General features: G+C 67.2%; 61 protein-coding genes and 1 pseudogene (1 of these 62 running past the window's edge). 33 read left to right on the top strand and 29 right to left on the bottom strand.

Annotation, left to right across the window (positions count from 1 at the left end; translation table 11 throughout):
• The 4 genes from ACP15H_RS15805 to ACP15H_RS15790 all read left to right on the top strand — a co-directional run.
• On the top strand, positions 1 to 1,181 hold the 3' portion of the coding sequence (locus tag ACP15H_RS15805; protein WP_425067141.1) for a 5-methyltetrahydropteroyltriglutamate--homocysteine methyltransferase. 358 nt of this gene lie to the left of the window's left edge; only the last 1,181 of its 1,539 coding nucleotides appear in the window; the start codon falls outside the window, past its left edge; it ends in the stop codon at positions 1,179 to 1,181.
• 79 nt (positions 1,182 to 1,260) lie between these two features.
• Entirely contained in the window at positions 1,261 to 1,785 is a 525-nt protein-coding gene (locus ACP15H_RS15800; protein WP_425067140.1) for a hypothetical protein, read from the top strand.
• Positions 1,786 to 1,904: 119 nt separating this feature from the next.
• Positions 1,905 to 2,387 (top strand): hypothetical protein, encoded by a 483-nt coding sequence (locus ACP15H_RS15795; protein WP_425067139.1) that lies wholly within the window; start codon positions 1,905 to 1,907, stop codon positions 2,385 to 2,387.
• 104 nt (positions 2,388 to 2,491) lie between these two features.
• A complete protein-coding gene (locus tag ACP15H_RS15790) occupies positions 2,492 to 4,447 on the top strand; it encodes a PAS domain S-box protein (protein WP_425067138.1) in 1,956 nt (651 codons plus the stop codon).
• A gap of 64 nt (positions 4,448 to 4,511) precedes the next feature.
• Here ACP15H_RS15790 and plsY read toward each other — a convergent pair whose 3' ends face one another.
• Complete coding sequence (gene plsY / locus ACP15H_RS15785) at positions 4,512 to 5,141, bottom strand: glycerol-3-phosphate 1-O-acyltransferase PlsY (protein WP_425069907.1); 630 nt, start codon at positions 5,139 to 5,141, stop codon at positions 4,512 to 4,514.
• A gap of 173 nt (positions 5,142 to 5,314) precedes the next feature.
• Between plsY and ACP15H_RS15780 the strand changes: the two genes are divergently transcribed.
• Together ACP15H_RS15780 and ACP15H_RS15775 are read left to right on the top strand one after the other, a co-directional pair.
• Entirely contained in the window at positions 5,315 to 6,304 is a 990-nt protein-coding gene (locus tag ACP15H_RS15780) for a Bug family tripartite tricarboxylate transporter substrate binding protein (RefSeq protein WP_425067137.1), read from the top strand.
• An 88-nt stretch (positions 6,305 to 6,392) separates the two neighbouring features.
• The gene (locus ACP15H_RS15775; RefSeq protein WP_425067136.1) at positions 6,393 to 6,896 is read left to right on the top strand and encodes a YbhB/YbcL family Raf kinase inhibitor-like protein; all 504 of its coding nucleotides are present in this window, start codon (positions 6,393 to 6,395) and stop codon (positions 6,894 to 6,896) included.
• 27 nt (positions 6,897 to 6,923) lie between these two features.
• Here ACP15H_RS15775 and ACP15H_RS15770 read toward each other — a convergent pair whose 3' ends face one another.
• The 3 genes from ACP15H_RS15770 to ACP15H_RS15760 form a co-directional block, all read right to left on the bottom strand.
• On the bottom strand, positions 6,924 to 8,690 hold the full coding sequence (locus ACP15H_RS15770; RefSeq protein WP_425067135.1) for a CocE/NonD family hydrolase: 1,767 nt from the start codon (positions 8,688 to 8,690) through the stop codon (positions 6,924 to 6,926).
• 12 nt (positions 8,691 to 8,702) lie between these two features.
• The gene (locus tag ACP15H_RS15765) at positions 8,703 to 9,236 is read right to left on the bottom strand and encodes a TetR/AcrR family transcriptional regulator (RefSeq protein WP_425067134.1); all 534 of its coding nucleotides are present in this window, start codon (positions 9,234 to 9,236) and stop codon (positions 8,703 to 8,705) included.
• Between the two features lie 151 nt (positions 9,237 to 9,387).
• Positions 9,388 to 11,175 (bottom strand): sulfatase-like hydrolase/transferase, encoded by a 1,788-nt coding sequence (locus ACP15H_RS15760; protein ID WP_425067133.1) that lies wholly within the window; start codon positions 11,173 to 11,175, stop codon positions 9,388 to 9,390.
• A gap of 420 nt (positions 11,176 to 11,595) precedes the next feature.
• On the opposite strand from ACP15H_RS15760, the gene fic reads away from it, so the two are divergent.
• The 3 genes from fic (at position 11,596) to ACP15H_RS15745 (ending at position 14,696) form a co-directional block, all read left to right on the top strand.
• Entirely contained in the window at positions 11,596 to 12,690 is a 1,095-nt protein-coding gene (gene fic / locus ACP15H_RS15755) for a protein adenylyltransferase Fic (RefSeq protein ID WP_425067132.1), read from the top strand.
• A gap of 200 nt (positions 12,691 to 12,890) precedes the next feature.
• Positions 12,891 to 13,673 carry a hypothetical protein gene (locus tag ACP15H_RS15750; RefSeq protein WP_425067131.1) on the top strand — a complete coding sequence of 261 codons (783 nt, stop codon included), beginning with the start codon at positions 12,891 to 12,893 and terminating at the stop codon, positions 13,671 to 13,673.
• 60 nt (positions 13,674 to 13,733) lie between these two features.
• Positions 13,734 to 14,696: a hypothetical protein gene (locus ACP15H_RS15745; RefSeq protein ID WP_425067130.1), complete on the top strand. Its 963-nt coding sequence runs from the start codon at positions 13,734 to 13,736 to the stop codon at positions 14,694 to 14,696.
• A 164-nt stretch (positions 14,697 to 14,860) separates the two neighbouring features.
• On the opposite strand, the gene ACP15H_RS15740 is transcribed toward ACP15H_RS15745, so the two are convergent.
• A complete protein-coding gene (locus ACP15H_RS15740; protein WP_425067129.1) occupies positions 14,861 to 15,595 on the bottom strand; it encodes an SDR family NAD(P)-dependent oxidoreductase in 735 nt (244 codons plus the stop codon).
• Between the two features lie 85 nt (positions 15,596 to 15,680).
• On the opposite strand from ACP15H_RS15740, the gene ACP15H_RS15735 reads away from it, so the two are divergent.
• The 3 genes from ACP15H_RS15735 to ACP15H_RS15725 all read left to right on the top strand — a co-directional run bounded on the left by ACP15H_RS15735 (position 15,681) and on the right by ACP15H_RS15725 (position 16,926).
• Positions 15,681 to 16,100: a winged helix-turn-helix transcriptional regulator gene (locus ACP15H_RS15735; protein ID WP_425067128.1), complete on the top strand. Its 420-nt coding sequence runs from the start codon at positions 15,681 to 15,683 to the stop codon at positions 16,098 to 16,100.
• Between the two features lie 66 nt (positions 16,101 to 16,166).
• The gene (locus ACP15H_RS15730) at positions 16,167 to 16,523 is read left to right on the top strand and encodes a hypothetical protein (protein WP_425067127.1); all 357 of its coding nucleotides are present in this window, start codon (positions 16,167 to 16,169) and stop codon (positions 16,521 to 16,523) included.
• Entirely contained in the window at positions 16,504 to 16,926 is a 423-nt protein-coding gene (locus ACP15H_RS15725) for a hypothetical protein (protein ID WP_425067126.1), read from the top strand. The genes ACP15H_RS15730 and ACP15H_RS15725 overlap by 20 nt, the downstream gene beginning before the upstream one ends.
• Before the next feature lie 145 nt (positions 16,927 to 17,071).
• Here ACP15H_RS15725 and ACP15H_RS15720 read toward each other — a convergent pair whose 3' ends face one another.
• Both ACP15H_RS15720 and ACP15H_RS15715 read right to left on the bottom strand, forming a co-directional pair.
• On the bottom strand, positions 17,072 to 18,508 hold the full coding sequence (locus ACP15H_RS15720; RefSeq protein ID WP_425067125.1) for a DUF1254 domain-containing protein: 1,437 nt from the start codon (positions 18,506 to 18,508) through the stop codon (positions 17,072 to 17,074).
• A 16-nt stretch (positions 18,509 to 18,524) separates the two neighbouring features.
• A complete protein-coding gene (locus ACP15H_RS15715; protein WP_425067124.1) occupies positions 18,525 to 19,415 on the bottom strand; it encodes a hypothetical protein in 891 nt (296 codons plus the stop codon).
• A gap of 110 nt (positions 19,416 to 19,525) precedes the next feature.
• Between ACP15H_RS15715 and ACP15H_RS15710 the strand changes: the two genes are divergently transcribed.
• The 4 genes from ACP15H_RS15710 (at position 19,526) to ACP15H_RS15695 (ending at position 22,586) form a co-directional block, all read left to right on the top strand.
• On the top strand, positions 19,526 to 20,581 hold the full coding sequence (locus ACP15H_RS15710; protein ID WP_425067123.1) for an AraC family transcriptional regulator ligand-binding domain-containing protein: 1,056 nt from the start codon (positions 19,526 to 19,528) through the stop codon (positions 20,579 to 20,581).
• Positions 20,582 to 20,632: 51 nt separating this feature from the next.
• Positions 20,633 to 21,001 carry a hypothetical protein gene (locus ACP15H_RS15705; RefSeq protein ID WP_425067122.1) on the top strand — a complete coding sequence of 123 codons (369 nt, stop codon included), beginning with the start codon at positions 20,633 to 20,635 and terminating at the stop codon, positions 20,999 to 21,001.
• 65 nt (positions 21,002 to 21,066) lie between these two features.
• Entirely contained in the window at positions 21,067 to 22,050 is a 984-nt protein-coding gene (locus ACP15H_RS15700) for a Bug family tripartite tricarboxylate transporter substrate binding protein (protein ID WP_425067121.1), read from the top strand.
• A gap of 248 nt (positions 22,051 to 22,298) precedes the next feature.
• Positions 22,299 to 22,586 (top strand): hypothetical protein, encoded by a 288-nt coding sequence (locus ACP15H_RS15695; RefSeq protein WP_425067120.1) that lies wholly within the window; start codon positions 22,299 to 22,301, stop codon positions 22,584 to 22,586.
• Between the two features lie 13 nt (positions 22,587 to 22,599).
• Here ACP15H_RS15695 and ACP15H_RS15690 read toward each other — a convergent pair whose 3' ends face one another.
• Positions 22,600 to 23,478 carry a hypothetical protein gene (locus ACP15H_RS15690; RefSeq protein WP_425067119.1) on the bottom strand — a complete coding sequence of 293 codons (879 nt, stop codon included), beginning with the start codon at positions 23,476 to 23,478 and terminating at the stop codon, positions 22,600 to 22,602.
• A gap of 197 nt (positions 23,479 to 23,675) precedes the next feature.
• On the opposite strand from ACP15H_RS15690, the gene ACP15H_RS15685 reads away from it, so the two are divergent.
• The gene (locus tag ACP15H_RS15685; protein WP_425067118.1) at positions 23,676 to 24,641 is read left to right on the top strand and encodes a hydroxyacid dehydrogenase; all 966 of its coding nucleotides are present in this window, start codon (positions 23,676 to 23,678) and stop codon (positions 24,639 to 24,641) included.
• A gap of 136 nt (positions 24,642 to 24,777) precedes the next feature.
• On the opposite strand, the gene paoC is transcribed toward ACP15H_RS15685, so the two are convergent.
• From paoC to paoA, 3 genes are read right to left on the bottom strand one after another with little or no spacing between them, the layout of a single operon-like run.
• The gene (paoC, locus tag ACP15H_RS15680) at positions 24,778 to 26,982 is read right to left on the bottom strand and encodes an aldehyde oxidoreductase molybdenum-binding subunit PaoC (RefSeq protein ID WP_425067117.1); all 2,205 of its coding nucleotides are present in this window, start codon (positions 26,980 to 26,982) and stop codon (positions 24,778 to 24,780) included.
• A gap of 3 nt (positions 26,983 to 26,985) precedes the next feature.
• Positions 26,986 to 27,936, bottom strand: a complete 951-nt coding sequence (locus tag ACP15H_RS15675) for an FAD binding domain-containing protein (RefSeq protein ID WP_425067116.1) — start codon at positions 27,934 to 27,936, stop codon at positions 26,986 to 26,988.
• Positions 27,933 to 28,589: an aldehyde dehydrogenase iron-sulfur subunit PaoA gene (gene paoA / locus ACP15H_RS15670; RefSeq protein ID WP_425067115.1), complete on the bottom strand. Its 657-nt coding sequence runs from the start codon at positions 28,587 to 28,589 to the stop codon at positions 27,933 to 27,935. Before paoA ends, ACP15H_RS15675 begins: the two co-directional genes overlap by 4 nt.
• Before the next feature lie 790 nt (positions 28,590 to 29,379).
• On the opposite strand from paoA, the gene ACP15H_RS15665 reads away from it, so the two are divergent.
• Positions 29,380 to 29,817 carry a hypothetical protein gene (locus tag ACP15H_RS15665; RefSeq protein WP_425067114.1) on the top strand — a complete coding sequence of 146 codons (438 nt, stop codon included), beginning with the start codon at positions 29,380 to 29,382 and terminating at the stop codon, positions 29,815 to 29,817.
• 533 nt (positions 29,818 to 30,350) lie between these two features.
• Positions 30,351 to 31,958 (top strand): calcium-binding protein, encoded by a 1,608-nt coding sequence (locus ACP15H_RS15660; protein WP_425067113.1) that lies wholly within the window; start codon positions 30,351 to 30,353, stop codon positions 31,956 to 31,958.
• A 156-nt stretch (positions 31,959 to 32,114) separates the two neighbouring features.
• Here ACP15H_RS15660 and ACP15H_RS15655 read toward each other — a convergent pair whose 3' ends face one another.
• On the bottom strand, positions 32,115 to 32,294 hold the full coding sequence (locus ACP15H_RS15655; protein ID WP_425067112.1) for a DUF3309 family protein: 180 nt from the start codon (positions 32,292 to 32,294) through the stop codon (positions 32,115 to 32,117).
• A gap of 135 nt (positions 32,295 to 32,429) precedes the next feature.
• Between ACP15H_RS15655 and ACP15H_RS15650 the strand changes: the two genes are divergently transcribed.
• Entirely contained in the window at positions 32,430 to 32,735 is a 306-nt protein-coding gene (locus ACP15H_RS15650; protein WP_425067111.1) for a c-type cytochrome, read from the top strand.
• A 179-nt stretch (positions 32,736 to 32,914) separates the two neighbouring features.
• Here ACP15H_RS15650 and ACP15H_RS15645 read toward each other — a convergent pair whose 3' ends face one another.
• The 8 genes from ACP15H_RS15645 to ACP15H_RS15610 form a co-directional block, all read right to left on the bottom strand.
• Complete coding sequence (locus tag ACP15H_RS15645; RefSeq protein WP_425067110.1) at positions 32,915 to 33,439, bottom strand: hypothetical protein; 525 nt, start codon at positions 33,437 to 33,439, stop codon at positions 32,915 to 32,917.
• Between the two features lie 35 nt (positions 33,440 to 33,474).
• Entirely contained in the window at positions 33,475 to 34,029 is a 555-nt protein-coding gene (locus tag ACP15H_RS15640; RefSeq protein WP_425067109.1) for a hypothetical protein, read from the bottom strand.
• 174 nt (positions 34,030 to 34,203) lie between these two features.
• Positions 34,204 to 35,091 carry a class I SAM-dependent methyltransferase gene (locus ACP15H_RS15635; protein WP_425067108.1) on the bottom strand — a complete coding sequence of 296 codons (888 nt, stop codon included), beginning with the start codon at positions 35,089 to 35,091 and terminating at the stop codon, positions 34,204 to 34,206.
• A gap of 53 nt (positions 35,092 to 35,144) precedes the next feature.
• Positions 35,145 to 35,576 (bottom strand): hypothetical protein, encoded by a 432-nt coding sequence (locus ACP15H_RS15630; RefSeq protein WP_425067107.1) that lies wholly within the window; start codon positions 35,574 to 35,576, stop codon positions 35,145 to 35,147.
• 10 nt (positions 35,577 to 35,586) lie between these two features.
• Positions 35,587 to 36,177, bottom strand: a complete 591-nt coding sequence (locus ACP15H_RS15625; protein ID WP_425067106.1) for a hypothetical protein — start codon at positions 36,175 to 36,177, stop codon at positions 35,587 to 35,589.
• Positions 36,178 to 36,189: 12 nt separating this feature from the next.
• Positions 36,190 to 36,423 carry a hypothetical protein gene (locus ACP15H_RS15620; RefSeq protein ID WP_425067105.1) on the bottom strand — a complete coding sequence of 78 codons (234 nt, stop codon included), beginning with the start codon at positions 36,421 to 36,423 and terminating at the stop codon, positions 36,190 to 36,192.
• A 126-nt stretch (positions 36,424 to 36,549) separates the two neighbouring features.
• The gene (locus ACP15H_RS15615; protein ID WP_425067104.1) at positions 36,550 to 36,924 is read right to left on the bottom strand and encodes a DUF1348 family protein; all 375 of its coding nucleotides are present in this window, start codon (positions 36,922 to 36,924) and stop codon (positions 36,550 to 36,552) included.
• Between the two features lie 13 nt (positions 36,925 to 36,937).
• Positions 36,938 to 37,840: a hypothetical protein gene (locus ACP15H_RS15610; RefSeq protein WP_425067103.1), complete on the bottom strand. Its 903-nt coding sequence runs from the start codon at positions 37,838 to 37,840 to the stop codon at positions 36,938 to 36,940.
• A gap of 234 nt (positions 37,841 to 38,074) precedes the next feature.
• Here ACP15H_RS15610 and ACP15H_RS15605 point away from each other — a divergent pair, with 234 nt between their 5' ends.
• From ACP15H_RS15605 to ACP15H_RS15590, 4 genes are read left to right on the top strand one after another with little or no spacing between them, the layout of a single operon-like run.
• A complete protein-coding gene (locus ACP15H_RS15605; protein WP_425067102.1) occupies positions 38,075 to 39,481 on the top strand; it encodes a YcjX family protein in 1,407 nt (468 codons plus the stop codon).
• A gap of 14 nt (positions 39,482 to 39,495) precedes the next feature.
• Positions 39,496 to 40,419 (top strand): DUF697 domain-containing protein, encoded by a 924-nt coding sequence (locus ACP15H_RS15600; protein ID WP_425067101.1) that lies wholly within the window; start codon positions 39,496 to 39,498, stop codon positions 40,417 to 40,419.
• Between the two features lie 43 nt (positions 40,420 to 40,462).
• Entirely contained in the window at positions 40,463 to 40,714 is a 252-nt protein-coding gene (locus ACP15H_RS15595) for a type II toxin-antitoxin system RelE family toxin (RefSeq protein ID WP_425067100.1), read from the top strand.
• A gap of 9 nt (positions 40,715 to 40,723) precedes the next feature.
• Entirely contained in the window at positions 40,724 to 41,077 is a 354-nt protein-coding gene (locus ACP15H_RS15590) for a helix-turn-helix domain-containing protein (protein WP_425067099.1), read from the top strand.
• A gap of 11 nt (positions 41,078 to 41,088) precedes the next feature.
• On the opposite strand, the gene ACP15H_RS15585 is transcribed toward ACP15H_RS15590, so the two are convergent.
• The 5 genes from ACP15H_RS15585 to ACP15H_RS15565 form a co-directional block, all read right to left on the bottom strand.
• Positions 41,089 to 41,592, bottom strand: a complete 504-nt coding sequence (locus tag ACP15H_RS15585) for an SRPBCC family protein (RefSeq protein WP_425067098.1) — start codon at positions 41,590 to 41,592, stop codon at positions 41,089 to 41,091.
• A gap of 4 nt (positions 41,593 to 41,596) precedes the next feature.
• On the bottom strand, positions 41,597 to 41,932 hold the full coding sequence (locus ACP15H_RS15580) for an ArsR/SmtB family transcription factor (protein WP_425067097.1): 336 nt from the start codon (positions 41,930 to 41,932) through the stop codon (positions 41,597 to 41,599).
• A 211-nt stretch (positions 41,933 to 42,143) separates the two neighbouring features.
• Positions 42,144 to 42,584: a hypothetical protein gene (locus tag ACP15H_RS15575; RefSeq protein ID WP_425067096.1), complete on the bottom strand. Its 441-nt coding sequence runs from the start codon at positions 42,582 to 42,584 to the stop codon at positions 42,144 to 42,146.
• Between the two features lie 75 nt (positions 42,585 to 42,659).
• A complete protein-coding gene (locus ACP15H_RS15570) occupies positions 42,660 to 43,097 on the bottom strand; it encodes a GFA family protein (protein WP_425067095.1) in 438 nt (145 codons plus the stop codon).
• A gap of 1 nt (position 43,098) precedes the next feature.
• A complete protein-coding gene (locus tag ACP15H_RS15565; protein WP_425067094.1) occupies positions 43,099 to 43,854 on the bottom strand; it encodes a S24 family peptidase in 756 nt (251 codons plus the stop codon).
• Positions 43,855 to 43,948: 94 nt separating this feature from the next.
• On the opposite strand from ACP15H_RS15565, the gene ACP15H_RS15560 reads away from it, so the two are divergent.
• Positions 43,949 to 44,170 (top strand): hypothetical protein, encoded by a 222-nt coding sequence (locus tag ACP15H_RS15560; protein WP_425067093.1) that lies wholly within the window; start codon positions 43,949 to 43,951, stop codon positions 44,168 to 44,170.
• Between the two features lie 364 nt (positions 44,171 to 44,534).
• Here ACP15H_RS15560 and ACP15H_RS15555 read toward each other — a convergent pair whose 3' ends face one another.
• On the bottom strand, positions 44,535 to 45,113 hold the full coding sequence (locus ACP15H_RS15555) for a thermonuclease family protein (protein ID WP_425067092.1): 579 nt from the start codon (positions 45,111 to 45,113) through the stop codon (positions 44,535 to 44,537).
• Between the two features lie 102 nt (positions 45,114 to 45,215).
• Between ACP15H_RS15555 and ACP15H_RS15550 the strand changes: the two genes are divergently transcribed.
• Entirely contained in the window at positions 45,216 to 45,461 is a 246-nt protein-coding gene (locus tag ACP15H_RS15550) for a hypothetical protein (RefSeq protein ID WP_425067091.1), read from the top strand.
• On the top strand, positions 45,461 to 45,868 hold the full coding sequence (locus ACP15H_RS15545) for a hypothetical protein (protein WP_425067090.1): 408 nt from the start codon (positions 45,461 to 45,463) through the stop codon (positions 45,866 to 45,868). Before ACP15H_RS15550 ends, ACP15H_RS15545 begins: the two co-directional genes overlap by 1 nt.
• A gap of 299 nt (positions 45,869 to 46,167) precedes the next feature.
• Here ACP15H_RS15545 and ACP15H_RS15540 read toward each other — a convergent pair whose 3' ends face one another.
• Together ACP15H_RS15540 and ACP15H_RS15535 are read right to left on the bottom strand one after the other, a co-directional pair.
• Entirely contained in the window at positions 46,168 to 47,400 is a 1,233-nt protein-coding gene (locus ACP15H_RS15540) for an acetyl-CoA C-acetyltransferase (RefSeq protein WP_425067089.1), read from the bottom strand.
• 25 nt (positions 47,401 to 47,425) lie between these two features.
• Positions 47,426 to 48,211, bottom strand: coding sequence for an SDR family NAD(P)-dependent oxidoreductase (locus ACP15H_RS15535; protein ID WP_425067088.1), 786 nt, complete (start codon positions 48,209 to 48,211; stop codon positions 47,426 to 47,428).
• A 231-nt stretch (positions 48,212 to 48,442) separates the two neighbouring features.
• Between ACP15H_RS15535 and ACP15H_RS15530 the strand changes: the two are divergent.
• Positions 48,443 to 48,685, top strand: a pseudogene (locus tag ACP15H_RS15530) (hypothetical protein); the annotation flags it as partial.
• Positions 48,686 to 49,488: 803 nt separating this feature from the next.
• Here the strand turns inward: ACP15H_RS15530 and ACP15H_RS15525 are convergent.
• The gene (locus ACP15H_RS15525; protein ID WP_425067087.1) at positions 49,489 to 49,941 is read right to left on the bottom strand and encodes a helix-turn-helix domain-containing protein; all 453 of its coding nucleotides are present in this window, start codon (positions 49,939 to 49,941) and stop codon (positions 49,489 to 49,491) included.
• 182 nt (positions 49,942 to 50,123) lie between these two features.
• Here ACP15H_RS15525 and ACP15H_RS15520 point away from each other — a divergent pair, with 182 nt between their 5' ends.
• The 5 genes from ACP15H_RS15520 to ACP15H_RS15500 all read left to right on the top strand — a co-directional run bounded on the left by ACP15H_RS15520 (position 50,124) and on the right by ACP15H_RS15500 (position 53,397).
• Positions 50,124 to 50,909, top strand: a complete 786-nt coding sequence (locus ACP15H_RS15520; RefSeq protein ID WP_425067086.1) for a DUF5131 family protein — start codon at positions 50,124 to 50,126, stop codon at positions 50,907 to 50,909.
• Positions 50,910 to 50,994: 85 nt separating this feature from the next.
• The gene (gene lysM, locus ACP15H_RS15515; RefSeq protein ID WP_425067085.1) at positions 50,995 to 51,429 is read left to right on the top strand and encodes a peptidoglycan-binding protein LysM; all 435 of its coding nucleotides are present in this window, start codon (positions 50,995 to 50,997) and stop codon (positions 51,427 to 51,429) included.
• Positions 51,430 to 51,571: 142 nt separating this feature from the next.
• On the top strand, positions 51,572 to 52,567 hold the full coding sequence (locus ACP15H_RS15510; RefSeq protein WP_425067084.1) for a Bug family tripartite tricarboxylate transporter substrate binding protein: 996 nt from the start codon (positions 51,572 to 51,574) through the stop codon (positions 52,565 to 52,567).
• Between the two features lie 151 nt (positions 52,568 to 52,718).
• The gene (locus ACP15H_RS15505; RefSeq protein WP_425067083.1) at positions 52,719 to 53,084 is read left to right on the top strand and encodes a hypothetical protein; all 366 of its coding nucleotides are present in this window, start codon (positions 52,719 to 52,721) and stop codon (positions 53,082 to 53,084) included.
• 112 nt (positions 53,085 to 53,196) lie between these two features.
• Positions 53,197 to 53,397, top strand: a complete 201-nt coding sequence (locus tag ACP15H_RS15500) for a hypothetical protein (protein ID WP_425067082.1) — start codon at positions 53,197 to 53,199, stop codon at positions 53,395 to 53,397.
• Positions 53,398 to 53,424: the final 27 nt, after the last annotated feature.

The following is a 53,424-nucleotide window of genomic DNA, read 5'->3' as shown; positions in this document are numbered from 1 at the left end:
CTCATACTCGGACCGAGCCCGTCGCAGCGCCCCCCGTGCCGGCGATGTCCGTCATGGGCATCGGCAGCTGGCCGCGTCCGCGCTGGATGGTCGAGGCGATGCATTCCTATGTCGAGGGCAAGCTCGACGAGGCGGCGTTCCACGAGACCGCCAACGACGCCGTGCGCCTCGTCGTGGCCGCGCAGGAGCGGGCCGGGGCGGGGGTCCTCACTGATGGCGAGCAGCGCCGCGATTCCTATGCGAGCTTCGTGGCGACGCGGCTCGACAATTGCCAGCTCATCCCGCTCACCGACGTGCTGCCGCTGGTCGACGATCCCGAGAAGTTCGAACGCGAACTGCGGGCGCTCGACGTGCCGGCCGCCGACGTGCGCCATCCGGCGGTGCTGGGCCGCATCTCGCGCAGCCGGCCGCTGGCGGGCCACGAGGCCGATTTCCTGCGCACCCTGACGGCGAAGCCCCTCAAGGTCGCGCTGCCCGGCCCCTACCTGCTCACGCGCACGATGTGGATGGAGTGTCTCAACGAGCGCGCCTATGAAAGCCGCGAGGAACTGGCGCAGGACATCGTGACGGCGTTGCGGGCCGAGCTGAAGGACCTGCTCGATGCCGGTGTGTCGCTCATCCAGTTCGACGAGCCCGTCCTGTCGGAGGTGGTGTTCAGCGGTGCCAAGAGCGGCCCGTCCTTCATGTGCGGCGCGCTGTCGGAATCGCGCGAGCCGGCGCACGAACTCGCCTTCGCGCGCGACCTCGTCAATGCCGTGGTCGAGGGAAGTCCGCGCGACCGCATCGCGCTGCATGTCTGCCGCGGCAACTGGACGCCCGACGAATCGGTGGCGCTGAGCGGCGACTACCGCCCGCTGGTCGACACGCTGAAGCAGATGCGGGTCGGCGCCTATCTCCTGGAGATGTGCACCCCGCGCGCCGGTGAGCTCGAGATCCTGAAGGCGCTGCCCGACGAGGCGCGCATCGGCGTCGGCGTGGTGAACCAGAAATGCGCCGAGGCCGAGCCGGTGGAGGAGGTGGAGGCGAAGATCCGCCGCGCCATCGACCTGTTCGGCAAGGACCGGCTATTGTTCCATCCCGATTGCGGCTTCGCCACCTTCGCCGACAACCCGATCTGCAGCGCGGGTTCGGCCGAAGATAAACTCAAGGTCATCGCCCAGGCGGTGGAGCGGGTGCGCTGAGGCGGCGCCGGCGCGCAATCGCGGTTGCACGCGTCGCGCGGTAGAGCAGAATACGGGCTTTCTACCGAGGGGAAACGCGATGAAACGTCGGATATTCATGGCGGTGGGCGCCGCGGCCGGCCTGCTCGGGGCGTCCGCATCGGCACGGGCAAACGCGATCTGGGTTACGGTCTCGGGTTCCGACAACCGCTATCGCCTGAAGATGCCGCTGGGGTACCGCTACCTGCAGGTGCCCACGCACAGCGGCACGGTCAACTCCTATGTCTACATGCAGCCGGACAAGCTGACCCTCGAGCTGGTCGACGTGGTGCTCGCGACCCACAATCAGATTCCGACCGGCGCCGCGCTCACGAAGGCCCTCGAAGAGGCGCAGGGCGGCATGATGAAGAGCTGGCCGGGGAGTACGGTGCAGGAGCAGCGCCAGATCGAGACCGGGCCGCTCACCGGACGCGAGTTCGTCCTGTCGGTCCCGGGCAACCGCTTCGTTCGGGCACGGCTCTATCTCACTGCGGACGCAGTCTATTCGCAGGTCGCGCAGGGGCCGGCGGCAGAACTCGGCAGCGCTCTCGTCGTGCAGTTCTTCGAGTCACTCCGGTTCGGTTAGCGGCGCGCGAGCGGACGAGTGATGGAGGCGCGAGGGCGGAACTTTCGCGACCATAAATCGTTCTGTGTCTTATGCGGGAGTGCCGCACACACCTGATCTCAAATCTTCGGAGCCATCCCATGCGCAGCGCCTCACCGCTCGTCGCTCTTGTGTGTATCGCGTTGAGCGGGCCCGTGTGGGCGCAGGGGCACGGGAACGATAAAGGTGGGCCTGACCGGGGTGCCGATCAGGGGAAAGGTCATGGTCAGGGCCGCGGGCAGGGAAATGCCCAGGCCTCGCAGCAGGTCAACATCGTGGTGACCGACGGCGATCGAAGCGCCGTGCGCACCTATTACCGAAACGAGTTCGCCGCCGGCAACTGCCCGCCGGGCCTCGCGAAAAAGAACAACGGTTGTCTGCCGCCAGGGCAGGCGAAGAAACTGTGGACGGTCGGCCAGCCGCTGCCGCCGGCGCTGGTCTTCTATCCACTGCCCGCTGTCCTGCTCTCGACCCTCACGCCACCGCCGCCCGGCTATCAATATGTACGGGTGGACGACGACGTGCTGCTGATGATCACGGCGACCAGGATCATCACGAGTCTCGTGGCGAACCTCGGCGGCTGACAGACGTCGTCGGAGCATGGCCGCCGAGGGGCGAGGTGCATCCCGTCTCGTCGGAACCGTGCCGGTATGCGATCCGGTGACGCCTCCGTGCTAGAATCGATTTCATGAAGGCCTGTACTCCCGGTCCCGTTCCGCCTTCCGGCGGCGGGACGTACCCCAACTCGTTCCCGCCGCTGGCCGAGGGCGTGCTGGACTATGCCGTCTACATGCTCGATCCGGCCGGCAACGTCGTAAGCTGGAACAGCGGCGCGGAGCGCTTCAAGGGCTACACCGCGGCCGAGATCGTCGGCAGCCATTTCTCGCGCTTCTATGCCGAGGAGGATCGTCGCTCCGGCCTGCCGGCGCGGGCGCTCGACCTCGCGCTCCGCGAGGGCCGGTTCGAGAACGAGGGTTGGCGCGTGCGCAAGGACGGCACGCGCTTCTGGGCGCATGTGGTCATGGAGCCGATCCGCGGTCCGGACGGCACGCTGCTGGGCTTCGCCAAGGTCACGCGCGATCTCACCCGGCGGCGGGAGGCCGACGAGCAGTTGCGCCGCAGCCAGGAGGAAACCCGCCTGCTGGTGCAGAGCGTCACCGATTACGGCATCTACATGCTCGACCCCGAAGGCAACGTCGAGACATGGAACGCCGGCGCCCAGCGCATCAAGGGCTATACGGCCGAGGAGATCGTCGGCCAGCACTTCTCGCGTTTCTACACCGAGGAGGACCGCGCCACCGGCGAGCCGCAACGGGCGCTGGCGACGGCGGTGCAGGAGGGCCGCTTCGAGAAGGAGGGTTGGCGCGTGCGCCGCGACGGCACGCGCTTCTGGGCCAGCGTCGTCATCGATCCGGTGCGCGGGCCGGACGGCGCGCTGCTGGGTTTCGCCAAGGTCACGCGCGACATCACCGAGCGGCGCGACGCCCAGATCGAGCTGGAGCGCGCGCGCGAGGCGCTGTTCCAGTCGCAGAAGATGGAGGCGATCGGCCAGCTCACCGGCGGCGTCGCGCACGACTTCAACAACCTGCTGACCGCCGTGATCGGCAGCCTCGAACTGGTGCGCAAGCGCCTGCCGCCGGACGAGAAGAACCTGCTGCTGATCGACAATGCCATGCAGGCGGCGCGCCGCGGCGCCACCCTGACGCAGCGCATGCTGGCCTTCGCGCGACGGCAGGAGCTCGACCCCGAACTGGCTTCGGTCGCCGAGCTCGTGGCCGGCATGACGACGCTGTTCGACCACACGCTCGGTCCCTCGATCGTGCTCGACGTCGATTGTCCGCCATCGCTGGCGCCGGTCCGGGTCGACGTCAACCAGCTCGAGATGGCGTTGCTCAACCTCGTGGTCAACGCGCGCGATGCCATGCCGCGCGGCGGCACGATCGGCATCGCCGCGAGCGAGGTTGAAGCCGGGCCGACCTCGCCCGTCCCGCTGCCGGCGGGACGCTACGTGCGCCTCTCGGTGCGCGACCAGGGGCACGGCATGGACGCGACCACGCTGGCGCGCGCGACCGAGCCTTTCTTCACGACCAAGGGCGTGGGCAAGGGCACCGGCCTCGGCCTCTCGATGGTGCACGGCCTCGCCGAGCAGTTGGGCGGCCGCTTGCAGCTCGAGAGCGCGCCGGGCGCCGGCACGACCGCGTCGCTGTGGGTCCCGGTGGCCGGGGGCGCCGATGTCCCGTCGCAGCGTTCCCCGTCGGCGTCGGCGCTGGAAGCGACGTCGCTTCATATCCTCGCGGTCGACGACGATGCGCTGATCCTCGTGAACACGGCCGCCATGCTGGAGGATCTCGGCCATGAGGTCACCACCGCCTATTCCGGTCCCGAGGCGCTGGCGGCGCTTTCGCGCATGGAGCGGGTCGATCTCGTCGTCACCGACCAGGCGATGCCGGGCATGACCGGGACCGAACTGATCGCCGAGATCCGGCGCGCGCGCCCCGATCTGCCGATCCTGCTGGCCACCGGTTACGCCGAGCTGCCCAACGGCGAAGGGGCGGACATCCCGCGGCTCAACAAACCGTTCCTGCAGGCCCATCTCGGCCAGGCGATTGCCGATGTGATGCGGGACCGCAACCGGTCGTCCTGAGCACGGCGAAGGACTTTACGGAACGACCGAAGGACTGTGTCGCGAGGGTGGATCTTCGCCGCGCTCAGGATGAGACGCTGCTGCGCCCCACCTTGGGCTCGGTGCCGGCGAGCAGGCGCGCGATGTTGGCGCGGTGGAGTGCGAGCACGTAGAGGCCGCCGGCGATGACCAGCAGACGAGAGGGCAGCGGCTCGGGCAGCAGGCAGACGAGGAGCGCAGCCGTCACCGCGGCCAGCATCGAGGCGAGCGACACGATCCGCACGAGCGCCAGCACGGCGAGGAATACGGCCGCCGCGCCGACGCCGACCGGCCACGAAAGGGCGAGCAATACGCCCAGACCGGTCGCCGCCGATTTGCCGCCGGTGAACCCCAGCCAGATCGATCGGCTGTGTCCCAGCAGCACCGCGAGGCCGCACAGGCACACGGCCCAGGGCAACCACGCCGCCGGCGCCTGTAGCCAGGGAAAGAGCCAGCGCGCCAGCAGGATCGCCGCAACACCCTTCAGCACATCGACGACAAGCACCGCCAGCGCCGGTCCCTTGCCCAGCGTGCGCAGCACGTTGGTTGCACCGGTCGAGCCGGACCCGTGTTTGCGAATGTCGATGCCCCTGAGTAGCCTGCCCGCCAGATAGCCCGTGGGTATGGAGCCCAGGAGATAGGCGAAAGCGACGCCTGCGATCCCGAAGAGCGAAATGAAAAGCGGCGATGTCGCGTCGTGCAGCGGAAGGCTCCTTCGAATGCGTTCCGATTGTAGTGCACAAAGTCGCGACCCCGCGCCATCTGCTTGCTGCTTTCACTCCACCTGAACTAGTGTTCCGCCCGCAAGATCAAGGGGCGCCAAGGCCCTGGGTCAGGGAGGATAGAAGTATGCGTACACCGACTCGTCGCGGGCTCATCGTTGCGGGTGCGGGCGCTCTCGCGGCGCCGGCTCTTTTCGCCACCTCGTCGCGGGCGCAGGGCGCGTTCCCGAACAAGCCGATTCGCATCCTCGTGCCCTATCCGGCGGGCGGACAGACCGACGGTATTGCGCGCGTCTACGGTGAATATCTCGGGCGCAAGCTCGGCACCTCGGTGGTGGTCGAGAACAAGGGCGGCGCCGGCGGCACGATCGGCGTGGCCGAGGTCAAGCGCGCGCCCCCGGACGGCTACACCATCCTCTGCACCATCTCCTCGTCGCTGATCCAGAACCGGGTCACGGTGAAGGACCTGCCCTACGATCCGGAGAAGGACTTCACCTATCTCACCATGACGACCAGCCTGGGCGGTCCCGTCGTGGCGGCCGAGAAGACCGGCGCGACCAACCTCAAGCAGTTCCTCGACTACGCCAAGAAGGTCGACAAGCTGAACTTCGGCGCCTACGGGCCCGGCTCGACGCCGCAGATGCTGATCGAGACGATGGCGCGCCAGTACGGGTTCAAGGTCGAGGTCGTGCAGTATCGCGGCGAGGCGGCGATGTTCGCCGACGTGGCGGCCCAGCAGCTCGACGGCGCGGCGGGAAGTCCGGCCGGTGCGGCGGCGGTGATCGCTTCCGGCAAGGGCAAGGCCATCGCCATGATGGGCGACCGTCTGCCGGCCTTTCCCGGCGTCGAGACGATGGTCGAGCAGGGTGCCGTCGGCGGCTTCTACGAGACGCGCGCCTTCGCCGTCTTCGCCGTTCCGGCCGCGACGCCCAAGGACATCGTCAAGAAGCTTTCCGACACGCTGATCGAGGCCGGCACCGACGAGAAGGTGAAGGCGCTGATGGCCAACTTCCTGATCGTGGGCCCGCTCAGCTTCGAGGAGACCAACAAGGTCTTCCAGCGCGACAGCAAGATCATGCTCCAAGTGATGAAGGAGATTGGTATCAAGGCGGAGTAATGTCCGAGCGAAGCTCGTCCTTACTTCGCCCGTGAGCGTCAGGAGCGACGCTCGCTGCTGCACCACGACTCAAGAGGAAATCACGACCATGTCCTTCACCGTAACCAGCGACAGCTTCAAGGAAGGCGCGACCCTCGGCATGGAGCACATCCTGTCGGCCGAGTACGGCTTCGGCTGCGGCGGCGGCAACAAGTCGCCGCACCTGCGCTGGTCGGGTGCGCCCGAGGGCACCAAGAGCTTCGCGGTGCACTGCTTCGATCCCGACGCGCCGACCGGCTCGGGCTTCTGGCACTGGGTGGTGGTCAACATTCCCGCCGGCACGACCGAGCTGGCGCTCGACGCCGGCAACCCGAAGGCCGGCCTTCTCCCGAAAGGCGCGCTGCAGACCCGCACCGACTTCGGCGCCCCGGGCTATGGCGGCCCGTGCCCGCCGCAGGGCCACGGCCCGCACCGCTACGTGTTCACGGTGTTCGCGGTGAAGGAGGAGAGCCTGCCGGTGAATGCCGACACGTCGGCGGCGATCGTCGGCTTCCAGCTGCATTTCAATACCTTGGCCAAGGCCGCGCTGACGGGGACTTTCGAGCGAAAGTAGGCCGCGCCGCGCTCGACGCCTCACGGCTCAGTCCGGCGCCTGGAGGACCGTGACCTCCAGCGCCGTCCTGGCGCCATGCAACAGGGTGTTGCGTGCAATGTATTGCGGCAGCCCGTAGCCCTCGTAGCTCAGGAATCCGTCGGCGACCGAGACCGCGAGAAGCGCCGGGCGACTGGCGATGGCGAGTTCCAGCGTGTCGCCCGCATGCAGCGCGGCGGCGGTCGGAGTCATGTTGACGATCAGGTCGACCGGCTCGCCGGGAACGAGCGGGGTCTTGATCCTGTCATCGATGGCCTGCTCGGCCCTGGTCGAGAATTCCGGCATGACCTGCCGCGTCGCGGCGCGCTGATTTCCCATCGACAGGCAATGCCGCGTCCCATCGCGATCGATGCGATCGAGGCGCACGGTTACATGCGTGTCGATCTCGGTGCTGGCGAGACCAAGGCGAAGACGGGCCGGTCCGACCAGTTCCATGTCGGCCGGCACCCTCCACGCGAAGCGCAGTACGTGGGGCATGACGCTATCGGTGCCCGGCACGAGGCCCGGAACCTGCGGCACGGCCAGCCAGTGGCTCTCGGCTTCGGCAACCGGCTCGACCTCGAGAGTGCCAGTCACGGCGGGATGGAGCGCAAGCGTGCGGGAGGCCGGGGGCGGGAAATCCACCGCCGTGCCCCAGGCCGCTTCTCCCTCGCCCGCGCCATCGCGCCACCAGCGAACGGCTGGCTGTCGATCGTAGCCGTTGTCGATCCCCTTCACGACATGGTCGAAGAAGGCCAGTGCCTCGAGTTGCCAGGAGTAGGCGGGAAGCTCGTACTCGGCCGGCCCGATGATCAGCCATTTGCGGTCGACCGGTGTGCCGGCATTCTGGAAGAGATCGTAGGCGCCGAACTGGTGCAGCGAGATGTTGCCCCGGTTCTGCACGACGACGAAGGGCACGTCGATCTGCGACAGGCGGCGAAACGAGCCCTCGTCGGTCCGGTTGTTCGGATCGGTATCGGTATCGGTGAAGAAGGCGACGAGGTTTTCCAGGGCGCGCGGGATGGGCCGGTTCTTCTTGAAGCCCTGCATGACGGAATCGATGCGCGGCCGTATCAGATTCCAGACGAATGGCCGGTTGACGACGTGACTGAGGAGGGCGCGCAGGACCGGGGGAACGTAGAGCTTGACGCCCTTGGCCGTGAAGTTCGCGCCGGTCCACAGGCCGAAGAACTCTATGTTCGGATATCCGGCGTAGCGAAAGACGTGCCGGCGAAAGTCGGTGCAGATCTCGTTGCAGAAGAACGCCTTCAGCGCCGGCGGTCGATGCGCGGCGACGGTCGGCTGGTTCATGCCGTAGTAGGATGTGCCGAAAAGGCAGACATCGCCGCTGGACCAGTCCTGCTCGCCCGCCCAGGCGACGCAGGCGAGATGATCCTGCACCTCGGATTCGGCGTGCCAGTGCCGCAACTCGCCTTCGGAACGCCCGACGCCCCGCGCCGTCACGACGACCTGGACATAGCCTCGGGCGGTGATGACCGGCGGCGACCCGATCTCGTTGGTGCCTTTGGGCACGCCGATCGAGTGCAGGTCCCGATTGTAGGCCGAGAACTGCACGATCGCCGGATACCGGCCGGGCTTGCGCGGCAAATACACGTCCGCCGACAGCTTCGTTCCGTCCTTCATCGGGATCATGACATCGGCCAGCAGCCGGCACCCCAGGTCCTGCTCGGCGACCTTGCCCGGTTTCCAGCCGGCCAGTTGCAGGTGGTTGAGACGGCCCTTGAGGGGAATCAGATTGTCGAGCCAGGTCGTCATGGTCTTGTTCCGTCAGTTCTCGGATTTGCCTTCCTCGGCGAGGAGCTTGAACAGCCTCGCCATTGCCTCCGCCGCCTTGGGGCGCAGCGTCGAACCGCCAAGGGCGAGATTGAGCACCGACAAGCCGACCCCCAGAGCGTGGACCAGCGCCACGGTCCTGGCGTCGGCAGCGATGCCGATGCGGTCGGCTGCTGCGGCAACCTCGCCCCGTATGCCGCGCGTCAGCCGCTCGAAGATCGCCCTCGCATCGGCGTCCTGACTGGCCGCCAGGGCAAAGGAGATGAGGACACGGCTGTTCTCCGCCTTCTCGAAGGCGGCCCCCATCGCATCCGCCAGCTTTCGGGGACTTGTCGACGCGCCGCGCATCGCAAGCTCCACGCCCTCCAGCTGGTCGCTCGCGGTGCGATCCAGGACCGCGGCCAGCAGGGCCTGCCGCGTTGGAAAATAATAGGTCAGGTGGCTTTGCGAGACGCGGGCAGCTTTCGCCACGCGCGGCTGGGTCAGGCCGGCAAGCCCGTGTTCGCGGATCAGCGCGATGGCTGCCACCAGCAGGCGTTCTCGAACGGCGATCTCGACGGGTGACATGCCAAGAGCCCTGGTTGGTATACCTACCAATTTAGGACAAGGATGGTTTCGGACGCAAGTCCTCGGTCGTGAACTGGCGAGGCGCTAAGGTCGGACCTTGGATCGGATCGCTCTAGCGTTCATCCAGCGGCGGAAAAGCCCACTTCCCGTTCCGGATCGGCAGGAACGAGCCGTCGTCCACGCCGACCTCCTCGGCGATGCGCTCGTTCGTTACCTGGTTGAGCGCCAGGACGAGGTCGCCGTTCTTCTTGGGATCGAGCGCCAGGTTGGTCATCTCGTCGGGATCGGCCTGCAGGTCGTAGACCTCGAGGTCGTTCTTCGCGACCAGCTCCTCCATCGTCTTCGGCGTGTTGAAGGCGAGAGGCGAGAAATAGCGCGAGAAGCGGTAGCGGCCGTCGAAGATGCTGCGGATCGACGTCCGGCTCCGGAAGTCCGGCGGATGCCCCGTTAGCATCGCCTCCTGCTGCGCCGGGGGCTTCGTCCTGTAGGTGCGCGTGTCGATCGTCATCGCGGCCCAGCTTGGATCCGCATAGGACAGCATGTCGAAGTTGAAGAGAGCCGCCGGCCGCACGGCCTTCTCTCCCGCGGCGTCCGGGTCGCGCAGCAGCGCGGAGAAGTCTTTGCCCGGTAATCCCTCGCCGGCCCGGGCGCGGGCGGCGCCGTCCTTGCCGGTGAGTGCCAGGATCGTCGGCGTGAGGTCGAGCTGTGAGGTCAGCGCCCGGCACTGCTTGCCGCCCGCGAGAGCCGGATGGACGATCATGAGGGGCAGGTGGTTCTGTTCCCGGTACGCGGTCGTGCCCTTGCCGCGCATCTGATGGCTGCCGCCCAACTCGCCATGATCCGCCGTGAACACGACGATCGTGGTCTGCGCCATGCCGTTGTCTTCGAGCGCCTGCATCAGGCGCTCCACCTTGCGGTCGCAGTCGCGGATGGCGTTGAAGTAGTAGTTGCGCAGGGCGCGCCAGCGCCGGTCCTCGTCCGGCCAGGCGCCCACCAGCAGGTCGATGGATTGCTGGTAGTAGAGGTGCGCCTTCGGCCGCCCCGGCGCGTCGAGCGGCTGGTGGCGGCTCGCGGGGAGCGGCACGCCGTCCCAGGTCGCGCGGTAGAGTTCGTCGTCCGGGGCGCGGGCGATCCCGAACGCGTGGCGCTTGCCCTGGATGTTCTCGTTGCCGATGTCGGAGTCGAAATACATCGTATCGTGCGGGTTGACGAAATTGACGGCGAGGTACCAGGGCTGGCCCTTGGTGCGCAGCGCCTGGGCTTCCGTGCGCAGCCACGAGATCGACGTCGCCAGCGTGCCGTCGTCGTAGGAATAGCCGCCCAGGGTTCCGTCGATCATGTCGCCGATGCCGAAGAAGTCCTGGAAGCCGTAGGACTGCAGGGTCTTGCGGTAGTCGAGCAGCGGCGCGTCGACCGGCTTGTCGTTGAGATCGAGGTTGGCCGAGAGATGCCACTTGCCCTGATAGGCGGCGTGATAGCCCAGCTCGGCAAGACGGTGGCCGATCGTCTTGATCTTCGTCGAGAGGTCGCGTTGCCAGATGGAGTTGAGGTTGTCGGCGATGCCGGTGTGCTGGATGTGCTGGCCGGTATAGACGACCGAGCGCGCCGAGGAGCAGACGCACGAAGCTGCCTGGTGATTGAGGAAGGTGACGGCCTTCTTCTTGATCGCCTCGCGCCCCGGCACCGGGAACGGCCAGGTCGGGAAGAAATGCTCCTGGTCGACCAGCACGAAGAGGATGTTGTAGCCGGACGGCATCGCGGCGTTGGCGGGAGCGGCTGGAGAAGTGGCCGGCCCCTGAGCCTGCGCGACGCCTCCGGCCAGCAGGGTCGTGCCCAGCAGGGCCGCGCCGGATGTCATGGCCATGCGGCGCGACGGGAGAGACGAGTCGTCCTGGGGCATCGTCATCCTCCTGTGTGGCCGATCCTGATGCTACGCAGATCGGGCGGCCGATTGCATGCGAATTGAGTTCGGTGTTCGCGCACGAGGACGGATCGGCGCCTGTTCGCCGGCGCGTTGGGAACCCAAGTTCAGAGTCGGTGGAGAGGGGGGATGGCGCTCCGCCCCGTCAAGACGCCGGGACCGATGTGTTCCGGGTGCCCGCGGGCACTCATGTCGATAAATTAGTAGAATATCGACATGATTTTGCGATCTGTCGACTGCATCGACATGTACTCAACCCATTGTAATAAAAGGGTTTCCTCCTGACGTAGATGGCGCCCATCCGGAATATGTCGACAATATCCGAATATATCGACATAATTTCCGCCGTTGGCGACTCGACACCTCCGGAACACGGACACAGCAGAGAAGATCAACGGGATGGGCTTTTCTCCTGCCAAGCCCTTCAACGACCTGCCGGAGTTACCTCCCCAGCTCGAAATCGAGACGAAACCCGTGCTCAAGGCGTGCATCGAAGCACGCGCCGCGCTCGCCGAACTGAAGGCAGCGGGTCAACTCATTCCTAATCAAGCCGTGTTGATCAACTCGATTCCCATTCTGGAAGCCCAGGCGAGTTCCGAGATCGAAAACATCGTCACGACCACCGATCGGCTCTTCCGCTTCGCCAACGAGAACGACAACCGAGCCGATCCCGCGACGAAGGAAGCACTCAGGTATCGGAAGGCCCTCAATGAGGCCTTTCATATGCTCAAGGCGCGACCTGTCTCGACGACCCTGGCGATTGAGGTTTGCCGCACCATCAAGGGGACCGAGCTGGATGTTCGCTCCACGCCCGGCACGGCTCTCATGAACGATGCTACGCAGAAGACCATCTACATGCCGCCAGAGGGACGCGACCTTCTCCTGCGGAAATTGTCGAACTGGGAGCGCTACATTCACGACGCCGAGGATGTCGATCCTTTGGTCAGGATGGCCGTCATGCACTATCAGTTCGAGGCCATTCATCCCTTCACCGACGGCAACGGAAGAACGGGCCGCGTCCTGAACATCCTGTTCCTGGTGGAAAAGGAACTGATCGAAATTCCGGTCCTGTATCTCAGCCGATACATCATCCTGAACAAGGCCGACTACTATCGACTGCTTCTTCAGGTCACGACCCACGGCCAGTGGGAAGAGTGGATTCTCTTCATGCTGGAGGCCGTGCGAACCACGGCGCAGTGGACGACCTCCAAGGTCAGAGCCATTCGAGGATTGATCGACAGGACCGCGGAAAAGATCCGCAACCAAAGACCCAAGATCTATTCGCGGGAGCTGGCCGAGATCGTGTTCGTCCAGCCCTATTGCCGGATTGGGGATCTCGTCGAAGCCAACATCGCGAAACGCCAGTCCGCTTCGGTGTACCTGAAGGCATTGACCCAGATCGGGATCCTGGAAGAGCGCGAAGTCGGGCGTGAGAAACTCTTCATCAATCCGGAACTCCTGCAGCTTCTTTCGGAGCCTTCACGTCCCACCTGAGGTGCGACTGCGTGGCAACACCCCGCGGCGCGCCCGGACGGTGCCTGGCCGGGCGGCTCGTAACAAGGCCGCAGCCTGACGCTTATGGGCCGGCCTCTCGCCCGGCCGCCAAATCCCCCTTTCGTTCGGGCGAGGCGCCCGCCATAAGACGGGATGGGGGAGGGCCGATCGACGGCCTTCGTGTTCGACAGGGAAATGAAATGGCCGGGCTGTTGGGGGATCGCGGGACACAGGTCCGCAGGCTCGTCGTGGCGGGGGCGGCGGGGATGCTGCTGTCGGCCTGCGCGAGCGGCGACAGCACCTCCTACCAGGAGCAGGCGCTGCGGGCGTCGGAGGGCGGCGACCTCAAGGCGGCGACCAGCCTGGCGCAGAAGGAGGTCGAGAAATACTCGGCCTCCGACCAGTGCTCCTCCACCACCAACTACAATTGCGGCACCCTGGCGCTCGCCTATAGCAGCCTGGCCGAGTACCAGATCCGCAGCGGCAACCTGGCGGCCGGCGAGCGCAGCTTCGACCGCGCCAAGGGCGCGCTCCAGATGGTGCCGAAGGACAACAAGCCCAGCGCCACCGGCATGGTCTATCGCGACGTGTCCGAGGCCTTCTGGAAGGCCGGCGACAGACGGCGCGCCATTGCCGTCTTCAAGGAAGGCACGACCCGCGGTGCCGACGAGTGGCTCTACACCACCTCCGCCGCCAAGGCCGTCGCCCAGCAGGAAGGCCGCCCCGCATCCGCCGGCGCTGCGGGCGCGCCGGGTATGCCCGCCGCGCCGGGCGCCCCGGTTCCCCTCGGCCCGGCGGTCACGCCGGCCGCGGCGAGCGAGCCCGACACGATGGTGAAGCCGACCCAGGTCAACGATCCGGCGACCGGCGATCCGGCAATCAACGATCCGATGCGCGGCCGGGCGCCGAGTTCGGCCGAGCCGGCGCCCGCACCGCTGGCGCCGAGCCCGCTCACGCCGACCCCGCTGCAGAGATCGCGCTGAGGCGCACGCGCCGTCGGGAGGGAAGGACGCCGCAGGCATCCCCAAGGGAGTAGGTAGGCAATGAAGGATTGGTTGTTGGCCGGTGGGATCAGTCTCGTCGCGGCCGTCGCGGCCGCTCTTGCGTTCGGGGCGTGGAAGAACAGCGACTTCGTCGACGGCCAGAGCGATCGGCTGACGATGGAGGGAACGTTCGTCAACGGCTTCTACGATCAGGGTGACAACAAGGGCATCCCGGATGTCGGCTTCATCGCGTTGCCGAACAAGCACGTCACGGCCGTGCGAAAGCTGGACGATCGCGTGATCTATGATGCGTCCTACACGACCGGACCCGATCATTTCCGCGTCGTTCCCAAGGTCGAGAACGCCCAGCGCTGCGTCCTGCTGTTCGGCGATTCGTTCACGTTCGGCGAGGGCGTGAACGACGACGAGACCACGGCGGCCCAGATCGTTGCCAAGAGCAAGGGACAGGTCGAGGTCAAGAGCCTGGGGATCGGCGGCTGGGGACCGCACCAGTTCCTGTCCGGCCTCCAGTCCGGCCGCTTTCAGAAGGCGATCACCTGCAAGCCGACCGATGCGGTCTATCTGTTCATCCCCGCCCATACGGCCCGGGCGGCGGGACGCGGCAAATGGGACAGGTTCGGTCCGCGTTTCGTGCTGGACGACAAAGGGCGGGCGGTGCGTGACGGAAACTTCAATACCGTCGGCAAGAGCTGGCGCGAGCTGGTCGGGTTCAATCGCCTGACCGAAAGCGAGGAGGAGGAGCTGGCGGCGGCGATCATCATCGAAGCCTCGCGCGAACTGGAGCGCCTCTATCCCGGCATTCGGTTCCACGTCTTCACCTGGGACGGCGTCACCGCCGGCGTGATCGATCGCCTGAAACAGAACGGCGTGCGCGTGCACACGATCCGCCAGATCATTCCCGACTATACCGACGCCTACCTGATCGCCCCGCCGTTCGAATATCACCCGACGCCGGCCGCCTACCAGCGGGTCGCCGACTACCTGTTGACGCTGCTGAAGTAGCGGGGCGCGGGCATCGGATCGCAGCGCAAGCTTCCCCGTAAGGGGGGAGGCCTTGAAGGCTTCGATTGCTCGAACACCTCGTGGCGCTCTCGGACATTGCTGCGCAATGTCCTGACGCTTGGGGAGCTCAGCGCGGGCCAAGCCAGGCTTGGCCCGCGCTGAGCTCACACCTGTGCCAGGCCGCCGTCGACGAAGACCTCGCCGCCGGTCATGAAGCTCGAGTCGGAGGAGGCGAGGAACGCCGCCACGGCGCCCGTCTCCGACGGCTCGCCGATGCGGCCGAGCGGCGTGGAGGCGCCGATCGCTTCGAAGGCTTCCTTGCCCACCACCTCGAGCGCCAGATCGGTCCGGGTCGGTCCCGGCGACAGCACGTTGACGCGGATGCCGGTGCCCTTCAGGTCGAGCGCCCAGCTGCGCGCCAGGTTGCGGACGGCGGCCTTGGTCGCGCTGTAGATGCTGAACTGCGGCGTGCCCATTTCGCCGGTGGTCGAGCCGGTGAGGATGATCGAGCCGCCGGCCTTCATCAGCGGCAGGCCCTTCTGCACCGAGAAGATCAGGCCCTTCACGTTGACGTCGAAGATCTGGTCGTACTGCTCGGGCGTGATCGCGCCCAGCGGGGCGAAGGCGCCGGTGCCGGCATTGGCGAACAGGATGTCGAGCCCGCCGCGCTCTGTCTTCACCGTCTCGTACAGCCGGTCGAGATCGGCCATCTCGGTCACCGAGCCGCGCACGGCGCGCGCCGACGTGCCGAGCTTCGCCACGGCGGCGTCGAGCTGTTCCTGTCGTCTTCCGAAGAGATAGACGAACGCGCCTTCCTCGACGAAGCGCTGCGCGGCGCCCAGCCCGATGCCGGTGCCGCCGCCCGTGATCACCGCCGTCTTTCCTTTGAGTCTGCTCATCCTGTGCTCCTGCGTTTGAGGTTGCACAGAGCTGGAGGCGTACCCACCTAAGGACAAGTATGCACCTTTTGGTAAGTACCTAAAAATGTCAGACCATGATTCGCCGCGGGTCCCGACCTGCACCCCGACCCTGCCGGGCTTCACCTGCGGCCTCGACGCGACGCTGCGGGTGATCGCCGGCAAGTGGAAGCCGCTGATCCTCTACTTCCTGGCCCAGGGCGGCCCGACCCGCTACGGCGAGCTGCGCCGCGCCATGCGCGACGTGAGCGACAAGATGCTGATCCAGCAGCTCAAGGAGCTGACGGCCGACGGCCTCGTCAAACGGACCGACTACCGGGAGGTCCCGCCGCGGGTCGACTATGCCCTGACCCCACTGGGCGAGAGCCTCGCCCAGGCCCTGGTGCCGCTCTGCACCTGGGGCACGGACAACCTCGCCGAGGTGACGCGCGTCTTCGCGCAGCGCGCGGCCGAGCGGGACACGGCAAGCGAGACGATGGAAAGGTGAGGCTCCAGGCGCGCCCCAGAGTGTCGGTTGTCGCATCCCGGCCTGGGCTGCAGCGACAACGCTCACATGGTACTGTTCAACATGCGTAGCCATTCGCACAGTGACCGGCTGCATCTGGCCCTCGCCCGTGCTGCCGCCGCCAAGCTGCGGCAGCAGCCGGACCTGTTCACGAAGGTGCGGCGGCAACTTACCAGGTGGCGTGCGAACCTTGACGGCACGCAGGCGGGAACGCGTCCCTATCTGGAGCGGTGGGAGGCGCTTGCCGCGCTGGGGCCCGAAGCGATGATCTCGCAGGTGCTGGAAACGTCGGAGCAGGCAACGGCCATGAGGCAGACGGCGCCTTTTGCCGGCGTCCTGACCTCTCAGGAGCGCATGGCCATCATCCGGGCTTTGAGGGCCGGCAATGAACCGCGCGGCGCTTGAGCATCTGATACGCGCCGCATCGGCGATTACGCAGGAGCGCGATCTGGTGATCGTCGGCAGCCAGGCGATTCTGGGCACGATGCCGATGGCACCGACGGTGGCGCCCGAACTTTGCGTTTCCCGGGAAGCGGATATTTACCCAATGCAGCGGCCCGAACTTGCAGACCTGATCGATGGGGCGATCGGTTATGGGTCTGCCTTCGACGAACAGTTTGGCTACTACGCAGACGGCGTTGGCCCGGAGACGGCAGTATTGCCGAAATGCTGGCAGACGCGGCTCGTGAAAGTCGAGAACGAGAATACGGGCGGCGGCATTGGTGGTGCCTCGATGTTCACGACTTTGCCGTTGCCAAGCTCGCGGCCGGACGTGAGAAGGACCTCGCGTTCGTCGAAGCCATGTTGACGCACGGGATCGTCGGCGTCGCCCTCCTACGCGAACGCGTTGCCGCGACTGCGCTTCAGCCGGAGAGGCGCGAACTTGTTCAGGCGTGGCTTGGGGGCGGCAGTAAGTTGCTCCGCATGAGGCTTTCGCGCGACGCCCCCAGCTACTACCCCACCTTCTTCGCCGGCGGCGGGGACCAGGTGCCGTCGATGATCGAGGGCGGGGTCTCGGTGGGCCAGTAGAGGCGCAGCATCAGCTGGAACTTGCCCTTGGGCGCGGGCAGCCAGTTCGACTCCTTGTCGGCGCCGGGCGATTCGTTCTGGATGTAGAGGTCGGTCGAGCCGTCGGCATTGGCCTTCAGCTTCTGCCGTGCGCTGATCGAGTAGCGGTTGATCGGGTTCGCCACGAAGAAGAAGTCGGCGTCGTACATGGTGAGCGACCAGAAGCCCTTGACCGGCGGCAGCTGGCCCTTGGGAAAGCGCATCACGTACTTGTTCGCGCCGTCATAGTCGCGCCCGTCGGCATCCTTCAGCGACATCGGATAGATCGCGTCCTGCGGGCGGTTGGCGCCGAGACCGATCGCCGTGACCAGCGCGCGGTTGAGATAGTCTGTGCCGTAGATCCCGGTGACCGTGTCGTAGAGCCAGCCGTTCACGTTCTTCACCGCCTTGCCGACCTTGAGCTGCAGCATGATGCGGTCGAAGGCGATGTGCGGGATGCGCGCGGCGAAGTCGGCGTTGAGCTTCGTCTTGTCGAAGTCCTGGCCGGGCACCAGGCCGATGCGGGCGAAGCGCGCGACGGTGGCGGCGTCGGCCGCCACCGGCGGGTTGGTCTTCATCAGCTCGGCCAGCAGCGTGAAGTAGGAGACGGCATCGAGCGCGTTCACCTGCTCGCGCACCGCCGTCTTCATGTCGACCGCGGGATCGACCGTGCCGGGAGCGGGCGTGTAGTCCTTGCCCCAGGCGCTGAGCGGCACCAGCCTGCACTGGTCCTGGAGCGCATGGACAGCGGCGTAATCCTCCGGCGTGCCGGTGCAGTAGATGCGGCCCAGCATCCAGACCAGGCTGGTCGGCGACTTGTATTCCTTCACGCCGGCGGGAAGCGTGCCCTTCCAGCCGGGGCCGGTGATGGCATAGGTCTGCGCGCCCGTGCCGGTGGTGCGCGCGCCGGGCGACTGGAACACGGTGGTCCAGCCGTCGAGCAGCGGGAACAGGTAGTAGCGGCCCTTCATGTCGGGCAGGCTGAGCACCCACGGCTCCTTGCCGACATCGGCCCAGGCGATCGTGTAGAGCGTGTCGGCATTGGGCGCGGTGACGTCGCGGAAGGCGGCGCTGGGATATTCGCCGATGCGGGCGAATTGCCCCATCGGCGCGCGCGTGCCGGCGGGGGCGGCGACGTTGGTCATGATCCGCCGCGTCATCTCCATGGTGACCAGCGGGTAGCCGTAGACGTAGGCATCGGTGGCCAGCCAGAACTCCTCGAGACCGCCGAGCACCGGCACGCCTTCCTGGGCGCGCGCGCCGGAGGCCGGCAGCAAGCCGCCCAGCGCCGAGAGCGTGCCGGCGAGACCGCCCCGGGTGGCGTTGCGACGATTGATGGCCATGATCGAACCTCTTCCTTCAGAACCGGAAACTCGCGCCCAGGACCGGGCCGTAGAAGACCTCGTTGAGGCCGAAGGCGGTGGCGCCGCTGCCGCTGTTGTAGTTGACGCCCAGCGCGCGGAAGCCCAGCAGCGCCGCGATCTGGTAGCCGCTGAACTGCCAGTCGTAGGAATAGACGGCGATCGCCTGCCAGCTCAGCGAGTTCTGCAGGTTGAAGCCGCCGATGTCGCCGCGCACCGTGATCGTCTGGTTGGGCGCGAGCTGATGGCGCAGGCGCAGGCCGACCAGCGGATCGACCCACGCCGTGGTGCCGCTGTCGGCCAGCGCGAAGCCGGCGCTTCGGCTCAGGTTGAAGCGCGTCGTGTCGGCGGTGATCAGCGCATCGAAGGTGCCGGTGAGGTTGATGTTCCAGTAGCGGAAGCCGCCCACCGCTTCGAGCCTGGTCGAGCCGCCGCCCTCACCGCCCCAGCGCGCCAACTCGTAGACGCCGCCCAACTCGACGATGAACATCTGCATCGTGAGCGCCGCGTTGGCCGTGGCGCTGAGCTTCAGGCCGGGAAGGGGATTGCGATAGGCGGCCTGGCTGGTGGTGAAGCCCATCTTGGTGAAGACGAAGTCGGCATAGACGCCGAGCGGTCCCTTGTCGGCCTCCAGATAGCCCATGTAGCCGATCAGCGAATCGCTCTTCTGCAGCAGGTCGATGAAGCTCGCATTGGTGTCGACCGTCTGGCCGTGCGACGTGGTACTGCCGCTCACGCTGATCAGCCAGCCGTAGGTCGCGGCCTGGAAACGCCAGGCATCGGGATCCGCCGTCGCGGTGTCGGCGGCCGCCGGCTCCGCCATCGCAACGCCCGCGCAGGCGAAGACACCCCCAACGACGAGCGCAGCGGCCGCCAACTTCAGATTCAACGAGGCTTCTCCGGCCATTTCGGGAGCACGATTCTTCCCGCGCGGTGTGCCAAAGCGCCTCGCGGGACGCCATGACAGTTTGCGCCAAAAGTGTAAGCATCCCCGGCAAGGTGACCCGTCTCGCAACATCCGAAGAAGCCGGTCCGTCAGGCCGCTTCAATGCCTCGGCCGGCCGTACCATGCGTGTCGGGCCGATGATGGGGCTGGAGGCGCTGCTGGCGCGCCACGGCGTCGGCCTGGCGCCGCTGTTGGCCGAATCCGGCCTGCCGCCCGACTGTTTCGGCGATCCGGACAATCGCTGGCCGGTCGACCGGCTGCTCGATCTCGTGGCGCGCGCGGGGGAGCGGACCGACTGTCCGCATCTGGGCCTGCTGCTCGCCGGGCCCTTCGACCCCGCGGCCCTCGGCGAACCGCTCGCCCGGCTGCTGGGCGGCGCGCTCTCCATCGAGCGGGCGCTGCGCGGGCTGACGATGAACCTGCACCTGAACGGCGAGGCGCTGGTGCCGGCGCTGAGCGTCGGCGCCGACGGCGCCTGCTTCAGCATCACGCCCTATGCCTGGCACCGGCGCGGCACCCTGCATCTCGAGGATTTCGCGCTGGCCGCCGCGACCAACATCCTGCGCCTGCTGGGCGGTGCGAAATGGACGCCGCTGCGTGTCACCTTCGCCCATCGCGAACCGGTCGATCGCCGGCCCTACGAGGCGTTCTTCAAGGCGCCGCTCGTCTTCGGCGCGCCCCAGAGCGCGGTGCAGTTCGATCCCGGCTGGCTGCCGCGGCGGCCCCAGTCGACGCCGCCGGGACTGGCCGCGCCGCCATCGCCGCCCGCAGCCGGCGAGGAGCTCGACCTCGTGGTCCGCGCCCGCCGGGCCATCATCCGGGGGATGGCGCAGGGCATCGTGGGCGTCGATGCCGTCGCCTCGGCCACCGGCCTCAGCCGGCGCACGCTCAACCGCCGTTTCGCCGAGCGCGGCACCTCGATCCGCGACCTGGTCGCCGAGGTCCGCCTCCAGATCGCCCGGCAGCTGATGCGCGACACCGACCTCACCGTCGCCGATATCGCCGCCACCCTCTGTTATTCCGACGTCGCCGCTTTTTCGCGCGCTTTCCGCGGCAGGATGGGCCTGTCTCCGGCGGCGTGGCGGCAACAGGCAACTCCGCCGGGGTGAGTGCGTTGATGCGCAAGGAACCGAACGCCGGAGGATAGGATGTTGATGGGTATGTCTGCGAGGCTCGCGATCGTAGCCGGTATCGGCCTTGCGGCCGCGGCTTGCCAGAACGATGCCTATGGTCCGCCGACCGGCGCCTATCAGCCCGCGCCGGCCTATTACAACAACGGCTACGCGCCGCCGCCGCCGCGTTACGCCTACGCCCAGCCGGCGCCCAACTACTATCAGAACCAGCCGGCCTATAACCCGTACCAGCAGGGCCAGGGCCGCTACAATCAGGCCGACGGCCGCCGCTATACGAACGTGACCGTCACCAACCGCGGTCAGAACGGCTATCAGGACCAAGTGGTGCAGCAGCAGGTCGTCTGCGGCAGCCAGTATTACGACGGCTACCGCACCCGCACGGCGCCCTACTGCTGATCAAGCCTGACGCGACCGGCTGGTCGCGGGAAAAGATCCCTCGCGGTCAGCCGGCTACCGGAACAATGCGTCGCAAGGGCTTCCTCGCGCTGTGCCTGTCGTTCGCGGGCGCGGCGCTCGTGCGCCCGGTATCCGCGCAGGCGCCGGCGATCAAATTCCCCAACAGACCCATCACGATTCTCGTCGGTGAGGCGCGCGGCGAACCCATCGACGCGACCGCGCGCACGGTCGCTCCGGCGCTGTCGAAGCTGCTGCGCCAGCCCGTCTTGGTCGAGAACCGTCCCGGCGCGGGCGGGCTGACCGCGCAGACCGCCGCCGCCAAGGCGCGGCCGGATGGCTATACGCTGGTGCTGGCCGGAACGACCGGCCTGGCGCTGGCGCCGCGCCTGGCCGCCAAGGCGCCCTATACGGTGGACGACTTCGCGGGCCTCGGCTCGGTGTCGGACACGCCGCTGGTGATCGAAGTGCCGGCCTCGAGCCGCTTCCAGAGCTTCGCCGAGCTGGCGGCTCATGCGAAGGCCCATCCTGAGGCGGTGCGGATCGGGCATGCCGGCAACGGCACGACCAGCCACATCGCGATCCTGCGGATGCAGCAGAGGCTCGAGGCGAAGTTCACCGTCGTCGCCTACAAGAGCTCGGCCGCCGCCGTCGCTGCCCTGCAGGCCGGCGGCGTCGATGTCCTCGTCGACCCGATCCCCAGCTCGATCGCCAGGATCCACGCCGGCGCGGTCAAGCCGCTGGCGGTGACCAGCCTGAAGCGCGCCGCCGATCTGCCCGAGACGCCGAGCCTCGACGAGCTGCGCCTCAAGGGCTTCGAGACCGTCACCAATCTGGGCCTGCTCGCGCCCGCCAAGACGCCGCCCGCCACGGTCACGACCCTGGCCGACGCGCTGCAGAAGGCGCTCGACGATCCGGCGGTCCAGGCCAAGCTGAAGAGCCTCGGCAGCGCACCGCGCCCGATGAGCCCCGATGCGTACGACGCCCTCCTGAAGCAGGAGGACACCGCCGCGGCGCAGATGATCAAGGACGGGCTGCTGAAGGCGGAGTAGGGCCTTCGCTTCGGTTGAGACGACGGGTAATTGGCCGAACGCGATTGCTCTGCCCGACGACGCATGGGCTGGGCAAGAGGTTGAGCACAGCCGAGCAAGAAGGGCCGGTGGCGGGAAACTGAACCGTCAGCGGCCGCTCCGCCCAAACGTCGCTTATGCTACGCTCCACCTCGCATGGAGGGAGTATGCGAGGCGCCTCATTGATCAATTCGTGCCATCGGCTTATCGAATGGGTCGACCGCCCATCGGTGCTCCTCCGGCTGGCCATCGCTTTCATTGCCGCGTGTGCGATCTTCTTCTCGCAGGTTTCCACTCTCGACCAGGTGCCGCCCGACTATGTCGACAAGGGTATGTATTGCCTCCACACTCTGGGCCACACCCTGACCATGGCGATGTTTCGAAGCCTGTTCCCCTGGCTGGTCGCCGCACAGATCGCCGGCGTCGTGCTCATCGCGCTGCGGATCGTGCCGCTTATCTGGATCCCGCTCATGGTGTTGCCGCTGTTCTGGGGCGGGCTGGTCGGCGCCTGTCCTTAGTCCCAAGTCGCCCTCAGTTGGGGCGGCCCATCATGGATGAGGCGACGCGCACAGCGCAGGCCCTGAGTTCTTGCTTGCTGTGAGGGATCTCGGCCATCTGCAGACAGAAGAGGTTCGCGGTCGTCAGGTATCCGATCTCCGTGCGAACACGGACACCACGCCAAGGGTCCGGATCGTCGTGCGCGCCACTACGCCGGCTCGCGCTGGCTTCTATCTCAAGAAGCTCCGACCGCAGCCGTTCCTTTACGTCGAGCAGGGAGAGCCAGACGATCTTCTGCACGAAGTTGAAGCGACAATTCCAGACAGGTTGATTCTGCTCGAAGTAGACGTACGAGCTGTCCCAATCAAAGACGCCACTACCGTGAACCAGCGCTCCGTCGGCACTGCGGTAGAGGCCCGAAAGGACACTTGTGTTGCCCGCATGCAGGTCCAGGGCCCTGGCCCTTGCTGACAATTCTTGATCTGAAGCGCGCTTGGCGTCGTCCGCCCACGTATTGAAGGGCACGTCCGAAAGATCAGCCTGTTTGCCGATGACGTCGCCGATGACCAGCGTGGCCGTCGCCGGGACACCTTGTGGCAGTATCCGGATCGGCCGTCGGGTGTCGCGGCCAAGCGCCTTTACCTGCTCCTCGAACTGTGACCTGAGGGCTGGGGCGCATGTGGCATCCGGCGGTTGAAATCCGCGCTGCAGGAGCGTCAATGATGTCGTGAAATCCGGCTCGGCTGCGACCTTCGGGAAATCCCTCTTGGCGATGAGTGGCTGCATCGCCGCTTCCGTCTGGTCGGCGATCTCGTCGGCCACCTTCATGACCTCAGGCTCAAGCGCGAGAGCCGGGGGTGCGCCACCCGCAACGATCAAGAGAGTCAGCAACAGCAAACGTGAAATGACCATCGGGAGCCCTCCGGCTCATCCATTTATCGGATGAAGCAGTGTGATTATCAATTCCTGGTGGCGCGGCCCGAGCCCATTAGCGAACTCCCCCAGTCGTCCGGCACGATCGGCGCGGCAGCGTGGCTCGCTGATTGAGTGCGCTATCGTGAGACTGCTAAACACCATTCCTTGTCATCGCGTCAGAAGAAGGCACGCCAATGAAAAACAGCCCACGAATCATCATCAACTCCGACGTGCTCGCACCCGCGGCCATGGCGCTGCTCGAGGCACGCGGCGCCGAGGTGCGGATGTTGCCGACGCGGGCGACCGAGGCCGAGATGACCGCTGCGGTGGCGGAGGCGCCGACCCACGCGATCCTGGTGCGCACGACGAAGATAACGCCGGCTGTGTATGACGCCGCGCCGGACCTGCGGGTCGTGTCCAAGCATGGCGTCGGCTACGACAATATCGATGTCGCGGCGGCCAGCGCGCGCGGCATCGCGGTGTTGCGCACGCACGGCGCCAATGCCCGCTCGGTGGCCGAGCTGGCGCTGGGCATGATGATCTCGGTGCTGCGCTACATGGTGCCGTTCGACACGGCGCTGAAGCAGGGCACCTGGCCGCAATCGGCCTTCATGGGCCGCGAACTGTCGGGCTCGAAGCTCGGCATCGTCGGCTGTGGCGCCGTCGGCTCCTCGCTGGTCGCGCTCTGCCGCCCGTTCGATCTCGAGATTCGGATCTACGATCCCTATCTCGCGCCGGACGCGATCCCCGAGGGCGTAACCCGCGTCGATGTCCTCGACGAGCTGCTGGAATGGGCCGACATCGTGAGCCTGCATTGTCCGCTGACGGAAGAGACCGACCGCATGATCGACGCGGCGGCGCTCGGCCGCATGCGCAAGGGCACGTTCCTGGTGAATGCCGGCCGCGGCCCGCTGGTCGACGACGTGGCGCTGGTCGCCGCGCTGGAGAGCGGCCATCTCGCCGGCGCCGCGCTCGACACCTTCGTCGTCGAGCCGCCCGATCCGAACCATCCGCTGTGGAGGCAGAAGAACGTGGTCTTCACGCCCCATATCGGCGGCTCGACCCGCCAGTCGCTGGAGCGGGTCGCCGTGCAGGCGGTCGAGAACATCTTCTACGTGCTCGACGGCGTCCCGCTGCCGGCGAAGTGCGTGGTGGAGTGAGAGCGGCCCGCCTGCGCGCGTCGCACACAACCTCATCCTGACGAGGCCCGAAGGGCCGTCTCGACGGATGGCGTCAGGCGCGGTGCTCGTTCGACCCTTCGAGACGCAGCCTGCGGCCGCTCAGGGTGAGGGCGGGTCAGCCCACGTCCGGCATCTTCTGCAGCAGCTTGTCGAGCGTGATCGGGTAGTCGCGGACGCGGACGCCGGTGGCGTTGTAGATCGCGTTGGCGATGGCGGCGGCGACGCCGCAGATGCCGAGTTCGCCGACGCCCTTGGCCTTCATCGGCGAGGACATCGGATCGGTCTCGTCGAGGAAGATCACCTCCTGGTGCGGGATGTCGGCATGGACCGGCACCTCGTAGCCCACGAGGTCGTGGTTGACGAAGAAGCCGTGGCGCGTGTCGACCGCCAGCTCCTCGATCAGCGCCGCGCCCGCGCCCATGGTCATGGCGCCGATCACCTGGCTGCGCGCCGACTTCGGGTTGAGGATGCGGCCCGAGGCGCAGACCGCCAGCATGCGCCGGATCCGCACCTCGGCCGTGGCGGCATCGACGCCGACCTCGACGAAATGGCCGCCGAAGGTCGAAAGCTGGGCCTGCTTGTCGAGGCCACCGAACTCGATCGAATCCTCGGCCACCAGCTCACCCGCCTTGGCCGCGTCGGCCAGCGCAATGCTGCGCTCGCCCGAGCGGACATGGCCATCCGCAAACTGCGCGTCGGCGGCGTTGAGGCCGAGCTTGCCCGTCACCGCCTCGCGCAGCTTCACGCAGGCGGCATAGACGCCGGCGGTCGCGGAGTTGGCGCCGAACTGGCCGCCCGACCCGGCCGAGACCGGGAAGGAAGAATCGCCAAGCTTCACCACCACCCTGTGCAACGGCACGCCCATCATCTCGGCCGCGGTCTGGGCGATGATCGTGTAGCTGCCGGTGCCGATGTCGGTCATGTCGGTTTCGACGGTGACGGTACCCTTGGCATCGAGGCGCACGCGCGCGCCCGACTTGATCACCGGCGAGCCGCGATAGGCGGCGGCCATGCCGAGTCCGACCAGCCAACGCCCGTCTCGCGCCTGCTTGGGTTGGGCCTTGCGGGCGGTCCAGCCGAATCGCTCGGCGCCGGTGCGCAGGCATTCGGTGAGCTGGCGCTGCGAGAACTTGCGCTGGGGCTTCTCGGGATCGACCTGGGTGTCGTTGCGGATGCGGAACTCGACCGGATCGAGCCCGAGCTTCTCGGCCATCTCGTCCATGGCGATCTCGAGCGCCATCATGCCGGGCGCCTCGCCGGGCGCGCGCATCGAATTGCCCTCGGGCAGGTCGAGCACGGAGAGCCGCATCCGCGTCAGGCGGTTGGCGCCGGCATAGAGCATCCGGGTCTGCAGGATCGCGGTCTCGGGCTTGCCGTCGGGCAGGTCGCCCGACCAGCTGTCATGGCCGATCGCGGTGATCGTGCCGTCCTTCGTCGCGCCGATGCGCAGGCGCTGGATGGTCGCCGGGCGATGGGTGGTGTTGTTGAACATCAGCGGACGCTGCAGCGCCACCTTGACCGGGCGCTTGGCCGCGCGGGCGCCCAGCGCCGCCAGCACCGCATCGGCGCGGACCCACAGCTTGCCGCCGAAGCCGCCGCCGATATAGGGCGACATCAGGTGGATCTTGTCCTTCGAGATGCCCAGCGTCTTGGCCATGTCGCCGACGCTCCAGGCGATCATCTGGTTCGAGGTCCAGAGCGAGAGCCTGTCGCCCTCCCAGGCGGCGATGCTGGCGTGCGGCTCCATCATCGCATGGGCCTGATCTGGCGTGGTGTAGGTGGCGTCGAGCTTGACCGGTGCGGCGGCAAAGGCGCCGTCGAAATCGCCCACGGCACTGTCGGCGGGCTCGTCGTCGGTACCGGCGGGCTTGGCCTTGTCGCGGGACGCGGCGAGGTCGTAGGCGCCCTTGGAAGGCGCATACTCGACCTTGATCAGCTCGGCCGCGTGGCGCGCCTGCTCGAAGGTCTCGGCCACCACCAGCGCGACGGCCTGGTGATAATGCTCGATCTCGGGCCCGCCCAGCAGCTTCGCGGTATTGTACTCGCCCTTGCCGAGCTTGCCGGCGTTCTCGGCGATGACGACGGCCAGCACGCCGGGCGCGGCCTTCGCGGCGGCGATATCCATCGAGGCGATACGGCCCTTGGCGATGGCCGACCCCAGCACATGCCCATAGGCCTGGTTGGGCGCCACGTCGTGACGCTCGTAGGCATAGGGCGCGGTGCCCGTGGTCTTGAGCGGTCCGTCGATGCGGTCGAGCGGCTGGCCGACGATCTTCAGCCGGTCGATGGGGTTGGTGGTCGCGGGCGTGTCGAATTTCATGGCTCAGCCCTTCGCTTCGGCCAGCAAGGCGGCGAGCGCGCGCTCGGCCAGCGGCAGTTTGAACTTGTTCTCTTCGGTGGGCTTGGCGCCGGCGAGCAGCTTGGCCATCACAGGCTTGGCGCCACGCGACATGTCCGCGTCGGCTTCCTCGCTGCGCCACGGCTTGGGTGCGACGCCGCCCAGCGCGACGCGGCCGCTGCCGTCCGGCTGGACGATGGCGGCGACCGAGACGAGCGCGAAGGCGTAGGAGGCGCGGTCGCGCACCTTGCGATAGTGCTGCGTGCCGCCGGCCGGCTTCGGCAGCGTCACCGCGGTGATCAGCTCGCCGCGCTCCAGCACGGTCTCGATCTCGGGCGTGTCGCCCGGCAGGCGATGGAAGTCGGCGATCGGGATCGTGCGGGTGGCGCCCTGCGGCTTCACGGTCTCCACCGTGGCGTCGAGGACGCGCATGGCGACGGCCATGTCGGACGGATGCGTGGCGATGCAGGCGTCGCTGCCGCCCACCACTGCGAGCTGGCGGCTGTAGCCGCCCAGCGCCGAACAGCCGCTGCCGGGGCGGCGTTTGTTGCAGGCCATGTTGGTGTCGTAGAAGTAGGGACAACGCGTGCGCTGCAGGAGATTGCCCGCCGTGGTCGCGCGGTTGCGCAACTGGCCCGAGGCGCCCGACAGTAGGGCGCGCGACAGCACCGCATAGTCGCGGCGCACGCGGGCATCGGCCGCGAGATCCGTGTTGCGCACCAGGGCGCCGATGCGCAGGCCACCGTCCGGTGTCGGCTCAATCTTGTCGAGGCCGAGGCCGTTCACATCGATCAGATGCGCCGGCGTCTCGATCTGCAGCTTCATCAGGTCGAGCAGGTTGGTGCCGCCCGCAATGAAGCGCGCGTCCGGCTGGCGTGCGGCGGCGCTGGCGGCCTCGGCGGGCGAGGCGGCGCGTTCGTAGGTGAAGGGCTTCATGCCTTGCTCCCGGCGACTTCGCCGATCGCTTCGACGATGTTGGAATAGGCGCCGCAGCGGCAGATGTTGCCGCTCATGCGCTCGCGCAGTTCGTCGCCGCTCCTCTGCGGCTTGGCGTTCAGGTCGGCGGTGACGTGGCTCGGGATGCCGGCCTCGATCTCCTCCAGCACCGCGACCGCCGAACAGATCTGGCCGGGCGTGCAGTATCCGCACTGATAGCCGTCATGCTTCACGAAGGCGGCCTGCATCGGATGCAGCTTCTCGGGCGTGCCCAGCCCCTCGATCGTGGTGATCTTTCCGCCCTGGTGCATGACCGCGAGGGTGAGGCAGGAATTGATGCGCCGACCGTCGAGAATCACCGTGCAGGCGCCGCACTGGCCGTGATCGCAGCCCTTCTTGGTGCCGCCGAGATGCAGCCCCTCGCGCAGCGCGTCGAGCAGCGTCGTGCGCGGATCGAGATCGAGGTCGCGCGGCTTGCCGTTCACGGTGAAGGAAACCTTGAGCGTGGAACCGGCTGCGCCGGCAGGCGCTGCCGGAGCGGCGGGAGGCGTCTGCGCCCCGGCCCGTGAAGCCACGGCGCCGACCGCGGCGGTGGCGACGGTAGCCGCCATCAGGGTTCGTCTTTTCACGTCGTTTTCGCGGGGGCTTGCCATGGCTGGCTCCTGCTGGGGGTGGCGCCGGTGCGGGTTCAGGCCGCTCAACGTCGCCTCCAGCGGGATCGTTGCGCCGAATCCCAAGCCGCTCTTGCCGCGTGCCGCCTGTAGCAGCTGTGCCCCTGCGCGCCCGCCGTTGGCTTCGAAGACCGAGCAAGCGGGGCTCGGCCAACCCATCCGCGCAGCGGGATCGACCGGCACTCTCTATGGCGAGGCTTCAGAGCGACGGGCCGCTCGGGCGAGCATTCCTCGTGAAGATGCAGTTTCCCCTGCAAGGGCGAAGTGCGCCTTCGCTCACGACTCTCCAACGAGCATGGCCGAAAGGAGGCGAGGGCGAAGTGGAAGGTCCGGACCCGAGTGGACGACGAGGTGCTGAGATACTGGGATGCCCGCCGGTACACGGACCGCCGGATCGCCACTGAGCTCGGAGGCTCGCGGCGGACCATCATCAGACTATCCGACGGCGAATCGCCTGGAGGCTGGAGCACTGCAGCTGGACCATCCTTCAGTAGTACGAGCCGATAGGGCCAAGAGAATCGGCCACCCGCGCGGGGGCCCACGTCGTCACCTGCCGCGGCGAGAGTCTGCACTGACGCTTCAAGATGGGAGCCCCAGTTCGGTCTCAACCCCACATGGTCGCAGTGACGACGAAAGAATGTCATCACGCCTGGGTGACCCGTTGGTTGATTTTCATGAAGGAGAATGACTCCCGCCCGATCTGACTGCAGGGTGTAACGAGGGGGAGACACAAACTAGGAGCAATCAGAGGGTAAGCAGCGCTATGGGTGCCTTGAGATGGACGATCTACCGGCCGGAACAGTTGGTCGTTATCAGCGGCGTCGGAATATTCGACATCTCCTTCGCCACGGCTTTCCGTGAGGCCATGCGGGCAGAGGGTGCCGCCGGCTTCTGCAAGCTGTTCGACTTCAGCCGGCTCGATATCAAGCTCAGCGACCAGGACCTTCAGAGCATGGTTGCCAGCACGCGACTTGCGGGTCCTGTAAAGTCTGGGCCGATCGCGCTCTATCTGGGCAAGACACCGCCGCCGCTCCTCGTGGACATGGCAATCCTCTTGAAAAACAGGATCGGGTACCGCAGGCGGATCCGGCTCTTCACCGACGAGTCCGTTGCACGACAGTGGCTACTGTACGAAGGGCCGGCCTTCAACCCATCGCAGGAGACTGTGCTTCTCCCTCCGGGAGATAGGGTTGCGAAGCTCGCCAGGTGAAGGTGTTGACTCTAGCCGTTGGAATCCTTGGTCGCCCTTTCCCCTGATGGGAGCGTCCGCTCTCAAGCGGGCGGTCACTGAAGACTTTCGGCTTCTCGCGAGCCGTACGGCCAATGCAGCCCCATTCCCTGTTCATCGCTGCGGACCTGTTGCTCTTCACGATCTTGTTCAGCGTCCTCGCCTGGATAGGCCGCAGGGCGTGCGGGTCGCCGAATCTTTTCGAGCGCCAAGGTGACCCCAAGGGGTTCTGGATCGCCGTTGTCGCGTGCCTGGCTCTGATGCTGTGGAGCCTGAAAGCCTGCCCAACTTGCTTGATCGGGTGGCCGAAATGAACGCCGAGCTGGAGAAGCCGTCGGCCAACTCGTGAGGGACGTCGAGCGGCGCCCGTGCCGCGCGCAAACAATTCGTCGAGAAGGCCGCCACGGGTCGAAGACGCCTAAAGCACAGGACTCGATTGGGAATAGGGCAATGGTCCGAACTTGCGCTCGATCCCACGAGGTGCATGCTGCACGCGAAACCCGGGAGCCGTGCGCATGATCAGGGGGACAACCGGCGACGACACGATCGGCCTGGGCATGACCACGCCGGGTGATGACGTCGTGAACGGATGGGGCGGCGACGACTGGATCGACGGCCTTGCCGGCGATGACCGGCTCTACGGCAGCACCGACGACGACACGCTGATGGGCGGGTTCGGCAACGATCGGCTCAATGGTGGCACCGGCGTCGACGCGATGACCGGGGGTGACGGCAATGATCGCTACGCCGTGGACAATGCGGGAGATGTCGTTTCCGAAGCGCCGGGCGGTGGCGTCGACACGATCTGGACCAACCTGTCGACCTACGTGTTGGGCGCCGAGGTCGAGCGGCTGCGCTTCGTGGGGACCGGCGATTTCACGGGGACCGGCAACGAGCTTGCGAATCGCCTGTGGGGCGGCGGAGGCAGCGACACGCTCGCGGGTGGCCTCGGCAACGACAGGCTCGACGGCGGACTGGGTGCCGACACGATGGAGGGTGGCGGCGGGGACGACACCTATTTCGTCGACGATGCGACCGATCGGATCGTCGAGGCGACCGGCGGCGGCACCGATATCGTCCATGCGAGCGTCAACTACAGGCTCGAGGCCGGACAGGAGATCGAACTGCTCCGGGGACTGGGCACGACGGGGCTGATGCTCACCGGCAACGAGTTCGACAACCGCCTGGTGGGCACGTCCGGCGACGATGTGCTCGATGGCGGTGCCGGCAACGACCGCATCCGGGCGGGGGAGGGAAGCGACACCATCACGGCCTCCGGTGCGAGCGCCCTCATCGACGCGGGCGACGGCGACGATACGATCCGGGTCGACGGCACCAGCACCAGTACCGGCTTTGCCGACGGCGGCGCGGGATATGACATCGTCCGATCGGCCGATCTTGGGCAGATGCAGTTCCGCAATGTCGAGGTCCTCGATACCTACTACGGCTTCCTCAGCGCCTCGGTGAGGCAGCTGGCGTCGTTCGATAGCTATACGGCCGACCTTGCCGCGCCCGATGCCCAGATCTCGATTTCCCTGCGCGGAGCCGGGGGCACACTCGATTTCACGGCCGGAATCGGCGGGCAGAACTCGGTGGAAATCCGGGATGCGGGGCTCACGTCGGCGATCTACGTCACCGCATCGGTCAACGCCGACACGCTGTTCGGTTCCGGTTTCAACGACAGGCTGAGCGGCGGCACCGGCGACGACGTGTTGCTGGGCGGCGATGGCCGCGACTCTCTGCTCGGCGGCGCCGACGATGACAGGCTGAACGGCGGAAGCGGAGACGACAGGCTGACCGGCGGCGGCGGGGACGACGTCTTCGTCTTCGATACGCCGATCGGGGGCGGCGTGAACGTCGACCGGATCGCCGATTTCACCTCGGGCGCCGACACGATCGAGATTCATCAGGAATTCTACTTCACGGGCCTGACGACCGGTCAGCTCGATGCATCGCAGTTCGCCCTCGGCAGCGCGACCGGTTCAGGTCCGCAGATCGTCTACGACGCGTCCACGGGCGCGCTGCGCTACGACAGCAACGGCGCGGAGGCCGGCGGCTCCACTCTGTTCGCGGTGCTGACCGGCGCCCCCGCGCTCGCCGCCGCCGACGTCTGGATCGTCTGAACGCGGGACCGCCGTCCCCTCTCGGATCACTTGAACGTGCGGGTCACGTTCCCCGGGGGCTATCGGCGATAGAGAGCTGCGCCGAGCAGGATGACGCCGATGCCCAGCACGCCGCCAATGACGATCAGCGGGGAGCCGCTTGCGAGACCGCCCGTGTCAGAGCCGGCCCATGCCGACCCCGCCGAGCGCGCCGGCGAGCCAGAGAACGAGCAGGATCACGACGATGAGGCCCAGCACGCCGCCGAGCCCGCGCCCGCCATAGCGATTGTAGCCATAGTAGCCACCGCCGCCGCCCAGCAGCACGATCAGCAGGATGATGATCAGTATCGTCGACATGTCAGGGATCCTCGTTGACCCAGTCCGCGACGCCACCTTGATGCAGATCAAGGACAATGGCCGATGGCGGACTTATGAAGGTTCGCTGCGGTAACGCGCGAATCCCACAATCGTTGCACACCTGCGGAGGAAGCCATGAGAAGCGGCCTTGTGCTGGCGGTGCTGCTGCTATCGCTCCCCGCGGCGGGCCAGACTGTCCAGAGCGGTGGCGCTCTCGCGGTTCGGTGGTGCACGGCCTGTCACGTCGTGGAAGCCAGTCAACGCCTGGCCTCCGACAGCGCGCCGAGCTTTCGCGCCATCGCCGCGCGGACCGACACGACGGCGGCGACGCTCGACCGTTATCTCTCCACCGGCCACACGCTGATGCCCGATTTCTCGCTGAGCACCCAGGAGCGGGATGCGCTGGTCACCTATATCCTGAGCCTTCGCCAGAAGCCGTAAGTCCTCAGCGTGCGTTCGAGGCCGATGAACTCGGTGACGCAGACACGCAGAGCCGTCCCCGGGAGTCTTCCGGGCGAGATTGATCCAAGTCGATATCTCACAAAGACCTCACCCCTGAGAGCGAACGCCGTGAGCGTCTCGAAGGGTGAGGTGAGAGGGTCGACTCGAATGGAAGGACTCTAGCGCCCGAAGGTAATGCCGGTGGCCTGCAGCTGGTCGAGCAGTTGGTCGGTGGTTTCCCGGGCGCTGTCGGCCGAGCGGGCGATGAATTTGCTGGCCACGATGTGAACGCGGCGGATCTCCTTCGCGCCCGTCGCCGGATAGAGCACCGCGACGACGGAGAACATCGTCAACTGGCCGCCAGCGGACCCCGAGCTGGAAACGTCCTTCACGTCGATCTCGAGCCGGTGTGTCGGACGGAAGCGCGCGATGACGGGCGCCTGCGAATCGGCGCGGTCGAGTTCGAGAGGCCGGGAGATCACCGTCTCGACCTGTACGCCCTGCGCCACCAGCCGGGCGCTGAGCGCGGAAGCGAGATTGCCCGAATCGAGGTATTTGCTGGACGGCGGGAGCCAGATCAGCAGACGTGTCACGCGATCCGTCTCGGGAGCATCCGTGGGTCTGGTGGCGACGACATTGGGGCCCGACTTGCAGCCCGTAAGGAGCGTGGGGGCGAGCAGCAGGACAGGAGCGGTAGCCCTCATCAGCGACCGCCGTGCGAGGGTTGGTGCGCTCGGGCTCATATCAGCCTGTCCTGACGCAGCCTGCCCACGAGATTGTTCGCGAAATTGTCGGCGGCTTTCTTCGAGGCCGCGCGGAGAAGCCGCGTGCCTGCCGTCTCCGACGCCTCGAAGGTGATGGTCGACAGCCAGATCCGCTTCTGCGTGCCGGCGTCGCGAATCTCGCAGGTCAGCGTGAAGGCGTTCGGGCTGCCCATATCCTTCGAGTAGGATGAGACGCTGATGTTCAGGATCTGTGTCGGCCGGAAGCTTGCAGTTGCCGCCGGCAAGGTGCTCTGGTCGGTTACGAACTCGGTGGTGACACCCGTGGGCGAGAACGCGGTGCGCAGGCTGTCGATCACCTCGTCGATCTTGAGATAGGTCGCCTCCTTGGCCATGACCAGGCCCGACGAGTGCCGGTAGCTCAGGTCCACCGAGACGAGCAGCCGGTCGAGCTTGCGGCCATAGGCGGTGTCGACGTTCGATTCCGTCTTCACCTCGGTCGTGCAGGCAGCCGCGGCCATGCCCACGACGCCGGCAGCCCCCAGCGCCATGAAACTTCTTCTCACGATCATTCCAGTACCTCCCCCGGGAGGAGGAACGCTATACAACGCAGGCGCGAAATTCCAGCACGAGCTCGTGTCACGCGGCGCGTGGCGGCCGACGTGCGACATCGTATTCTCGATCGAGCCTGTTGAGCGGATTCATAGGCGGTGCGGTCGCTCGAGCGATCCGCTCGGCTTCGGCCCTCAGGCAGCAACGTCCATCACGTCGAGCAGGGCCGGGCGAACGGCGAGCTGTTCGACGAACTGGTCGAGCTTGCGGCGGGCCACGGGATTGCTCTGCTGGTGGCGGGTCGCGAGGATCAGCTCGTTCTTCAGCGTGTGTTCGAGGCCGGTGAACTCGGTCACGCGCACCTTGTATCCCTTGGCTTCGAGCACCAGGCCGCGCAGCACGTTGGTGGCATGCGCGCCGAACTCGCGGCGATGCAGCGGATGGCGCCACAGCTGGTCGATCGGCGCGGGCTTGGCATGTTCGAGCAGCGACGCGACCTCGGCCTGGCAACACGGGATCAGCGCCACCACCTTGGCCTCGTGGCGCAGCGCGAAGCGGATGGCGTCGTCGGTGGCGGTGTCGCAGGCATGCAGCGCCGTCACCATGTCGGCGCGGCCGTTCGCCAGCACCGTGTCGGCGATGCCGCCGGCCACGAACGACATGCGCTCGAAGCCGCCGTCGCGGGCCAGCGCCTGCGAGCGCTCGACCAGCTCGGCGCGCACATCGACGCCGACGATCGAGCCGCGCCCGGCGGGACCCACGACGAGGTCGTAGAGGATGAAGCCGAGATAGGACTTGCCGGTGCCGAGATCGGCGATCACCGGATCGTTGCCCTCGGCCAGCAGCGTGTCGATCGAGGGCCGCAGCAGCTGCACGAGGTGCAGCACCTGCTTCAGCTTGCGCCGGGTGTCGAGGTTCAGCCCGCCGTCGCGCGTCAGCACGTGCAGCGCCTTGAGCAGCGTAACGGAACTCTCGCGCGCCGGACCCGGCCACATCTCCGCCAGCACCTTGCGCGCGGCGATCACGTCGGGCCGTTCGCGGGCGGAGGAGGGCGGTCGCTTGTGGGAATGCTGCTTCGACATCGGGGGAGCTTGTGGGCGAGACCGGAGCCCGCCGCAAGCTCCCCGCTTCGTTTCTAGTACCGCGCCGGCAGGGGCAGGATCACCGGGATGGGGGGCGGCGGGATGAGGGGCAGGCCGAGACGATGGTTGAGCTCGGCCACGTCGTCGATCCAGGGCGAGAGGCGGCCGGAGGCGCCGATCGACGGAAAGGGCTCCGTCGTCACCATCTGCCGCACCGTCACCGAGTCCGGCCGCTGCGGGCCCGCGTCATAGGCGAGGTGGAAGCGGCGCCCGTCGGTGAGGCTCGCGACACAGTCCAGCGTGCTGGAGGCCAACGCGCCGAAGGTGCCCGCCTGTCGCGTGCGATAGGCCTCGATCTGCTCCAGGTCTTCGAAGGTGAAACCGTAGGGCTGTTGCGCCGCGAGGTCGAAAGAGCGGCGGATCAGGCTGGCATTCCTTTCGAGCGGATCGCGTGCAGTGGACAGGCAATCGAAGGCGATGGACATGGGCTCTCCCTTACAGATGGTGCAGGCCGCGGCAGCAACGCCAGAACCACGCCCGGTGTTCCCGCTCCGCCCATTCGATCATCACGCCTGCATAGTTTCGCGGGTTGGAGATGGTGGGATGGGCCTTTTCGATGATCTTCGCGGCGTTGAAATGCGCGGTGTATGAATAGGTGCCGACATGGCGCTCGGCGCGATAATGCGCGACCACCTGGCGGGTCATGCCGGTGAGGCGGCCCCAGGCGAGGATCTCCTCGCGTTCGGCCGCCATGCGCTCCCATTCCAGCGCCACTTCCTCGCGCGTGGCGCCCTCGCCGCACTGCACCCTGAGCCGGTGCAGGCGCAGGTCGAGCGCATGTTCGCGCAGCTTCGCGGCCTGGTCCGGGCAGGTGAAGTAATAGCGGCGGATCCAGTTGAACTCGCCGCAGCGCGTGTCGCCGAACTGCATCATCCAGCCGTTCAGTTCGGCCTGCTCGGCCGCCGACCAGTAGCCGCGCCGGATGATGGCGGTGGTGTAGGGGAAGGCCCGCTCGAGCTCTTCCGACGTGTCGCAGCGCACGCGCACCGGCGGATCGGGCGGACGCGGTGAATCGGGACCCATCATCGCGGCCTCCCTTCAGTGATTGCGCACGAAGGAGCGCACGGAGGCCGCCGACAGGAAGCGCGTGACGCTGAAGGCGCGCGAGCCGCACTTGCCGCAGATCACGCCGGCCTCTTCCAGCGTCCGGCGGTCGCCCGCCACCGCCTTCAGCGCGGCGGCTGTGACGACCACGCGGCGCACGCAATGGTCGCATTCGATGCCGATGGGATGCTTGCCCGTGGCGACGTCGTGAAGCGTGAGAACGGTCATCCAGCACCTCCTTGCTGGACGGACTCGTAGGCGAACAAAACAGGAACAACAAGCCACTTAATGCAGGGGCTCGGGGGCGCGGAAACCCGCTAGATGTGGGCTGAAAGCAGTGCTGTCAGCGTCCTTTCAGGCGGTCGCCTTGTAGTCGAAGTCGGCGTCGCTCAGCAGCCAGAAGGCGGAAATCCTGTCGTCGCGCAGCCGGTAGAAATAGTTCACCTCGGTGGTGAAACGCTGGCCGGTGGCGACGAGGGTGCAGGCATAGACGAAGCGGATCGCGAACCGGTCGGTGTCGGCAACGATGTCCCGAATGTCGTAGACGGCGTCGGTGAAATGGAGCCGGTCCCATTCGAGACGCCGCACCACGTCGTCCCGCGTCAGGGCCTGCGCGCGATGATGCCCGACCATGTCGGCGCGATAGAAGCGCGGCACGGCGGCGGGATCGAACGTCTCCCAGACGTCCTGCATCAAGCGAACGGCGAAGGCGCGGGTCGTCTCGGACATGGTCTTCTCCGGCTCAGTCGGCGCTTGCGCCGATATAGGGGATGATCTGCCGGTCGGGCCGGTCGAAGTCGATCAGGATGCGGCCGGGAATCTTCGCGATCTCGAGGTTCCGCATCAGGAAGGCGCGGCTGCCGAAGCGCGGCAGGAACTCCGCCCGCATCTTCGTCCAGTCGCCGAACGCGCAATAGTTCGCGACGGGCAGGGTGCAGGGATCGTGGGGCGGATCGATCTGGGAAAAGCCCAGCGGGTGCCAGTCGTGATAGAGGCTGCCGATGAAGCGGCTGGCCGGGTAGGGGGCCGGGCCGCAGTTGAACCGGCGCGCGAGTTCGCAATAGCGCGGGTACAGGTTGCGGAAGTCGCTGACGCGATACGAGGCGATGTCGGTCGCTTGCAGGTCCTTCGTCTCGGCCTCGGTGAGCGCGTTGGCGCCTTCGAGGAACCGCTCGCCGAGTGCCTCTCCCTTCTCCTGCTCCACCGCGCGGATGATCTGCAGCAGGCCGCGCGCATTGGCCGGATAGAGCTCGGTGCGCCGCGGGAAGATGACGGCCGAGACGTGCTGGCCCTCGCGCAAGCGCAGCCCGTTCTTCTCCAGCGCCTGCTTGGCCGTATAGCCCGCCATCTCCTCGTAGCTCGCGACGAACGAATAGAGCTGGTCCGGCGGCCCGAGCCGCGCCAGCCGGTCGATCGCCAGTCCCGGCTCCGTCTGCGGATCGTAGGCGACCAGGCGGATGAGATGGCCGACAGGGGCGTTGCTCTCCAGATCCGCCCAGGCCTGCGCGGCGCTCATGCGCGCGAACGAAGGCGTCGGCGCGGGGCGAGGCGGGGCGAAGCCGATCGCCACCGCGGCGAGGATCACGGCGGCGGCCAGGCTCGCGAACAGGGCGCTCCTGAGGAGCCGTGTCGGGGAGATTTTCATTCGACCTTCTCTATACCCCGAGACGATCGCCTGTGAGCGAAAGGTCCCTCACTCCGTTCGCGATGACACCGTTTGTTTGATCGGCGCACGGCGCCAATCCCAACAGCATTGTCATCGCGGGCGGGGGAACCCCCGCCCTGGAACATCGCGAGGGACCTTTCCTTTCGCTTCCTTGCCATCTTTCGGACGCGGTCACACCCCACATGCGAGGACATGCTTCGAGGCGACGATCCGGTGACCCCTTTCTCCCGTCTTAGAACCGCGGCCGGCTCCACGCTGGAGGGAATCGCCGCGGCGTTCGATGCCTCGCCGCTCTCGCAGCGGCGCCATCGCATTGCCGTGACCGGGCTGCAGCGCTCGGGCAAGACGGTGTTCATCACCGCCTTCGCCCATGCGCTGCGCACGGCGGCACAGGCGCCGCTGGCGTCCTTCCCGTTCTTTCCCTGGCGCGAGCATGTGCGCGACGTCGAGCTGCTGGCGATCCCGGGCGTCCCGCGCTTTCCCTTCGAGGAGCGGCTGGACCAGCTCCTCGCCGAGCCGCCGGCCTGGCCGGCGCCGACCACCGGCCTGAGCGGCCTTAGGGTGCGCATCCGCCATGGCGATGTCGGGCTGCTGCGCTCGGCGCTCTCGTCCACGGCCACGACCGATCTCGATCTCATCGACTATCCCGGCGAATGGCTTCTGGACCTGCCGATGCTCACCCAGTCGTTCCGCGACTGGTCGCTGCAGATGGAGGAGCTGGCCAACAGCGCCGGTCGCAACGATCTCGCCGCGCCCTGGCTCGACGCGGTGCGCGCGCTCGATCCCGCCGCGCCGGAGAACCCGGCCGAGCTGGCGCGCATCGGCCTGCTCTACCGCGACTATCTCCTGCGCTGCCGCGAGGAGCGCAGCCTGTGCTTCGTGCAGCCCGGACGCTTTGCGCTGGCGGACGAAGCGGCCGATCCCGCCGCTCTGTTCTTCCCGCTCTCGTCGGTGCGCTCGGGCGTGCGGGCGCCCAAACGCGGCACGATGGGCGCCGCGCTGCTGCAGCGCCATGCCGCCTACCTCAGGCAGGTGCGGCAGTTCTACGGCGAGGTCTTCGGCCGCATGGGCAAGCAGGTGCTGCTGGTCGATCTGCTCACCGTGCTGCAGCAGGGCCGCGACGCCTTCACCGATCTCGGTCTCGCCATCCGCAGCATCAGCGACGCCTTCGACGAGCTGCGCAATCCGCTGCTGCGCCTGCTGCCGCTGGCCCGCGTCGACCGGCTGGCGCTGGCCGCGACCAAGGCCGACCATGTCACCGCCGACCAGCATGCCAACCTGGTCAACCTGCTGCGTGACCTGATCGGCGAGCCGTTCCTGCAGGCGACGGCGCGGCAGTCGGGCCTGCTGGCCGTTTCCTCGGTGCGCGCGACCACCGACCTCAAGCTCAAGGTGAACGGGCTCGCCACGCCCTTCCTGCGCGGCATTCCCGCTGGTCGCGCCGAGGTGCTGGACATCCAGCCCGGCGTGATCCCGGGCACCATCCCCGCCGCCGACCAGTGGGCCGAGCACGGCTTCAACATCCGCCGCTTCGAGCCGCCGCGGCTGGGGCCCGCGTTCCGCGACCGGCCGCTGCCGCACGTCAATCTCGACAAGGTCCTCCAGTTCCTCCTCGCGTGAGCATCCTCATGAGCATGACCACCCCCACCCAACCCGTGGCCGAGACACCCCGCCGCCTCGTCGACATGGAGTTCCGGCCGGGCGACCTGCCGCCCGCCGATGCGCCCTCGTTCGACGAGCCGCTGCCCGTGACGACGCGCCCGCCCGCCATCCGCTGGCCCGCCAAGCTGGCCCTGGGCTCGGCCGGCCTGCTGCTGGTGTTCTACGTCGTCGACGGCGCGGTCTCGCTGCTGCAGAGCGCGATCGAACGCGGCAGTCTGCTCGACCTCGCGCAGTTCGGCCTGCTGGTGGCGCTGCTCGTCTCGACCCTGTGGCTGGCGGCCGGCCAGGCCCGTGCCTACGCGCGGCTCAAATCGGCGGAGCGGGCGCGCGAACTGGCCGAGCATCTGGCGCGGCTGGGCGGGGTCGGCAGCGGCGGCCGTCTGGTCGGCGTCCTCGACGCGCTCTACGCCGGCAATCCCGAGGTGCGCGGCAAGCTGGGCGCCGTCTCGGCCGCGCTGCAGCCGCAGCACACCGACGCCGACGTGATCGATCTTTTGAACCGCGAGATCTTCGTGCCGATGGACCGGCAGGCCGACGAGCGAATCCAGCGCGCCGCCCTGCGCGCCAGCCTGGGCGTCGCCGCCTGTCCGCACCCCGCGCTCGACGCGCTGGTCGTGCTGGGCATCGGCATCGCGCTGGTCAAGGACCTGATGCAGATCTACGGCCTGCGCCACAGCGCCCGCGCCGTCTGGCGCATCCTCTCGCACGTGTTCTTCTCGGCCTCCTCGACCGCCGTCATGAGCAGCGTCGTGGAGTTCGCGATGAAGGCCACCCACGACCGCATCGCCGCCGCCGTCGTCGGCACCGCCGGCGAAGCCCTCGTCGTCGCCCGCCGCATCTTCGCGCTCGGCATGCTGGCGAAGGAGGAGATCCGCCCGCTGCCGGCGCCGCGGTGAGAACTGGCTTGTCTTAAAGTTAGCTAACGGCTAATATCTGCTCGTGACTAGGGTCGCGTATAGCAAATCGGCGCTCAAGGTCCTGAGCCGGCTGCAGCCCAAGCTGGCGGCCCGGATCATGGAGAAGGTCGACCAGTTCGCCGCCGATCCGCAAGCGCAGGCCAACAACGTGAAGGCTTTGGCTGGATCGCCCTATATCCGTCTTCGTGTCGGCGACTGGAGAGTCATCATGGACGAGCAGGGCAATGTGCTGCTGGTCCTCGAAATCGGCCCTCGGGGCGACATCTACAAATAGGAGGCGAGCGTGCAGATCATCACCACCCCGAACGGCGAGCGTCTCGTCATCCTGCCGCTCGCCGATTACGAACGCCTCGTCGACGAGGCCGACATCGCCAAGGCGAACAAGATCAAGCACGACATCGCCGCGGGTGACGATGAGGTCGTGCCAGCCGACATCGTGCGCCGTCTCATAGCCGGCGAGAACAAGGTCAAGGTCTGGCGCAGCCATCGCGGACTGTCGGGGCGTGACCTCGCGGCCGCCGCTGGCGTCAGCGCGCCGTTCATCTCCGAGATCGAAAGCGGCAAGAAGGACGGAAGCGTGTCGGTGATGAAGAAGATCGCCGACGTGTTGAAGGTCGATCTCGACGACCTCGTGTGATCCGGCGGCGCTCAGGCGCCGCGTAGCTTCGCCACGTGACGGGCGAGCTTGGCCAGCGTCTGGCCGCCATATTCGACGGCGCCGAAGCCCATCGCGCCGTCGCGCTGCGCCTTCGAGGGGTGCATCTGGCGCAACGTGAGGACGGTCTTGCCGTCGCTCTGCTCGTCGAAGGTGACGAGCATGCGGAAGCGGCCGGGATCCTCGTCGCGGTCGGAGCCATGCTCGACCTCGATCAGCGACGGCGCCTCGAGGCGCAGGAAGCGCATGCGGTTGTCGTAGCGCGTGCCGCCGGGCGCCACCATGTCGAAGCGCCACAGCCCGCCCGGCCGCAGATCGATCTCGCGCGTCTCGACCTCGAAGCCCTCGGGTCCGAACCAGAGCTGGATCTGCTCCGGGTCGGTCCAGGCGGCATAGACGAGGGCGCGCGGCGCATCGATCACGCGGGTCAGCACGATCTCGCGGTCGAGGGGCCAGTCCTGCCACGCGGACGGCGGCGGTGTGTAGGTCGCGCTCATGGTCCTAGTGCTTCCCCTTCAGGCGTTGGACATGGGCTTCCAGGCGATCGAGGCGCCGCTCCCAGGTGGCGACATGCCGGTGGATCCAGGCCTCGGTCTCCTGCAGCGCACGGCGCTCGATCCGGCAGGTCCGCACGCGCCCGGTCTTCTCCGAACTGATCAGCCCGCTCTCTTCGAGCACCCGCACATGCTTCAGGAGCGACGGCAGGGCGATCTCGAACGGCTCGGAAAGCTCGCTCACCGACCGCGGCCCCTCGCACAGCCGACTGACGATCGCCCGCCGGATCGGATCGGAAAGCGCGGCGAAGGTTCGGTCGAGGTCGGGAGAATGGTTAGCCATGACGGAAACTATTGGCCGGCGTGGAGGCACGGTCAAGGAAAAGTTTCACAAGTGGCTAAGTATGGTGGGTGCACAACTGCACCTCGTCGTCTCGACCGGAGCGCCGAAGGCGCGAAGCGGAGAGACCTCCTCTCTAAAGTTGGACGGCTTTTGGTGGAGGCAAGGTCCCTCCACTCCGCTCCGCTTCGCTTCGGTCGGGACGACGGGCAACTTAGAATTTGCCCCGAGCCGACCGATACCGCTCGACCTGCCGGAGGAAGCCGCTCCACAACGCGCGACGCTTCGTGAGCCAGGCGGCGCGCTCATCCTCGCGCCAGGATCGGAACGGGACACCATTCCACGGCGTGCGCTTCCGGCTTTCGTGGGTCTGCAGGTGGGAGAGCCAGACCAGGGCAGCTCCGGCGTGGGCTTCGTGGGGGAACTGGCCGAGCTGTTCGCAGTCGGGCTCGAGCCAGCGGTCGAAGCGGAGGCCGAGGGCGCGTTCGACCCGCTGGAAGTCGCGGCCGCGGTGCGCGACCTCGGCGCTGCAGATCGCAACGGCGCGGGCGCGGAAGGTCTCGAGGTCGGGTTGGGGTGCGGGGAGGGGGCGGCGGTGGCGGCGAATCAGCTCGGCGACGGTCTCTTTCGGGCGACGGGAGAGACTGTCGGGCATGCTCCCACTATCGGATCACGGCCCGGAATTTTCAAGACGCAATCCGGAAATAAATCCGGATACGGGATATGCCCGTCAGTCGCTCGGTTCGAAGCGCAGCGTGCCGGCGCGGCGCGTCGGCTGGCCGGTGTCGTTGGTGTGATTGATGCCGTCCATGACCGGCACCTCGGCGAAGTCGAAGGGGCTGACGCCCTCCAGGCAGGCCACGTTCACGGCATAGAGCGTCGTGTCGGAACGGCGTTGATGATGGGTGTAGATCCCGCAGCGCGAACAGAAGAAGTGCTGCGCCGTGCCTGTGTGGAAGCGGTAGGTGGTCAGCGCCTCCTCGCCCTCGAGGATCCGGATCCCGCCCATCTTCGCCATGACGACGACGGCGCCGCGCATCCGGCAGAAGGAGCAGGTGCAGCGGCGGATCGACTTGAAGCCGTCGCTCAGCGTCGCTTCGAACCGCACTGCGCCGCAATGGCAGCGGCCGGAGCGAACGTTTGCGTCGTTTTCGGCTCCGGCCGTCATCCTACCGTCCGCCCTTCATGAGTTCATCCCACTCCAGCACGCGGTAGACGCGGAACACCATCTTTCGGTCGACGTCGAATTCCTTGGCCGGACGGTACTGCGCGAGCTTCAGGGTCTTGGCCGAGATGCCGACCAGGAGCTTGACCACGGTCTGGCGCACGCTGGAGCCGGCGATCGGCCTGAACTCGACCACGACATGGTCGTTGACGCTGGGGGCGCGGTCGCGCTCGACATAGATCAGGCTGTTGGGCTTGCGCCACGGCCACATCGAATCGCCCACCACGTTCAGCGCGAACACGTCGCCGCGGCCGTGGATGCCCGGCGGGCGCGCGACATGGTCGATCACCGTGCCGTTCATCTCGAACTCGCCGTTGCCGTCGCCGCCCATCGCCGTGCCATAGAGCGGCACGTCGTTGGCCATGTGGCCGAGCATCGGCCGGCCGGGCGCATCGAAGGCGGGCACGACGTTGCCCGCGAGATCGGTGGCGAAGGCGGAGGCCGCGCCGTCGGCCGTCGCGGGGAACTCGCCCTGCAGCTCGGCGACGCCGACCGGACGGCCGGTCTTCTTGGCCGCGCCCGCCGCGAGGCGCGCATAGGTCTTGTCGGTCAGCGTCTTGGCGCCGGTCGGGTCGTCCAGGAATTTGCGCAGCGTGCCGTCTCCCAGTCCGGAGAGGCTTTCCCACTGGGCGACGTTGAGGCCGGCCCCGGCCATGAAGGCACGCAGGGCCTGGCGGCGCTGGTTGGCGTCGAAGGCCATGCCGTCAGTCTGGCATTTTCCGGACGGGTTTCCGAGAGGGGAATTTTCCGGAATCCGTCTTGAAGTCGGACAGTAATCCGGATACCTTTCCGGGATGGCCGCGTCTCCGAAGCTCTCCCCGCCCGTCCTCCACCCGTTCCTGGTCGAGGACGCCGCCGACTGCCTGGGCTTCGAACGGGCCGGCGGCTACTCGGCCCGCGCCGCTCGGATGGCGACCCGCGACGTGCTGGCCGATCGCGCCCGCGCGCTGGGCTATCCCGATCGCGAGATCGAGCGGGTGGTCGATGCGGCCCTGGCGGCGGCGGCGCTGCAATGAGCAATCCCCGTCACCCAAACCCCCATCACCCAAACCTTCGTCGTCTCGACCGGAGCCTCGCGCAGCGAGGCGGAGCGGAGAGACCTTCTCTCTACGATTTGCCGGCTTTTCGGGTCTTTCCGAACAAGCTGGAATCACACCACCAACCTCATGCTGAGGAGGCTGCGCAGCAGCCGTCTCGAAGCATGGGCACGAGCACCGCGTTTGTTGCCCATCCTTCGAGACGCCGCGCATGCGCGGCTCCTCAGGATGAGGTGGGTGTATGATCTATCTGCATCGCAAAGACTCTAGGGGAGAGAAGCTCTCTCCACTTTGCCTCGCTGCGCGAGGCTCCGGTCGAGACGACGGAGGCTTTGCGGCGAGGCTACTGCTCGCCCAGCCAGTGCGGCCAGCTGCCCTTGCGCGCCTTGCGGGCTTCGAACTCGGCGTCGGCGTAGCGCTGGGCGGCGCGCGGCTCCCACGACAGCGGCTCGTCGAGCTCGTGGCCGTAGACGACGCCGGAGGCCAGCATGGCGCCGCCGAGATCGATCGGCTGGGCCTCGTCGAGCGCGCATTGCGCCACCAGCCGGCATTCCGAATCGTAGCGCGCGATGCGGCACTTCACCTTGTGGTCGGCCCGCGCCAGCAGATCTTCCAGCGTCGCCCGCGCGCGCATGCCGGGCACCGTCTCGACCCTCTGCGCATCGCGCAGCGCCGGCGCCTGCACACCCCAGATCCGCAGCGGCGTCTTGAGCCCGCTGCCGCCCAGCGACTCGCCATCGAGGGCGAAGGCCTGGCCGGACCAGGTCTGCGGCAGCGCGCCGTTGGTGGCGGTGCAGCCCTGCGGCCTGGCAGGCGGCGCGGCCGGAGCCGCGGGCGCAGCGGCCGGCGGCTTGGCGTTCTGCGCCCAAGCGGCGGGCGCCATCAGCGCAACTGAGAGGGCGGCGAGGGCGAGTCTCTTCATGCGCCGACCGTGACTTCCGTTTGAGGCGAGGTAAAGGCCGATGGCACGCACCAGAACGATCAAGATCGAGCTTCCCCTGTCCTGCCGTGAAGGAGCGACGCGATGAGCCGCGGCCGTCCCTGGAGCGCCGACGATGCGGCGCAGCTCCGCCGGCTGCTCGCCGCCGGCGAGACCGATGCGCGGATCGCCGAGGCGATGGACCGGCATCCCGACATGATCCGCCGCCAGCGCCGCGCCGCCGGCCTCGCGCCCGGCCAGTCGCGCGCCGCCACGATCATGCTGATGCGCGTGAACCGGCGGCGGTTGGGCAAGAAGGTCGCCGGCAAGTACGACACGGAGAGCCCCTGATGGCCGAGCGACCCACGCAGTTCAGCGAGGCGCTGGCGGCCGAGATCTGCCGCCGCCTCGCCGACGGCGAGCTGCTGTGCGACATCTGTCGCCCGGCCCGCATGCCCAGCCGCGACACGGTGCGCCGCTGGCAGAACGAGCAAGCCTTGTTCCGCGACCGCTATGCCATCGCCCGCGACCAGCAGGCCGATGCGCTGGCCGAGGAAGCGATCCAGATCGCGCGCAACGCCGATGCCGACACCGTGGCCGTCTGCCGGCTGCAGATCGACACGATCAAATGGCTCATCGCCAAGATCGCGCCGCGGCGCTACGGCGACAAGCTGCTGCCCGACGCGACCCTGAAAGTCTCGATCGGCGACGCCATCGAGAAGGGGCGGGAGCGGGTGCTGCGGTTGCGGGCGGGGTGAGGGCGGCAGCTAGGGTCTTTCCGATCGAGATAGAAGCACCGTCACCCCCAACCTCATGCTGAGGAGGCCCGAAGGGCCGTCTCGAAGCATGGGCACGAGCACCACCTTTGTCGCCCATCCTTCGAGACGGCTGCTGCGCAGCCTCCTCAGGATGAGGTGGTGTGTGGGTGAGCTTGAAGCGGAAAGACTCTAGAGCGGGCGACCCGGCGACGACAGGGACCTTTCTCTTCCGCGAACGAGCGAACCGCAACGGCCCTCAGGGCGACATGTGATCGCCCTGAGGGTCTCCGAAGCGTTTCTCAGATGCGCTCGATGATGATCGCCGGGGCCATGCCGCCGGCGGCGCACATGGTGACGAGGCCGAACTGCTTGTCCTGCCGCTCGAGCTCGTCGAGGACGGTGCCGATCAGCACGGCGCCGGTCGCGCCGATCGGGTGGCCGAGCGCGATCGAGCCGCCGTTGACGTTGACCTTGTCGCGATCGAGATCGAGATCGCGCACGAACTTCTCCGAGACGACGGCGAAGGCCTCGTTGATCTCCCAGAGGTCGATGTCGCTCGTCTTGAGGCCGGCCTTCTCCAGGACCTTGCGGGCCGCCGGCACCGGCGCGTTGAGCATCAGCTCGGGGCTGTCGCCCATGTTCGCCATGGCCACGACGCGGGCGCGCGGCTTGAGGCCATGGGCCTTGGCGTAGTCGGGCGACGCCAGCAGCACGGCGGCCGAGCCGTCGACGACGCCGGAGGAATTGCCGGCATGATGGACATGCTCGATCTCGAGGCCGGGATAGGCCTGCAGGATCAGCGACCGATAGGTCATGCCCTTGTCGTCGAGCGGGATGTCGGCCATCGCGGCGAAGGCGGCCTTGAGGTTGGCCAGTCCCTCGCGAGTGGTCTGCGGACGCGGATATTCGTCGCGATCGAGGGCCAGCGTGCCGTCCTCCTTGTAGACGGGGATCAGGGACTTGTTGAAACGGCCCTCGGCGATGGCGATCGCCGCGCGCTGCTGGCTGATATAGCCGGCCTCGTCCAGCGCCTGGCGCGGAATCTTCTCCAGCGTGGCGATGGCGTCGGCGCAGATGCCCTGGTGCGTCTGGGGATGATGCAGGCGCAGGCGCAGATTGCCGTTGTCCATGACCGGCGGCCCGCTGCCGCGGCTGCGGTCCATGGACATCATCTCCGTCCCGCCGGCGACCACCAGGTCTTCCATGCCCGACTTGATGCAGGCGGCGGCGAGGCTCACGGCGCTGATGCCCGACCCGCAGAAGCGGTCGATCGTGATGCCGCTCGCCTTGACGTCATAGCCGGCATCGAGGGCGGACATGCGACCGAGATCGCCGCTCTGCTTATTGACCTGGGCGGCGGTTCCCCAGATCACGTCGCCGACTTCCTTTGTGTCGATCTTGTTGCGGTCGGCGATCGCCTTGAGGACGGTCGCGCCGAGCTGCTGCGGATGAACCTCCCACAGCGCGCCCTTGCCGGCCTTGCCGACGCCGCGCGGCGTGCGGCAGGCGTCGATGATCCATGCTTCGGTCATTGTTCTGTCCTTTCCCGGTCCCGGTTCAGCGCGGCGCCATGCGGATGGCGCCGTCGACGCGCACGTCCTCGCCATTGAGATAGCCGCAGGTGATCATCGTATGGGCGACCTGGGCATATTCCTCGGGGCGTCCCAGACGCTTGGGGAACGGCACCGAGGCGGCCAGCGCCGCCTTGACGTTGTCCGGTGCGCGCGCGAGCAGCGGCGTGTCGAAGATGCCGGGCAGGATCGTGTTGCAGCGAATGCCCTCGTTGGAGAGGTCGCGCGCCACCACGAGCGTGATGCCGACGACGCCGGCCTTCGAGGCCGTATAGGCGACCTGGCCGATCTGGCCGTCCTCGGCCGCGACCGAGGCGGTGTTGAGGATCACGCCGCGATCGCCGTCGGCCTGCGGGGCCAGCGTCAGCATGCCCGCGGCCGACTTGGTGATGCAGCGAAACGTGCCGATCAGGTTGACGTTGATGATGCGCTCGAAGTTCTCCAGCGGATATTCCTTGGGCGCGCCGGTCGTGCGGTCGAGCGAGGCGGTCTTCTGGGCGCCGCCGCCGACACCGGCGCAGTTCACCAGAATGCGCTCCTGCCCGTGCGCTGCCCGCGCCTTCGCGAACCCGGCCTCGACCTCCTCGGTCGACGTCACGTTGACCTTGCAGAAGACGCCGCCGATTTCCTTAGCGAGCGTCTCGCCCTGTTCCGCGTTGAGGTCGAAGATCGCGACCTTCACGCCGTGCGAGGCCAGCATGCGCGAGGTGGCGGCGCCGAGGCCGGACGCGCCGCCCGTGATGACCGCGGCCACTGTCTTGTCGAGTTGCATGAGCGAAAATTCCCCCGGGGATATGATTTCGTGAGTGGGTCGCCCGGATTGTTAGAGCATGGCGACCGCGCTTGGCCAGAGGTGTGGGTCCGCGTCTCAAAACGTGAAGCCGCGATCCGGAATAGAAGGCGCCGTGCGCAAAAGCTCTTCGTTCTCGTCGATCTTAGCAAAAGGGGGCGTCAGTAACCGAGTCGCGATAGAGGCTCGCGTGGTTGTTGGCACCGCCTAGCCGACGGCGAGCTGCTGCGCGACATCTGCTGCCCGACCCACATGCCCAGCCGCGACGCCGCGCTCCGCTCGCAGGGCGAGCCCGGCCTTTTCCGTGACAGGTACGCCGTGGCCCGCGACCAGCAGGCCGACGCGCTCGCCGAACAAGCGATCCAGATCACCCGCAACGCCGATGCCGACACCATCTGCCGGCTCCAGATCGATACGATTAAATGGCTCGCCGCGAAGATCGCGCCGAGGCGCTAGGACGAGAAGGTAGTGCCTGACGCGATCGTGAAAGTGTTGACCGGCGACGCGATCGAGAAGGGGTGGCAAAGAGTAGGGTGGATGCGGGAGGGGGTGAAGGCGGAGTAACTTACGCGCCTTGGTAGTGAATGCATTGACTAGCGTGCAACCCGCGGCCTAGCTTTGCTTTTAAGCTCTCGTGCGAGAGCCTTCTCCAGATTCAGTCGCGACTCCAACTTGAATTGGTCGAGCTTGTTCGGCACCGAACTCATGAGCGGGTTACTTTTGCGCTTCAAGGTCCAGAGTTCGGAGACAATTCAGCAAGCATTGGTTACCTTGGGACATTTATTCTTCGACTACAAAAGCTCTATTCAAGTTTGGCTCAAGCTATAACGACTGGCCCAACGCGACGGGGCCCAATAGCAACAGCCATTAGAGAAGCAACGAGTCCTCATCTGGATTTCCGCGACATCGCGGATCAAATTCGTAAACTTCCAGCCGAAGTGATGATTGTGGATGCTCGCCGCAAAAATGGGTTGCTCTTGCCGGATTTCTTCGACTTCACGTAGTCAGTGTGATTGGGCACCGTCGAACCCGATGACTCGATGTTCGTGATCGGTCGCGGCGACATCTTCCTTGATATCTCCTCACCTTCGGCGCCATTCGTCAATATCACTTAGTTGAACAGGGACGTTTCGGCGGGCGCGAAGGCAACGAATGATGCTTGTTGCAGAGCAAAAGCCGAAGCGTCTGGTCGCAATCCGCCGTTCGGCACTAACTCTGATACTGAGCAGCGCGGCGGAGCGATCCGACCCACGCCTCCCTCAGCCATCACTCTCCTGCCCCAGCCGGGCGAGGCGGGTCCGGGCGGCGGTGCGCTTGCTGTCGCGGCGGTGCTTGTAGGCGAGCAGGTCTTCCGCGCGGATGCGGCGATGGGTGCCGATCTTGTGGTGCGGGATTTCCCTGGTCTCGAGCATCTTCACGAGGAACGGCCGGGAGACCTCGAGCATGTCGGCGGCCTGCTGGGTCGAGAGATCCGCGCCGGACGGCACGAGCGTGACCGCGCAGCCCTGGCCGATGGCTTCCAGGAGATCGAGCACCAGGCGGGCGACCGCCGGCGGGAGGTCCACGTCGGCGCTCTTGGCGCCCTTCTTGACGTGAAGCGACAGGCCGCCGCGCTTGTCCCGGTGACTCGCCAGGGCCGTGCCGGCCTTCGCGGCCTTCTCGGCTTCGTTGGTCGTCGGGAGGCGTTGGGAAAGCGAGTCGTCGACGGGCATCGGGGTCTCCAGCTGGTGTGTGTCGCCGCAGGGGCGGAGCGCGCACTATAAACGAAACAATCGAAATAGTCGAAACATTCGAAATGAATGTCGCGGGGCGGGGAGAGGGGCCGAAATCGGCGTCCGGCCGCGAGAATGGTCTTGACATACAAAGGCCGGAAAGTCCGCCCAGGGTCTCGCGCATGGCCACCAGTTCGATCGAATGGACGAACGCGACCTGGAATCCGGTCGCGGGCTGCACGGTTCTGTCGCCGGGCTGCACCAACTGCTACGCGATGCGCCTGGCGGCGCGTCTCGAGGCGATGGGCATGGCGAAGTATGCCGGGCTGACGCGCACCTCCGGCGGGCGGGCGAAGTGGACGGGCGCGGTGCGGCTCGATCGCGCGGCGCTGGGCGTGCCCGAGGGCTGGAAGAAGCCGCGCATGATCTTCGTCAACTCGATGTCGGACCTCTTCTGGGAGGCCGTGCCGGAAGCCTTCGTCGCCGATGTCTGGGACGTGATGGCGCGGACGCCGCATCACACCTACCAGATCCTCACCAAGCGGCCCGAGCGCATGGAAGGACTGACGGCGCGGCTGCCGCTGCTGCCCAACGTCTGGCTGGGCACGAGCGTCGAGAATGCCGACCATCTCTTCCGCATCGATCACCTGCGCCGCGTGCGGGCGGCCGTGCGCTTCCTGTCGCTGGAGCCGCTGCTGTCGTCGCTGGTCTCGGCGGTCCCGGGCGGCCTCGATCTCGGTGGAATCGATCTGAGGGGGATCGACTGGGCCATCGCCGGCGGCGAGTCTGGTCCCGGCGCGCGGCCCGTCGATCCGGCCTGGGTGCGCGAGATCCGCGACGCCTGCCGCGCGCAGGGCACGGCGTTCTTCTTCAAGCAGTGGGGTGGGACGAACAAGAAGAAGCAGGGCCGCATGCTGGATGGGCGGACCTGGGACGAGTTTCCGGCGGCGGGCCTGCGGGCGGCCTGAGCCGCCTCGCCGAAGGGTGGCGATGGACCGCAACTAAACCGGGCTGCGCTCGTTACGCGCCACACCCTAACCCCGGGAGCTCGCCATGAGCGGTTTGTTCGATTTCGTGAAGACCATCGGCCGCAAGATCTTCGGCGAGGGCGAGGCCGATCCGTCGGCCAAGATCAAGGCCGAGATCGAGAAGGCCAATCCCGGCATCAAGGATCTCGGTGTCTCGTTCAAGGACGGCGCCGTTTCGCTCACGGGCAGCGGCCCGGTCGAAGCGCTGCAGAAGGCCATCCTGATGGCCGGCAACATCATGGGCGTGAGCGAGGTCAAGGTCGACGGCGCCCAGGTCGCCGCGATCGACGACGGCACGCAGTATTACATCATCAAGTCGGGCGACACGCTGTCGGCCATCGCCAAGCAGTTCTATGGCGATGCCAACATCTATCCGAAGATCTTCGAAGCCAATCGCGAAGTCATCAAGGACGCGAACCTGATCTTCCCCGGCCAGAAGATCCGCATTCCCAAAGCCTGAACCGTCGTCGCTGCGTCGCGCTTTCATCTCCGCCCTGCGATAGCGCGCGCGCCAACCCGATAGTCCTCCCCGACCGCATCCTCTAGGCTTCCGGCCAAGCAGGCGACATGACCTGCCGGAAACGATCGGGGAGGAGAGATCGATGCGCCTGACACGTCGTGCCGCGCTGGGCGGTCTTTTGGCCGCGTCACCCGCTTTGGCCGCGTCACCTGCCATCGCGCAGACGCGTGCGCCGGCGAGCGACTGGCCCAACCGGCGGCTGCGGCTGGTCGTGCCGAGCGCGGCCGGCGGCTACGAAGTCTATGCCCGCATCCTGGCGCCGCGGCTCGCCGAGCTGCTGGGCCAGCCGGTGGTGGTCGACAACAAGCCCGGCGCCAACGGCATCATCGGCATGCAGGAGGTCCAGCGCAGCGCGCCCGACGGCTACACCTTCATGTTCGCCCATGTCGGCGCCATCTCGATCGGCAGCAGCATCTATCCCAACATGCCGCTCGATCCGGTCGACGATCTCGCGCCGATCTCAGTGGCCGTGACCTCGCCGCTGGTCTGGGTGGTGACGCCGTCGCTGCCCTTCAGGACGATGCCCGAGTTCGTCGCCAGGGCGCAGGCCGAGCCCGGCCAGTGGCGCTATGGCCTGCCGGCGTCGGGCAGCATCCCGCACCTGGTCGCCGAGGACACGAAGATCCGCCACAGGCTCGACATGCCGGCGGTGCCCTATCGCAGCACGCCGCAGTCGCTGCTCGCGGTGATCAACGGCGAGGTGCCGATCACGGTCGACAGTCTGGGCGCCAGCGCCGGGCACATCGCCGGCGGCAAGCTGCGGGCGCTGGCCATCACCTCGCGCGAGCGCTCGCCGCGCCTGCCCGACGTGCCGACCATGATGGAGCTGGGCCTCGACAAGCGCGAGTGGGTGGCCTGGTACGCCTTCATGGCGCCCAAGGGCACGCCCGACGAGATCGTCCAGCGGCTGAACGGCGCCATCAACCAGGCGCTGCAGGAGGAGGCCATCGCCAACCGCATCCGGGATCTGGGCGCCTCGCCCCGGACCACGACGCCCGACGAGACGCTGGCCTTCATCGCGCAGGAGCGCACCGATTTCGGCGCCATCGCCAAGGCCGGCAACATCCGCGTGGAGTAGGGGCCGGCCGCGTTTGCCCCGCGTACGCTTCTTGTCCTGCCGCCCCGTCGCCGGGCAAGAACCGTTAAGGCGCGGATGGGGCTAACGAACGAAACGAACGATTATTGCCGGGAGTGAGGCGCGGCGCGCCATTCCGGAGTAGGATGCACCGATGTCTGATATCGAAGCTCTCCGCAAATCGCTGGCCCTCTCCTCCGAGGGGCTGGCTTCCGAAGACAAGAAGAAGATGGCGGTCGACGCCATCAAGACGATCATCGACGCGCTGGGCCGCGGCGTGGGCCCGTTCGGCGAATGGGAGCAGCGCTGCCTGGCCGCCGCCATCGTGGCGCTGCGCGCCGGCAAGAACGACGAGGCCCGCTCGCTGGCGCGGCGCGCGATCTGGCCGGAGGAGAATCGCCGCAATTCCGGCGTCGCCCGCCTGCTGCTGCGGCCGGGCATGCTGACCCTGCCCGAGCTCACCCGCGAACTCGAAGTCGCCGTCACCATGCCCTCGCGCCGCGTCCGGCCGGTCGAATAGGGCCCCCGGCCCGCTCTCGAATACAATTGATACAAAAGGGCGGGGGGTAACGCCTCGTCCGCGCCCCGGCCTGTCGTGATATCCTGCCACCGGCGCTTTTATGAGGGTACCGGTGCGCAGGGACGACAGGAAGCTTGCCGAGCTCGAGACCAATCTCAACCGGCTCCGCGACGATCTCAACGATCTGTCGAAGGAGCTGAACGTCAATCCGCGCAACACCAGTCTCGTGATCCGCCGGGTCAACCTGATGGGCCGGATCGTGGCCACCCAGTCCAACGTCGAGCAATTGCGCGGCACCCTGCGCCACGCCTGAGCGCGCGCCGCCGTCGTCTTTGCGCGC

This window comes from Reyranella sp., assembly GCF_965249915.1.
Classification (GTDB): domain Bacteria; phylum Pseudomonadota; class Alphaproteobacteria; order Reyranellales; family Reyranellaceae; genus Reyranella.
The sequence above is the reverse complement of the archived record's forward strand: the minus strand, read 5'-3'. Positions and strand labels throughout refer to the sequence as shown.

Coding starts and splice junctions, on each gene's coding strand:
- ACP15H_RS15800 (WP_425067140.1), top strand. CDS start 1,261: ATGAAACGTCGGATATTCATGGCGGTGGGCGCCGCGGCCGGCCTGCTC.
- ACP15H_RS15795 (WP_425067139.1), top strand. CDS start 1,905: ATGCGCAGCGCCTCACCGCTCGTCGCTCTTGTGTGTATCGCGTTGAGC.
- ACP15H_RS15790 (WP_425067138.1), top strand. CDS start 2,492: ATGAAGGCCTGTACTCCCGGTCCCGTTCCGCCTTCCGGCGGCGGGACG.
- ACP15H_RS15780 (WP_425067137.1), top strand. CDS start 5,315: ATGCGTACACCGACTCGTCGCGGGCTCATCGTTGCGGGTGCGGGCGCT.
- ACP15H_RS15775 (WP_425067136.1), top strand. CDS start 6,393: ATGTCCTTCACCGTAACCAGCGACAGCTTCAAGGAAGGCGCGACCCTC.
- ACP15H_RS15770 (WP_425067135.1), bottom strand. CDS start 8,690: ATGACGACCTGGCTCGACAATCTGATTCCCCTCAAGGGCCGTCTCAAC.
- ACP15H_RS15760 (WP_425067133.1), bottom strand. CDS start 11,175: ATGCCCCAGGACGACTCGTCTCTCCCGTCGCGCCGCATGGCCATGACA.
- fic (WP_425067132.1), top strand. CDS start 11,596: ATGGGCTTTTCTCCTGCCAAGCCCTTCAACGACCTGCCGGAGTTACCT.
- ACP15H_RS15750 (WP_425067131.1), top strand. CDS start 12,891: ATGGCCGGGCTGTTGGGGGATCGCGGGACACAGGTCCGCAGGCTCGTC.
- ACP15H_RS15745 (WP_425067130.1), top strand. CDS start 13,734: ATGAAGGATTGGTTGTTGGCCGGTGGGATCAGTCTCGTCGCGGCCGTC.
- ACP15H_RS15740 (WP_425067129.1), bottom strand. CDS start 15,595: ATGAGCAGACTCAAAGGAAAGACGGCGGTGATCACGGGCGGCGGCACC.
- ACP15H_RS15735 (WP_425067128.1), top strand. CDS start 15,681: ATGTCAGACCATGATTCGCCGCGGGTCCCGACCTGCACCCCGACCCTG.
- ACP15H_RS15730 (WP_425067127.1), top strand. CDS start 16,167: ATGGTACTGTTCAACATGCGTAGCCATTCGCACAGTGACCGGCTGCAT.
- ACP15H_RS15725 (WP_425067126.1), top strand. CDS start 16,504: ATGAACCGCGCGGCGCTTGAGCATCTGATACGCGCCGCATCGGCGATT.
- ACP15H_RS15720 (WP_425067125.1), bottom strand. CDS start 18,508: ATGGCCATCAATCGTCGCAACGCCACCCGGGGCGGTCTCGCCGGCACG.
- ACP15H_RS15705 (WP_425067122.1), top strand. CDS start 20,633: ATGTCTGCGAGGCTCGCGATCGTAGCCGGTATCGGCCTTGCGGCCGCG.
- ACP15H_RS15700 (WP_425067121.1), top strand. CDS start 21,067: ATGCGTCGCAAGGGCTTCCTCGCGCTGTGCCTGTCGTTCGCGGGCGCG.
- ACP15H_RS15690 (WP_425067119.1), bottom strand. CDS start 23,478: ATGGTCATTTCACGTTTGCTGTTGCTGACTCTCTTGATCGTTGCGGGT.
- ACP15H_RS15685 (WP_425067118.1), top strand. CDS start 23,676: ATGAAAAACAGCCCACGAATCATCATCAACTCCGACGTGCTCGCACCC.
- paoC (WP_425067117.1), bottom strand. CDS start 26,982: ATGAAATTCGACACGCCCGCGACCACCAACCCCATCGACCGGCTGAAG.
- ACP15H_RS15675 (WP_425067116.1), bottom strand. CDS start 27,936: ATGAAGCCCTTCACCTACGAACGCGCCGCCTCGCCCGCCGAGGCCGCC.
- paoA (WP_425067115.1), bottom strand. CDS start 28,589: ATGGCAAGCCCCCGCGAAAACGACGTGAAAAGACGAACCCTGATGGCG.
- ACP15H_RS15660 (WP_425067113.1), top strand. CDS start 30,351: ATGATCAGGGGGACAACCGGCGACGACACGATCGGCCTGGGCATGACC.
- ACP15H_RS15655 (WP_425067112.1), bottom strand. CDS start 32,294: ATGTCGACGATACTGATCATCATCCTGCTGATCGTGCTGCTGGGCGGC.
- ACP15H_RS15650 (WP_425067111.1), top strand. CDS start 32,430: ATGAGAAGCGGCCTTGTGCTGGCGGTGCTGCTGCTATCGCTCCCCGCG.
- ACP15H_RS15645 (WP_425067110.1), bottom strand. CDS start 33,439: ATGAGGGCTACCGCTCCTGTCCTGCTGCTCGCCCCCACGCTCCTTACG.
- ACP15H_RS15640 (WP_425067109.1), bottom strand. CDS start 34,029: ATGATCGTGAGAAGAAGTTTCATGGCGCTGGGGGCTGCCGGCGTCGTG.
- ACP15H_RS15635 (WP_425067108.1), bottom strand. CDS start 35,091: ATGTCGAAGCAGCATTCCCACAAGCGACCGCCCTCCTCCGCCCGCGAA.
- ACP15H_RS15630 (WP_425067107.1), bottom strand. CDS start 35,576: ATGTCCATCGCCTTCGATTGCCTGTCCACTGCACGCGATCCGCTCGAA.
- ACP15H_RS15625 (WP_425067106.1), bottom strand. CDS start 36,177: ATGATGGGTCCCGATTCACCGCGTCCGCCCGATCCGCCGGTGCGCGTG.
- ACP15H_RS15620 (WP_425067105.1), bottom strand. CDS start 36,423: ATGACCGTTCTCACGCTTCACGACGTCGCCACGGGCAAGCATCCCATC.
- ACP15H_RS15615 (WP_425067104.1), bottom strand. CDS start 36,924: ATGTCCGAGACGACCCGCGCCTTCGCCGTTCGCTTGATGCAGGACGTC.
- ACP15H_RS15610 (WP_425067103.1), bottom strand. CDS start 37,840: ATGAAAATCTCCCCGACACGGCTCCTCAGGAGCGCCCTGTTCGCGAGC.
- ACP15H_RS15600 (WP_425067101.1), top strand. CDS start 39,496: ATGACCACCCCCACCCAACCCGTGGCCGAGACACCCCGCCGCCTCGTC.
- ACP15H_RS15585 (WP_425067098.1), bottom strand. CDS start 41,592: ATGAGCGCGACCTACACACCGCCGCCGTCCGCGTGGCAGGACTGGCCC.
- ACP15H_RS15580 (WP_425067097.1), bottom strand. CDS start 41,932: ATGGCTAACCATTCTCCCGACCTCGACCGAACCTTCGCCGCGCTTTCC.
- ACP15H_RS15575 (WP_425067096.1), bottom strand. CDS start 42,584: ATGCCCGACAGTCTCTCCCGTCGCCCGAAAGAGACCGTCGCCGAGCTG.
- ACP15H_RS15570 (WP_425067095.1), bottom strand. CDS start 43,097: ATGACGGCCGGAGCCGAAAACGACGCAAACGTTCGCTCCGGCCGCTGC.
- ACP15H_RS15565 (WP_425067094.1), bottom strand. CDS start 43,854: ATGGCCTTCGACGCCAACCAGCGCCGCCAGGCCCTGCGTGCCTTCATG.
- ACP15H_RS15560 (WP_425067093.1), top strand. CDS start 43,949: ATGGCCGCGTCTCCGAAGCTCTCCCCGCCCGTCCTCCACCCGTTCCTG.
- ACP15H_RS15555 (WP_425067092.1), bottom strand. CDS start 45,113: ATGAAGAGACTCGCCCTCGCCGCCCTCTCAGTTGCGCTGATGGCGCCC.
- ACP15H_RS15550 (WP_425067091.1), top strand. CDS start 45,216: ATGAGCCGCGGCCGTCCCTGGAGCGCCGACGATGCGGCGCAGCTCCGC.
- ACP15H_RS15545 (WP_425067090.1), top strand. CDS start 45,461: ATGGCCGAGCGACCCACGCAGTTCAGCGAGGCGCTGGCGGCCGAGATC.
- ACP15H_RS15540 (WP_425067089.1), bottom strand. CDS start 47,400: ATGACCGAAGCATGGATCATCGACGCCTGCCGCACGCCGCGCGGCGTC.
- ACP15H_RS15535 (WP_425067088.1), bottom strand. CDS start 48,211: ATGCAACTCGACAAGACAGTGGCCGCGGTCATCACGGGCGGCGCGTCC.
- ACP15H_RS15525 (WP_425067087.1), bottom strand. CDS start 49,941: ATGCCCGTCGACGACTCGCTTTCCCAACGCCTCCCGACGACCAACGAA.
- ACP15H_RS15520 (WP_425067086.1), top strand. CDS start 50,124: ATGGCCACCAGTTCGATCGAATGGACGAACGCGACCTGGAATCCGGTC.
- lysM (WP_425067085.1), top strand. CDS start 50,995: ATGAGCGGTTTGTTCGATTTCGTGAAGACCATCGGCCGCAAGATCTTC.
- ACP15H_RS15510 (WP_425067084.1), top strand. CDS start 51,572: ATGCGCCTGACACGTCGTGCCGCGCTGGGCGGTCTTTTGGCCGCGTCA.
- ACP15H_RS15505 (WP_425067083.1), top strand. CDS start 52,719: ATGTCTGATATCGAAGCTCTCCGCAAATCGCTGGCCCTCTCCTCCGAG.